Below are 57,671 nucleotides of genomic sequence, written 5' to 3'. Positions count from 1 at the left end.
GATTCGGAAGATCCGTACAACGTAGTGGGAGAGATCCAGGTGAAAGGCGAAAACGTAATGCTGGGCTATTTTAAAAACGAAGAAGAAACAAAGGCTTCGTTTACCGACGATGGCTGGCTGAGAACCGGAGATTTGGGTATCATCGACCGGAACAATTTTATTTTTATCCGGGGGCGCTCGAAAAACATGATTCTGGGAGCTTCGGGGCAGAATATTTACCCGGAGGAAATTGAAGCAAAACTTGGGAATAAGACGTATGTTGCCGAGTGCGTGGTGATTGAAAGAAAAGGAAAACTGGTGGCACTGGTTTACCCCGATTTTGAAACCATGCAGGCCGACCAGGTAAACAAGGAAGCATTGCCCGAAATTATGGAAGGAAACCGTAAAAGAACCAATGCAGAATTGCCCCGCTATGAACAAATCAGTGCGATTGAGCTGGTGAACGAAGAGTTTGAGAAGACGCCCAAAAAGAATATAAAACGCTACAAATACGTATAAGCAAGGAGAGAGTTTTTCTCTCCTTTTTTGTTGCGTGGTGTTCGGCTTCCTGAGAAACAGGCTTTTCATATGCGTTCGAACAGAAAACTCTGAAAGCTGGCTGTCCTGTCTTTTTGTTGCTTCTTATTTACTATTTTTACTTCCTTACCAACGAAAACCTGAAAATGGGAACTAAAACCGTTTCATCTTTCCAGTCCGAACGTTTGTTGTCGCTTGATTTATTTCGCGGATTGACAATGTTTCTTTTGGTTGCCGAAGGTACTGGCTTGTGGTCGGTATTGGTACGCGAACCGGTGGCCGGTACATTTTTAGAGCCGTTCTTCCGGCAGTTTCATCACCATTCGTGGAACGGTTTGCATTTCTGGGATTTGGTGCAGCCCTTTTTTATGTTTATTGTAGGAGTGGCCATGCCTTTTTCGTATGAAAAGCGATTGAAACAGGGAGCTTCAAAAAGTCAAATAACCAAGCACATCGTACAGCGGTCGGTAATTCTACTGGCATTGGGAGTTGGCCTGCATTGTGTTTACAGCCGCAAATTGGTTTGGGAGTTGTGGAATGTACTTTCACAGTTGTCGGTTACTATTTTGATCGCTTATTTTTTGATGCGTTATAAATGGACCACTCAAGTGGCGGTTTCAATTGCTCTGTTGTTGCTAACCGAAGTTCTGTACCGCACTTTTCCGCTCGAAGGATACAATCAGCCCTTCGTGAAGGATCATAATTTTGGAAGCTGGATGGACATGGTTTTGATGGGAAAGATCAACAACGGCGGAGGCTGGGTGACAATTAACTGTATTCCTACCGCTGCACATACCATCTGGGGAGTGGTGGCCGGGCAAATGTTGCGATCGGGTAAAACAAGTAAGGCAAAACTGAAACTACTTACTTTGCTTGGAGGAGTCTTTTTGTTATCCGGGTATTTACTCGATTGGACAGCGGTAACACCCATCATCAAACGCATCAGTACTTCGTCGTTTGTGTTGGCTTCAGGCGGTTGGGCCTTGCTGTTCCTTGCCTTCAGTTACTGGCTGGTGGATATCCGAAAGCTCAATAGCTGGATATTCCCGTTTGTGGTGGTAGGGATGAATCCGATCTTTATCTATATGTTTTTTAATACGGTTGGTCACCAGTGGTTTAATGGTTTTGTGGCCATTTTTACGCAGGGTGTTTTGAACTGGTTCAGTACACCCGAGTTTGTTGTAAACTTGTTTACGTCCTTGTCAATTCTTACATTGGAGTGGGGCTTGTGCTATTATTTGTATAAAAAGAAAATCTTTTTCAGAATATAAAAGATTTCCGTTTTCGGATATCTTCGTAAAACATGAATTATTAATTTAATCAAAGAGTTATGCATATTAATCGTAGAAATTTTATTCGCACCTCTGCTGCTTTTGTAGGTGCTACTGTACTTGCTACTCCTGCCATGGCAAGTGTGCTGGGGACAAAATCGCGTTACCGGATATCTTTGGCTGAATGGTCGTTTCACAAGGCCATTTTTGCCGGCGAAATGAGCAATCTAGACTTCCCAAGGGTAACCCGGGAGTTGGGAATGGAAGGCGTAGAGTATGTCAACCAGTTTTTCAAAGACAAGGCAAAAGACGAGAAATACCTGGCAGAGTTAAAGAAGATCACTAAAAACGAAGGTGTAAGCAATGTGCTTATCATGTGTGACGGTGAAGGAATGGTTGGGCATCCGGAGAAGAGCGAGCGCGAGAAAACCGTTGAGAACCACAAGAAATGGATCGATGCCGCAGCGTTTTTAGGATGCCATGCCATACGGGTGAATGCCGGTAGCCGGGGGACATTCGAAGAACAGCAAAAACTGGCTGCTGACGGCTTGCACATGCTTTGCGAGTACGGCGATAAGAAAAAAATAAATGTGATTGTTGAGAACCACGGAGGATTATCCAGCAACGGAGACTGGTTGTCGGGTGTAATGAAAATGGTGGATCACAAAAGGGTAGGGACTTTACCCGATTTTGGGAATTTTACTCTTGATTGGAACACCGGCGAAAGCTACGACCGCTACAAAGGAATGGAGCAGTTGATGCCGTATGCCAAAGGTGTGAGTGCAAAGTCGAATGTGTTTAATGCCGAAGGCGACGAAGCCAACATGGATTACTACCGCCTGATGAAGATTGTTGACGATGCCGGTTACAAAGGTTTTGTAGGCGTTGAGTTCGAAGGTTCTGAACTTTCGGAAAGAGACGGTGTAATTGCGACTAAAAAACTACTGGAAAAAGTTTTTGCAACGCTTTAATCAAATAATTCCCCGTGGCTTGCCACGGGGACAGTCAACTTTAAGGCTTTTCTTTATTTAACTGAAAAACATTTTCTTATCACGCGGGTGTGGCGGGAAGGTGTTTAAAATGTGTTAAAATAGAATCAGCCCGTAACAAAGAATCAGCTTTGTTCGTAAGCCCAACTACAACTTTGCAGTAGGAATACGAACTTAAGTGGTTGATTGAAAACATTTAAGACAAAGTTTGAGAGGTCATTAGTTGTTTGTCTTTCAGGGAGAAGCGGTGAGAGCATCACCGCTTCTTTATTGTGTACTATTTGTTGAGCATTTTGCCAACTTCCAAAAGTATTTTTACCGACTCTTCCGGAACATTTCCGTTTCCATCGGGACCAATATTCAGCAAAAGATTGCCTCCTTTTGCGTTAATGTCTTTTAGCTTGTTGTAAACCGTTTCGGCGTCTTTCCAATCGGTGTCACTGGCTTTGTAGCCCCACGAGTGGTTCATGGTATAGCAGGCTTCCCATTCATGTCCGAGTGCCTGCCCGGGATGTTCCTGTTCCGGTGTGCCAAAATCTTTTTTAAAGAGGCTGCGTTTGGCAACGCGGTTGTTGATCAGGATCTCCGGTTTTAATTCGCGGATGTACTGGTACAGATCTTCTCCGGATGTCATGTCCCACCAGTAAACCCAGTCGCCGTCAAACCAAAGCATGTCGGTGTCGTAATTTTCGATCAGCTCTTTCACCTGGTTTTTCATGTATGTTATGTATTCCTCCTTTTTGCCCGACTTCATCCGGATGTTTCCCCAGCGCGAACCATCCTTGCCGTCAATGTTTCGTTCCTGCGAAGGATGATGCCAATCGATAATGCTATAGTAGGTTCCGAATTTCAGCCCGTATTTTTTACAGGCTGCACTTAATTCTGCCAGAATATCACGCCCGGCAAAAGGAGTACTGGCCACATCAAATTTGGTGTATTGGCTGTCCCACAAACAAAATCCTTCGTGGTGTTTTGTGGTGATCACAATGTACTTCATGCCCGCTTTTTGGGCGGTTTCTGCAATAAAATCGGCATTGAAATCTTTTGGGTTGAAGGTGGAGATCAGTACGGCATACTCCTGCGCAGGAATGTCGGCCTTCGACTGGATCCATTCGGCATAGCCGTCCACCTCTTTCCCATCCCAAACACCACCTAACTGGCTGTACAGCCCAAAGTGTATAAACATGCCGTATTTGGCATCGGTAAACCACTTCATCCGTGCCTGGTAGTCGGCCGTGGATTCATTTAAATAATCGGTTTGTGCCACCAAAGTCAGCTGACTGATAAGCACACACACGATGAATGAGAATAAACTCTTTTTAATCATTTGTTTTTGTTTATTGGTTCAAGTTATTTTCAGCACACAAGCTACAAAAATTGAATTATTTTCCCCAATTCTTATTGGGCGTTGGTCCCATTTCCAATTCAAGTTTTCCGCCTTTTAACAGTTCGCTGGCCGGAAATTTAAAATCGTTCAACTTCTTGCCATTCAACTTAGCCGATTGGACATATTTATTCTGTCGGGAGGCATGTTTCGCTTCAATGGTAAATTTCTCCCCACGTCCAAAGCGCTCTCCCAAATCAATTTCTACTTTTTCAAACAAGGGGCTTCCAATTTCATAGACCGGATCAACGCGGCAACCTCCATCCGTTTGAAACAGCCCAATGGATGCCATGATAAACCAGGCACTCATCTGCCCTTGATCTTCATCACCCAAATACGCATTGGAAATGCCATAACCATAGTAACGATCCAAAATGGAACGGCTCCACTTTTGCGTTAACCACGGCTGCTGCACCCAGTTAAAAAGAAAGGCAAAGTGCATCGACTGCTGATTTCCCTGCATAACCGGGTAGTTCCAGTATTGGTCGTTCAAACCATTGAAGCGTGTTTTATAACTTTCAGTAAATCCCCAATCCAGCCGTTCGATGAAACGGTCTTTCCCAATTGCCTGGGCCAAAGCCGGTACATCCTGCGGCACAAAATAGGTTAACTGCCAAGCATTTCCTTCCACATAGTGGTGGTTAGCTCCAGACTTGTACGGATCAAAATCAGGGAACCACTCGCCTTTGGCATCTTTCATCCGGGCAAAACCAGTTTCCGTATCGATCACATTTTGCCAGTAAGCTCCGCGTTTCGAGAATGTTTGATAATCATCCTGCTTGCCTAGGGCTTTTGCAAACTGCCCAACCGTCCAATCGTCAAAAGCATACTCCAGCGAATTGGAAAAACGGCCTTGGTCGTAGGGCACATAACCATGCTCCAAATAAGTAACCAAGTCCCGGTTACCTGCAAAACCCCCACCCACTTCCTGTGCGGGCGTTGTTTGCATCTTTTTCACAGCCTCGAAAGCTTTCTCCACATCGTAGTCGCGAATCCCCATTTGGTAAGCACCAACAATCAGCGGAATCTCATGCTCGGCCACCATCACCGGAACATATTCCATTCCGGCCGGTCCCTTGGCCAGCCAACCATTGGCGTCATACATGGCCAACTGCGATTTCACCCAACGGTTACTCCATTCCGGCGTTACCAGATTCCAAAACTGATTCAAGTTCCAGAAGGTATTCCAAAAAGCATCGCAGCCCAAAGCCGGAGACGACGGGTCATCCATTCTTCGGATTTCTTCCCCGGCATCCCGCCACTCGCCATTCACATCGCTAAACGTATTACGGCTGCACAAAGCACGATACATGTTGGTGTAAAAACGTGTTTTTTCATGCTTGTCATTGCTGCCCACCTTCACACGACTAAAAAGGTCATTCCAGGTAGCAACATTATTTGTTCGCACGGCCTCAAAGTCCCATCCAAAAGGATCAATGACTTCAGTTTTCAGATTCTCTCTTGCATTTTCAAGGCTCACATAAGAAATCCCTGTGCGAAGCTGCACCACCTTATTTTTTTTCGTATCGAAATCAACAATAACTCCGGCATCTTTTGCTCCCTGAACATTTAAGCTTGCAGCTCCTTTTTCTACGCCATTTTCGGTCCAAGTACTAACTCCGGCTATCGGCTGGTCAAACTCCACAACAAAATAAATGGTGTACTCCTGCGAAATTCCACCGCTCCAAGTATTTGGTGAAAGCTGATGGCTAAAGCCTTCAATTGTATTTTCGCCCGTTTGTTTTACCGAAGCTTCAAGCAGGTCATACTTGTATTCTGAAGGAATCACCAAATCCAGCAAAACGCGCGATCCATCGCGATCTTTCGGAAAAGTATAGCGCTGAAAACCACAACGGGTAGTTGCAGTCAATTCCGCTTGAATGTCATAATCGGTTAAATGCACTTTGTAATAGCCCAAAGGCGCCTGTTCTGTTGATTTATCAATTCGCGAACGGTAGCCACCATCCACATCTTTTTCATCGCCAACTTTCGTTTGAAGTGCGCCATTGGTGGGCATGGTTCCCAATCCGGCCATGGTCCACTCGTGAATGTGCGAGAAGCAAGCCACCGACTCAAAGGTCGGCTCATAACCAGACTGCCAGCCATCATTTTGGTTGTCAGGACTTAATTTGACCATACTGAAGGGCATCCAAGGTCCCGGAGCAATCATCCAGCGAGAATGGCCAGTTCCGATTTTGGTATCGACATAGCCGGCTGGTGAAGTTAACTCCTGAGGCTGCCTCGTTATTTTTCCTGCCTGAAGCTTCTCTCCATCAAGCCAAATTTCATAGCTGCTCTTTTGTACTTTCTGAACTGCCGGCATTGGCACTTCAAATACATACCGTCCTTCTTCCAAGGTTGATGCAAAAACTTCTTCGTTATCCAGAATCACAGTCATATCAGGCGTTCCGGACAGATGCTCAACATCAATCAATAGTGGTTGCGCCTTGTTGCCGTAATGCTCTATTTCGTAATCGGCAGGTTCCACTTTTCGCAAAAAGGCCTGCTTGTTTTGTGTCAGTTCCACTCCCTTAGGCCCTTCAAGTTTGATTTGATCAAAACGAATCCAGGATCCTTCAAGAACAGTCAGGGCGATTTCATTTCCGCCACTTGCAACCAACCCTTTGGGAAGGGGAATTTCGATCAGATATTCCAAAGACTTGTCTGGATCACTGTCGATTGAACTCGCCGGGTTGATTACCGGAATTCGGTACTTCCATGATTTTCCGTTAACCGTCACTTTAAACAATGGCAAATCATCCGGATTGCAATCCAAAAGATCAACCACCAGTTTCCAATCATTGGAACGAGGCAACTGATCCAACCCAAACAGAATGGTCAGGGTACTTGAACGCCAACCAGATGTTCCCCAGGTTCCACCCCAGGTATCGCTTGTCCCGGGAATGATGTATGGCCAGTCTTTTTGATCGTTGGATGTTCCGATCAGGAAATACTTGTCTTCCCATCCAAAGTCATTCGCAATGTAATCAGGATAGCCCTTGGGGGCCAACGCAAATTCCGCACAACTATTGTTGTTTTCACCGATTTGCCAAATTACGTTTTGATCTTTGGCATAAGCTTTTGTTCCTGCCAGACAACACAACAAAAGCAGGTAGCTTAAGCTTTGTTTTATTTGTTTTCTTCTGCCCATTGGTTAAATAGTTCGATTGATTTTCCTAATACCCCGGCAGATCCTTTGAAATCGCCAGAACCTGCCGGAGTTCCATCGATTTTATACCACTCGTAAAACCCTTTGTTTTTAATAACACGGTTCATCATGGGTTGTACCAATTGGTACGCTTCGTCGACCATGTCATTCACAATAAGCTGTTGAATCATTCTTCCGCCAAACCAAGTCCAGTCTCCACCATTCTGATATTCATAGGGAGCAGATACATTCTTGCCCAAAACATCGCTTGGATAAGTCGGGTAAAGTGTCAAACCAATTGAAGGAGCGCCTGATTGCTCAACATTTCTCACCATATGCTTAAGGACTGCGGCAATTTCATCTCTGGTTAAAACGCCTGCTTCAATGGCAACTGCTGTTCCCCCATGATAATGAATTTCATTTTCGTTGAAATCGTCTGGAAAAGGAGAACCATCCAGGTAAATATGTGGAATGAATTTGCTGCTTTCAGTATCCCACAAATACTTGCGAATATTCGCCAGCAAATCTTTCTGCATCGTTTTCCAGCGCTGTTTATCCGAGTTATCATCCGTTAATTCAGCCAAGTTATCCAAAGCAATGGCCAACATTGCATTATCGTACACATCAATGCTCCAATGAGTCAGGCTATCCACGTCCACCACAGCACCCCCTTCAACCTGCACATCTCCCCAGTCAAAGGTTGTAGCACCGGTAATCAGTCCATATTTTGCAGCGTATCTCTCATTCAGCAAGTAATTGATTGACCATTTCAATCGCTCGTAAACAGGCTTACCAGCCACCTCTTCTGCAAGAATTGATTTGTCGCCCGTCTTCGCCACATATTTATAAATAGCCTGAATCAGCGAAGTTTCCTGATCCGTTTCTACCGTATTCTTAAAACCGATGTGTCCGGGAGCTGTTTCCGACTCGTAAGTATTCGGATCTCCCCAGGTAAACGCTTCGCGGGGAACATAACCATCCAGCAACTCGCCGTTTGCCTGCTGAAAATGGAAAAACATCAACAGGTTTTCGCGGATTACTGCATTATCATATTCCTCGCACGACAATTCAATAAAAGTGTTTAAGTCGCGCGACCAGACCATTTGGTAGCCTGATCCGGCATAAAATCCATTCTTCATCAGCTGGCGAGCCATGCTGTCTACTTCCTGCATTGTTTGATCAGCAAGTATTTTATCGGCAAGTTCTTTATTCTTCGAACTGCAAGAGCTTAATAATAGCCCTGCCAGTAAAAGGATTGTTGAAATCTTGTAAAGTCTCATATTTATTCGTTTAAGGAATAGTTGCTACGATTTATCGAAAGATTGCTTCACCTTCGTTCCTCGGTTCGCAATGACGGCATCTGCTACTATTTCACAAATGCTTTTACGACCAAGGCTTCGCCTTCTCCCTCATTGGTTATTTTATAGGAACCTGTAGCAGCAGGAATCACAAATGTTTCGGCATAGTTAAAGCGCTTCTTCAGGCCATTCTCCGTCTCTACCAAAATGCTGCTTCCTTCAACCAAGCTCAGCACATGGCAACGGTTTTCGGTTTGCACCTCAACTTCTCCGGTCAAATGGAAGCGATGCACATCATACAAATGCTTTTCGTGGGTTGGCAAATGATACAACTTCCATCCGGCACCTTCCTCCAACAAGGTCGGTTTTGCCACCAATTTCTCGGTCACATAATCGCCTTTTCGGTCGAAACAAACATTTTCCATTCCCCGCTCAATATTGATCGGACGCGGTTTTCCATCCATGTCCAAACGCAGCCAGTCATACATTTTAAAGGTAAAAATGTAGGGAGTTGAGCTAATTTCCAGCACCAGGTTATTAATTCCTGAACCATGAATGGTACCCGGAGGAATCAAAAACAAATCGTGTTTGTGCGAGTCCAATACTTGCACATGGCGGGTAATGTCAATGGGCTCATTGTTCTCAAAACTGTACTTCAAATCAGCTTCAAAAGCCTTGGGATCAATATCCTCATTAAAACCAAGATAACATTTCGCATCGGGTGCTGCATCCAAGATGTAGTAGGTTTCCTCCTGGGTTATGTTTTCACCAAAATGCTTTTGAATGTAGTCTAAATGAGGGTGACATTGAATGGACAAATTTCCTCCGTCGAAGGTATCCAAAAAGTCGAAACGAATGGGGAATTCGGCTCCAAACTGAGGATGCGCTTGGCCCAAGACATTCTCGCCCTCCTGAAACATAACCGCATCGAACGACACCTCAGCAACATAACCTGAGCTTTCAAAGACCAAGCCGTTTTCAGGAACAATCAACTCAAACGACCAGGCATAATTCGGCACCTCTTTGTTCAATCCTTTCACCTTTTCGCCAAGCCATTGACCGCCCCAAGCACCGGGTTCAAACCATGGCCGCACCCGGAATACATTTTTGCTTATTTCATTTAATCCTTGCCTTAAATCGTCTCCCTTTAACCAGGTTATTTCATCCAAACGCTGCTCATCAACAAGCACATCAATCTTCGATAGCAATTCCTGTTTGCGCTTGTTCAGAACCACCCAATCTACAAAGTAGAAGCGTTTGTACATGGGCTTAATCTCATCCGGCTTCGATGCCCCGATATTGGTAATCGTCTTCGCACGAGCCCGGAATTGTAATTCGTTTTTAGGCAAATCAACGTATACCAACAAGCCCTCGATTCCTACAAGACTAGCTCCTACGCCGTAAATTATGTTCTTTCCTGAAGTAATTTTATCCTGAATTTCACTCCATCGTGTTGTGTCAAAAAGATCAATCAACTCAATGGTTGCCCGTTTACCAAAAATCGGATCATCACCCCCAAGAAATGGCTCGATAAGCGCATTGATTTCGGCCTCTGGTTTTAAATATTCCGCAACATCAATCCAGTTTACATCAATCCCCTTTTGTTTAAACTGTGCATCTAGCTTCTCTTTCAGTGTTCCGAAAAACACGCCCTGGTAACCATCAATTATAATCGTTTCATGCTTTTCAAGCTCTTCAACCAAACTCTCTACCCCCAAGTGTATTTTTCCTTCGCCCAACGAATGGGCCGGGTACAAGCCATAATCGCCTGCACTTTCCTCTTCCTTTTGAGCCGGCATCAAATACTGGCTCGTCTTTCTCCAATTCTGTGTACTCATATTTTGCTTTATCTTTTTCAATTTAGATTCAAGAAACAAGAACCTGGACACAAGACTAAATCTCACGATCTAACTTGTTCCCGTTTCCATTTTCCTCTTGGCTCTTTGCCTTTGCCTGTTCCTGAGCCTTTTTCTCTTACTCCTCTTTCGCGTAGTCCTCAAACATCAAAATAGCTTTGTACAATACACCGGCTGAACCCCGAAAAGTACCTGAACCTTCAGGTTGATTATCCACTGTGTACCATTCAAAAAAGCCATCATTTTCCTTTACCCTCTTAACCATAGGCTGCATTTGCTCATACGCCTCATCAACAAAACCATACTTGATCAATTGCTGAATCATACGGCCACCAAACCAGGTCCAGTCTCCGCCATTTTGATAACCATACGGATACATGCCTTTATTTTCAAACGAACCTTCGGGATAGGGAGGATACATGGTTAAGCCAATTGAGCCAGCTCCCGATGCTTTGACATTTTCAATCATTTTGTTGAGCGAAATCTTAATTTGCTCTTTTGACAACAAACCGGCTTCAATGGCTGTAGCGGTACCTCCGTGGTAGTAAATTTGGTTTTCGTCGAAGTCGGCTGGGAATGGAGAACCATCGAGATACACGTGTGGAATGAACTTTTGATTCTGCTCGTCCCACAAATATTTCATCGTATTTTTTGCAATTCCATCGCAAATGGGTTCCCACTTGTTTTTGGTTTCAGGAACAAGCTCCATTAAGTTGTTCAACGCAATCACCAACATGGCATTGTCATAAATGTCAAGACAAAATTTGGTGTCATCTGTAATATAAACACCCCAAGGATGGCTGTGTTGCACATCTCCCCAATCGGCAGTAGTTGCGCCGTAGATCAATCCATACTGATCACTCCAGCGTTCATTCGACAGAAAATCCATAGACCACTCCAGGCGTTGAGCAACCGTTTTGTCACCAATTTTCTCCTGCAGGAACGCGGTGTCCCCGGTTTTCTTCACATACTTGTAAACGGCCTGAACCAATGATGTTTCATGATCGGTTTCAACCGTATTTTTATGCCCGGCATAGTTCGGCTCCAGGTCGGTAAAAATATAGTCGTAACCACCTTCCGATGCCTTTGCTTTCTCTTTCGGAATAAATCCATCAATAATGTTTCCATCATCTCCCTGCAAACGGAAAAAAACACGCAGGTTTTCTTTCAAAGTTTCCTGAGGATAGACTTCCGCAGAAAGTTCAATAAAGGTGTTGTAATCGCGAATCCACACTTCGCCATAACCATCGCCGGCATTAAAACCTGTTTTGACAATGTCGAGTGCTTTTGCTTTTGTAAACGCAAAATATTCATTGTTTCGAATCTGATCTTTAAGATTCGGCTGAGTTGATTTCGACGTACAACACGTCATTCCAAGTACTAAGAAAATAGCAATAATTGCTTTCATATCTATTAAAGTTGTTGATTAATAAAGTTTTGTTTGACACACAGGACAACGACCGACGGGGCCGTTGCCATTATTCATTAAAAGTTTTGATGATCTGTTTTCCATTCCAGGGAGCCAATTCCAGCTGAAGTTTATTGAGATCTACCTCTTTAGGTAGGTGCGATAGATCAATCGCAATTTGCTTTTGCTCACCGGGGAAAAGGGTCAGGTAGTTATCTTCAAAAAAAGCAGGCAGCATCAACTCGCCAGACTCTTTATCCGTAATTTTCAATCGAATAAAAAAGGCAGTTGACTGATCCTTGTTGGAAATATCTACCAGGTAATGGCTTCCTTCCGTTCTTTTCAAATTCACCTGAAGATTTACCGGAGCGAGTTTATCGAGTTGTTGCCAATCGGAAGGTTCGCTCACCAACCAATAAAGATTTTCATCAATTAGTTCATCCTGTTTGTTTTTCAGGCTTAAACGAGCAAAATAAAATCCCTCCGGCTTTTCATGTTCAAACAGTCGTCCGGCATTTTTATAGGCATTGGCCTCAACATCAAGCTTGAAGGTTCGTTCATGCAAAAGCTTTCCGTCCAGCCCGATCAACTGCACTACAACGGTAAGATCGGTGACATCTGAAAGCGTTTGATTCATCACACAAATGGTAGAATCATTCAGATTGAGTTGAGCATGAAGGAGGCTTGCGCCATGCTGATAACCATAAAAACCACCTGTCTGATCCAGAAACACATCGTAAAACTGTCCGCGTAAAGCAGTCCATGGATTTTGGTTTTTCCACACCAGCATCCCGGTATATTGATTCCACATGCCCGCATTAAAGCCTTCCTGCAACGCCCGGTATTGCTCGTAATTGACCAATTGAGCCTTTTTACAGAAATCCTCAATCCCTTTGATTTCACCCATTTGCTCAATGGTATTTCCGTAGCCGATGTACTTATGGTAGCGCCACTCCTCGTTCGGCCGGTCATTGCGCGGAGGAACCAAATCCTTTGCATCCATCATCTTGCGCATGGCCTCAACATTGGGAACGCCCACCGATCCCAACTCCGGATTAAACGGATACGACTCCACCACAAAAAAACGAAGTGGATCCTGAATACCATATGGTCCGTCGCCATTTCCGCCAATCGTATTTCGAAGAATACTGTCTGAGGTCGACTCATTAACGTAGTAACGGGTACCATCAAATTCCGGGAAAATCCGTTCTTCCAATTGCTTGTTAATATCGGGTGGCGGTGGAAATTCATTGCCGCCGCACCACAGGTATAAACTCGGATGATTCCGAAGCATCTTAATCTGATCGATAGCCGAAGTCAGAAACAACGAATGATCATCTGGATACGACTGTCTTCTTGCTTGCGACTCTTTTTTCTTTGGATCGGGCCAGCGCCCATTGCAGTCGCCCGACACCCACAAATCCTGCCACACCAGGAGTCCGTATTTATCGCAGGCCTCATAAAATTCGGGTCGTTCAGGCATCGCACCTCCCCAAACCCGGATCATGTTCATGTTCATCTCCGCATGCATCCGAACCTCTGCCTCATACCTTTCGGGCGAAAGTCGCAACAGTGCATCCGAAGCAATCCAGTTTCCGCCTTTAATAAATACTTTTTGACCATTCACCAGGAACACACGCCCACCAACTTCCTGATCAAAATAAGTTCCGGTTTCGCGTATTCCAAAACTGACTGCTTCTTTATCCGATTGCGTATTATTCTGCTGAAAGCTCAATTCCAATTGGTACAAGTTTGCTTCACCCCATCCATTCGGCCACCACAGTTTCGGATTCTCCATCTTAATCTCAGGAAAGCTTAGTGTAACTTTTTCCTGAGCCTTAAGCATAGCAGGCAAAGTCCACTTCTGATTGCCTATTTTGGCAACTAAAACCCCTTTCTGATCTTCTGCTGTTGCATTAACCAATTCCGCAGAAATGGTTAAAAAGGCCGGCTTTTGCTTCTTCCCCGGAGTTCGTTTTCCAGGCACCCTTGAACGAACAAATGGATTTTGAATATCCACAGGTCCGGTAATTTCAATGGCAACCTGATCCCAAATTCCTGTATTTCGGTCGCGAATCGGACAAATCCAGTCCCAGCCAGCGGTAAACTGCTGTGTAACCGACCGGGCAATTGTTCCATCACCTCCTTGCCCGCCATTGGCATGCCCAACCGGATTGGGCGGATGCACGATTGCTGCCAGGTTATTGACAGCACCATCCTCTTGATTCAAAAATGGCGTGATCAGGTACTTTTCCCGAAGAAACATACCATGATGAGTATCGGTATTCACACGCTGTCCGTTCAAAAAGACGTTAGCCGAATAATTAATTCCACGGAATTTCAGCCAAGCCTGTTGCCCCTCCTGCAATTCCAGCTTCGGCAAACGCTTGTGAAACCAAAACGTATAGTAATCTGCTCCCGTATCGTAAATATCAGGAATCAGCTCGTTGTTCAACCCGTAAAAAGGATCTGGCACTTTGTTATTTTTCAGCATGGTGGTCAACACCGTTCCCGGCACCTGAGCATCCATCCAATCATAAAACTCAAAGTCAGCCGAAGAAATCACAGTGCCATCCACCGGAAGCTCACTCGCCCGTTTCGCTTTCCACCCTGTGTTCAACAGAATTTCCTCTCCCTGGGCAAGCCCCATAAACACAAATGCGAACAAAAAGAACACCGTTAAAACAGAATTTTTACTCATCACTTTTGGTTTTAGGTTGACTGATTCTACTCCTTTGTCATAGACGGAGGAGGCGTTCCTACTCCCCAGTTTTTATTAGGGCTGCTACCCATTTCAAAAAGCAGGGTTCCCCCTTTCATCAGTTCATTTCGCGAGATCCAGCAATTTTCCACAGGCTGGCCATTCCACGTAACCGACTGTACGTATTTATTTTCTTTGGAGTTGTTGCGGGTTTCGAGAACCAAAGTCTTTCCTTCGTAATAGTTTTCATCCAGTTGAATGGTCACTTTGTCAAACATCGGACTTCCGAACTGGAAGGATGGATTCATTGCCGCATGCCCCTGAACATCGAATAACCCAAGTGCCCCCATCACATACCAGGCGCCCAGCTGTCCCTGGTCTTCATCCTGCCCAAAACCATAGCCATGCAGTGGTTCTGTTCCATAAAATTCATCGCAAATGGTTCGTGTCCAATGCTGGGTTTGCCAAGGCTTGCCCGAGTAATTGAACAACCAGGCCTGGTGCAGGCAAGGCTGATTTCCCTGATTGTACAGCTTCTCCACACCTGAAAAACTGTGCACCTCGCGACCTCCTCCAAACAATGATTTTTGACTTTCGACAAATGTTTTCTCCAAACGAACGTTGAACGTATCAACCCCCATTTTTTCGATCAGACCAGCCGGATCATGCGGAACATACCAGGTATATTGATAGGCATTCCCTTCCTGAAAACCACGCCATCCTTCCAGCGGATTGAAGTTCTCAATAAAGCGGCCATCTTCGTAGCGCGGCCGGATAAAACGGGTTTCCGGGTCAAAAATATTTGCCCAGTTTCCGGCCTGAGTCATCAGTTTTTGGTAATCAGCCTTATGTCCCAATGCTTTGGCAAATTGCCCTACGGCATACGAGCTAAAAGCATATTCCAGGGTGTGAGATGCTCCAAAGTTGAACACCCAACCATTGACAATCACCGTATCTTTTGATGGCACATAGCCATTCTTTACGAAATAATGCAAATCATATTTCCCATTTCCCAGGTTTCGACCGTGGTATTCCACTTCATTTTTCAAGGCTGCTTTATAGCCTGTTTCAACCTCAAAATCGCGAATACCAGCATTGTAAGCCGAAGCCATTAGCAAGCCCTGAAAGTTGGTTTGGACTCCGTTTGTGTAGGTTCCGGCAGCCATTCCATCGTGCAGCCAGCCACTTACTTTCGAGAAGTCGATATTGGACTGGACATATTCACTCAGGTAGCGGGGATAAGCCAGCGCCCAGAGCTGCCCAAGATTCCAGAAACCACCCCAAATACCATCTGTGTTGTACTGATGATAACGAGGTGTACCCGATTCATCCAACGGAATCTGCCCAATTGTTTTGTCATACTGAATGTATTGACCATTCACATCGCTCGCTATTCCGCGTCCCAACAGGGCATGGTACAAGCCCGTATAAAACTTGGTCCGGTCAGCTTCGGTGGCTCCTTCCACCTGAAAGCGGGAAAGTTTTTCATTCCATTTTAATGCAGCGGTTTCTTTTACCGAGTCAAACGTCTGTCCCTCAGCTTCCACATTCAAATTATTGCGTGCATTGGCTATGCTCGTGTACGACAAGCCCACCTGCATTTCAACCAATTCATTTTCATCGGTTTGAAATGAGAGGTAAAAGCCATTGTCAACTCCCTTGCTTTCGGCTTTACCGGCTTCCTGTTGCTCATTGACAAACGAGCCGAAAGCTTCCGGTTCTTTATCCAACTGAATGACAAAGTACATTTTCACCCGGTTATCCGGATCACAAAAAGTAAGGTACACCGGGTACGTTTCGATATAACCTTCCAGCTGTTTTTTCTCGTTCATCCGAATAAAGGCATCAGTTACCGTGCTACTTTCACCTTGTTTATGCCCAATGTCAATAATCAGGTTCGACTGCTCCGACTTTGGGAACGTGTAACGATGAAAACCGACGCGCTCCGTCGCAGTTAGCTCAGCCCGAATGTCGTAATCCTTCAAAAACACCGAATAATAACCAGGTATTGACTCTTCGCTAGCCTTATCAAACCGAGAGCGATAGCCTGTATCCGGCTCATCCAACGTTCCGGGAACCGTTTTCAATGCTCCCGTTGTTGGCATGACTACCAGCCCACCAATCTGAAATTCATGAAAATGCCCAAAACCTTCGATGGAACGATGCCGATCATCATATCCTTGAGGAGACCAACTTCCTTCGCCCTCATAAGCATTGGTGTGCGGAGCCAACTTGGCCATCCCAAAAGGCAAGGCTGCCGGCGTGTAAAAAAACCAACGTCCGTGCACCGAACCGATTTGAGGATCGACATACTGTAAGGCGTCATAAGCTGTTGGATTGCCCTTTGGACTGCATGCTACCAGCAGTGCAAATACGCCTGCTGCCAACCACTGCAACCTTTTTTTATTTTTTCTGAAAGCCATAAATTGATACGATTAAGATGAAAACAATTGCTGCGAGTAAGACCACAAAGCTTGCGGTAATATTGAAGGCATCGGCCACCCATCCCATTACCGGAGGCAGAATAGCCCCTCCAACGATGGCCATAATCATTAAGCCTGAAATTTCATTGGTTCGGGTAGGATAACGCTCTACTGTAAGTGAAAAAATGAGTGGAAAAATATTGGCAATTCCTAAGCCTACGATGAAAATAACAACCAAAGCCAGTGTCTCGGTAGGTGCAAAAATTAAAGCTAACAAAGAAAGAACGCCGGCTATAGATGAACCGATAAAGAACTTTCGCGAAGACCATTTCGCCAACAAAATAGCTCCTCCCAAGGTGCCAAGTAACTTTCCAAAGAAATAGAAACTGCGCCCTGACTCAGCCAAGGTTTGTGCCGACGAAAATTTGTGCAATAGAAACTGTCCGGAAACCGCATTTACTCCAACATCAATCCCCACAACCAAGAAGATACAGAGCACCATCAGGGCAATAAATCCATTTCCCAACAACTTAAATGAAGAAGCAAAGGTTGCCCGGTTCTCCATGTTTCGGCTTTCCTCAACGGGTGTTAGACCCAACCACAAAATAGCCAAAATAGACACCACTCCGAATACTGCAAATAAAAGCTTCCAGTCGCCATAAACCAAGGCCAGCCAACCTGCTAACGGAGCGGCCAACATTGATCCGATGGACTTGACAAATTGAGAGAAACTCAGAAAGCTTGATCGCTTTTGATCCGGCACCACATCTACCAGCAATGGGTTAGCTGAAACCTGGACAATGGTGTTTCCAATTCCCAGTAGGGCAAAGCCAAACAAAACCATTCCGAAGGAATAAAAGAAAAAAGGAACGAGAAGCCCAACGGCAGTCACGGCCATTCCCAGGTTTAGCACATTTCGCTTTCCAATCCGATCCTGCAAAATTCCAACGGGAACAGACAGGACGAAAAACCAGAAGAAAACGGCTAACGGAATTAATTGAGCCATGGTGTTGGACAAGCCAAATTCCAGTTTTACACGATCAACACCAATCCCTACAAGATCGCAAAAGCTCATAACGAAAAAGCTCATCAGGACTGGAGCCACTAGTTTCAAGGAAATTTTTGATTTTGTCATATTTAGTTGGTTTAGATTCGGATTACATTTCAGCCAATAAAGGTTCTACCCGCGCGTAAAAAGAATGGTCAGCCAAAACAGCGCTACCGATAATGGCAGCCGTTTCCTTCAGGCTTGATATTTCTACACGCACTGCACAGTTGTTATCTTTTAAGGCTGCCGTTAAAGCTGGCTGAAACCAATCATAAGCATTGGCAATATTTCCTCCAATAACCAAAACTTCCACCTGAAAACGCTCTAACCAGGGCTGCAACAAATTCACCAGTTGCGATCCAAAATCGTTAAAAAGCTCACGAGCAACTTCTTCTGTTGGTGCGCTTATGGCAATCTCTTTAACACCTTTGACCGATTTCCCTGTTTTTTGCTGATAGCGGCCAACCAATCCCCGGGTTGAAAAGTAATCATCAGCTATTCCGTCTTTAAAAGGAAGGTGCCAAATACAGCCTTGCTCCGGAACATCATCGCCCGAAGTAACCGGAAGATTGTCCTTCAGAAAAGCCGAGCCAAAGCCGGTTCCCAGCGTAATCGATAACGACCGCTTGCTGCCTTGAGCTTTCCCGGCCCAATCTTCGCCAATGGCAAATGCTGTTGCATCATTGATGAAGCGGATCGGGAAGTCGCCCGGAAGATTCAACGACTTTCGCAATGCTGCCGGAACATCAATCCCATAAATGTTTTCGTACTTATTATTTTCTCCGGTAAATAGCGGAATTCCTTTTTCATAGTTGAAAGGGCCAGGCATGGCAAATCCAATTCCAGACAGGTTTTCCAAACCAACAGCTTCGATGGAACAAGCAATCGTTTTGCTCCACACAGCAATAATCTCATCCGCCGGACCATGATTATCCAGTTCGCTCTCTGCAAAGGTTCCCGGCAGATATTTCTTTTCATTCAAATTGAAGGCAGCACAACTAACATGGCTTCCTCCTACGTCAATTCCGATAGCTAAATTCTTTTTAATCATGTTGTTATTGGTTTATGTCGTTTTCCAAAAGAGTGCTTGATTTACCGTTCTCGCTTTATGTTGATGGAATAAGTGAATTTCTCGGCGATGTAAAAGCCAATGTTGTATTCCACCGGCCGGTCTCCCGGGTCGCTTACAAAGCGTTCGCGGATCAGTACGGGTTCGCCTTGTTTAATCCGAAGCCGGTCGGCGGTTATCTTCGAGGCGATCCTTGCTTTAATTTTCTCTTGGGAATTACTTACCGGTGTTTTGTACTTTGTTTCCAGCAATTCGTACAGGGGCTGAGTAAAATCTTCGGATTCTGAAACACCGATGCGGGGATGGAGGTAGCTTTCGAAATACACAAAAGGGGCTGTTTCATCGCCACGTAAACGGGTAACCAAGAGTACCTTCGATTTGGGTGGGATGTTGAAAAAGGTGGCAATCTTCTCGTTGATTTCCACCAGTTGGGCTTTTACGAGGTAGTTTTTAAACGAGATGCCTTTTTCGGTCATTTCCTGGGTAAACGAGTGCCAGCTGTCAAGCTGTGTTGTTACTGATTTGCCGGCAACCTTTGTCCCGAACCCTTTTTTCCGGACGATCAATCCTTCGTATTCCAGTTTGTTGGTGGCTTGCCTAATTGTGTTTCGGCTGACGCCCAGCTGGTTGGCCAGCTCTACTTCGGGGGGGAGGAATTTCCCGTTTTGGTAGTTGGGTTGCTCAATCAATTGTCTTAACAATTCCTCTACCTGGTAATGCAGAGGCAATTTAGCTGAATGGTCTATCTTAAAATTCATTTGTTCAAATGTTCATACATTTGCAAATGTAGGCAAATTAATGAAAGGACCATGGGAAAATTTTGGCAGAAGAGAAGACGCTTGCTGCTCAGTTTTTGAATAGGAAGTACTTGAGATTGCCAATTTGAGGATCATCTCAGTAAGAAGTATAATGGAAAGGAAGAGAGAGGGGTACGGAGTAAAGGGAATTGGAAGTTCAATCGATTTTTTATAAAAGAAAGACTATTACCCGATCATTCTCTGATTAACCCATTTGGGAATATTTGAACGGATCGATTCCCACGAGATGCAAGAAGGTTAGTATTTGCGGACTAAGTGTTTGAGTTATTAGTCAAAGGAACATAAAGCTCCTTTGACTAATTAGTACTTCGAAACTAAATCTCTAACAGAACATTCTGCTGAATAGCGGATGGCACTTTTGTTTCAAGATTCAGTTTTTATGATTCAACCACTATTTTATATTGGTTTGGTAAACTACTGCTGGTCAAAACGTATGTTGTGCTCCCAACCTACTACCACGCCTTCGTCGGCAGTTCCGTTGTGACCGTTACCCGTTATGTCTGTAAATGAGTTTCCATCACCTTCGTCCATGGGCCAGTAACCCAGTAAATCAGCATTGTTCGGATTTACAGAGAAGAACATATTGTTCTCAATTTGCGACTGAGAGATCGCTGTTTTCCATAAACGCACCTGGCTCATCGCACACTGATCGACAAAATACGATCCGCTGGAGATCATCTTCATGTAATCAAAACGAACAGCACCTCCTTTAGGAGCGGGTGGATTAAATTTAATATCCTGCTGTCCGTCTCTGTAGATGGTAAGACTTGTTCCGTCGTACACAAAAGTCCAGTGGTACCATTGATTTGCCTTCAGATCCGAATCTGTTTGAACCTGGCCTCCCAGCGTTTTAATCTGTAAATAATTATAAGGCCTGTTGGCATCGCCAAAGCGGATATAAATCTCATGATCTTTACTCCCGGTGCTAAAGACTGCCTGGTTGTTTCTGTTGTATCCCGACATACGTGCCCAAAACTCAAGCGACCATTCTTTCGTGGTGATTTCCCAATCGGTTTCCGGTGCCATCGTAATCTTTCCAGTTCTTCCGTTAAGAACAGGAACCGAAACTTTCAGGGGTTTAGACAGCAGGTAAATAAACCTGGATTGCGATACCGATTTAGTCACATTTCCGGCCAGTACATCACCTAGTTCAACTCCCAGGGCATATTGCTTTCCTCCCGTATCGAAGTCTTTAACGCTAAAAGAATAAACAGAGCTTATTTCTCCAGCCGGGATAATCACTTTTGCGTTTTCAGGCAGCTGAAAATCAGGTACCGGATAATATTCCGTAGCATTTTCTTCATTATAGGAATCGATTAATTCGGGGATTAACTTGATGGTAACCTCCACATCGTTGGTCACTTGTTTGGCAAGGCGCACATTAACATTAATGACCACTTCTTCTTCCATGGTCAAGGTGGCAGATTTGGAAGTAACCGCATCACCTAAATAAATGCTATTGTCGATAACTCCATATTCGGCATCGTCGCAGCCTGAGAAAAGAATGCCCAGGCATGTGATGATAAAACTTAATGCATATATCTTTTTCATTCCTTTGAATTTTTAATTTTTAGCGATCCGTCAACCGACGGATGAAACCTGCATGCCCGTCAACTGAGGGATAATTATGTTCCTGGTTGAAATATTGACATGCTTGTTTCATTTCTTTTGTTCGTGTTACAAATCAATGCTATTTCGCTGCTTCAGAACTTTGTTCCGCAGCATTTTGTCTTTCGTTGAATATCCTGAATATGTTGGTAATCCCCTTGCGGAGGAAGTAGTATTCAGGCGATCCATTGTAGTCACCTTTTCCTTTTGGTGCGTAGTCAAAACCAGACCGGTACAGTCCGCATCCGCCAATTTGCTGATTTAGCTCTTCAGGCTTAAAAATAAACTCTGACATTCCAAGAAATCCGCCTCCTGAATTGGCATACGACTCAAAGTTCTCCGTAAGGATCGTTCTGCGTACCACTTCTTTTTCGGTAATTGCTCCGGACTCAATGTGTTTGGCCATATCCCTTAAAACACCACTTACCCGGTAAGTACGGTTGGCATCAGAAGTTGAGCCGTAGGCCTGTAAAACAAAGTAGTCGATATATTGCGACTCCCAATCCAGGCCCATTCCTTTTCCTACGCCAACTTCTCCGTCAACAAGGAACAGCAATCCGGGAATGGCTGGTTTTCGTCCATCGCGCTCTGTTCGTTGAGAACCCGGACCAAACCAATAGCCAAGTTCTTCGATGAAGATCCGGCTTTGTACATCGTTCAACCAAAGGTAGGCATCAAACATACCTCCGTAATAGGGCTCATAGTCCCAGTCAAAACCGTCGTAACCTGCCGCAACAACAGCATCATAAATTGCTTCGGCATATTTGCGGATCGCCGGTCTCACAACCGCTTCGTCTGAACTGTTCCCAATATTATAGATTTCATCTTCGGGCATATCGTCTCCTACCTTTGCCGAAAAAAGCGTAACGACCACTTTAGTACCCTTTACTTGCTGCACGTATTCCATGTCAGCTTTACGTTCGGGGCTAAGATCGAATTTAGGGTGCCCTCCCCAGTTGGAAGCAATGGTTACAGAGTCGGGTAATCCTCTCAGACTGTTTTCTCCGGTGGGAGAAATGCCATTCCAGTTGTCGAACCATACAAATACCTGCGGGAGCCCCGGTGTACTCTTCCATTCCCGAAGGGCTGCATAGTATTCTTCGCTTTTAATTGTGGTATTTAAATCCGTATCATTTACAGATTCTGTTTCCAGCCAATCGTTGCATCCTGTAAACAGGGCAGCCATAAGGAAGGCCAGTAGTGATATTTTTATATTTCTTGTTTTCATTTCGTATTTACTTTTTTTTGATATGAAATTCATACAGGTAAAGTTTTTTGTTTTGTAAACGTCTCACCTTGTAACTCATCGCATTAGGGTTTTTGAGCCCACCAAATATCTGTGTTGGCAACATCGTCGCCTCCCAGCATTTGCACTGCCTCCTGTACATTCGTGTTATTTCCCTGGTACTGCGATTGTGGAAACGGTAAGCGTCTTACCATACGAGATGAACTGTTTGTAACATCGCCGATAAAACCACTTGAACTAAGATTATCCTGTGCCGGGAAAAACTGGGGAAATCCGGTCCTCCGGTGATCACACCACGATTCGAAACCAAGCGGGTAATTCGCCAGCCATTTTTGAGTGATAATCTTTTCCAGTTTGGTATTTTCACTTGCCCCGGCATCATTCCAGGATACCGTAACCGGCGTATTGACTGAAATAGAAATATTGGTTGCAATGTCTTTATAAACTTCCGGAGGCGTTGTTGACTGAATGAAATCCCCGGCAGTAACACCATGTTGCTCCATCGACAAGGTGATGCCTTCCTCGTAAAACGACCTTGCCTGTTCATCGCCTCCGGGAATCCATCCCCTCAGCGCAGCTTCGGCTTTTAGAAAAGCAGTTTCGGCTGCACAATAAACAAGCAACGGAGAATCAGACGCAAACGCAGGTTTTGAAAAGTATGCTGTGGCAGAATACCACGGTTTGTATATGTTTTCAATTCCCATGCGAACACCCCGGTACTTTTCGCCGTAAGTGGCCAAAGTCATGTAAACTTCTCTGCGGGGATCTTCAAAGCCGTTCATGTAGGCAGATAACACAGCGCTAACGGCGAGGTCGCCCCACGAATGTGAGGATTTGTAATAGGGATTATCCTGTGTGGGGATAAAAGCGTTGTCAGTGTTCACTTCAATGGGGCCGGCATCGATGGCTTGCTGCATAACAGCTTTGGCATATTCGGTGTCAACCTGGGCAATACGAACCGCCATGCGCAGTTTTAACGAATTGGCAAACCTGATCCATTTCCCAAAATCACCATTAAACACCACGTCGTATTCAGCCAAAGGACTTTGGGTTGGTTTTTCAGCCAAATAGCTGGCTAATGAAGCGATGCTGTTGTCCAGGTCAGCAATCAAGTTGTGGTATACATCCTGAACATTGTCGTACCCGGTTGTCAATCCGCCTTCGCTTATTTTTGAATAGGGAATTGGTCCGTACATGTCGGTTACGCGGAGCATGGTTGCCACCCGAAGAATATTAGCCCAGGCATAGATGTACCCGGTGCTTTGGGTTACTTCTTTTACAAACAGGTAGTTCGAGTTAAAATCCACCATGATCGTGTTAAACGGATAGTCAACCCAGTCTTTGGCAGGGTTAAAAGTGCCGAAATTGGTTCCCTGCCAGCTATTGGTAGTTACCATGTAGCCTCCGTATTGGTTTCCAACCATTTGTTCAACCATCTGGTTCCGGTTTTCCTGGGCGTAGTGCATGGTCGAAATCAGCGTTGGGAACAAGGAGCCTATCCTTTCCGAATTTGTCAGGTCATTTTCTGACGGGTTGGATGGATGAAGATTTAAATCCTCAAAATTATCGGTACAGGAAGTGATGAGCAATGCTGCAAAAAACAGCATGATTGCCTTATGTATTGTTCTTTGATTATTTAGTTTCATGATTTCGTTCTTTTAGAATTGTAACTTGATGCTAAAACCCATGTTCCTCAGGCTTGGCTGCATAAAATAGTCGACACCTGTATAGAAAGTACTTGATGCAGAAGGTACCAACTCCGGATCGAAAGGTGCTTTACAGTACAGCATAGCCAGGTTGCTGCCAACCAGGGCAAGCGTAACATCTGCCACATTGTTTAATTTCTTTTTGGGTATCATGTATTCGAGGCTAACTTCCTGTAAACGAATATTGGTAGCGTCGTACACATAGTAGTCTGCCTTACCTGTTCCTTCTCCTACAATATTTAGGAAGTCTTGAGCTGATATCTCGTTTCCGTTAATGGCGATGCCTCCTGCCTCGCGTAAACGGGCACTGTGTTCGGAAACACCGTAGCGATCGAGTATGGCTTGTGTGTTCGAAACCGCCAAACCACCAAAGCGTCCGCTAAGCAAAACGTTTAACCGAAGTCCTTTGTACGAGAATGAATTTCGCCATCCCATATTGTATTTGGGAAGCAGCGATCCTAATTTTTTATAATCGTCAGGGTTCAGGCTAACCATCGAAGGAAGCAAAGTAGAATGATCAAGATAGATGTATCCATTGTTGTCGCGTTTGAAATCCGAAGTCATATAAATGTCTCCCATGGTACCTCCTTCAGTAAGTTTTAACTGTGGAGAACCTGAACTACCTAATGTGGCTTTGTTGATTTCAGTTATTTCTATTTCCTGACCGTCAATCTGGAAATTACTAACCAGTCGTTCAACCTTGTTTTTATTGTAGGTAAAAGTCCAGTTCGAAGCCCAGCTAAAGTCTCCCCATTGCTGATCGTACCCTAAAGCCAGTTCAATACCTGAGTTTAATACATTTCCAGCCTGGATGTAAACATTGTCGTTTCTTCCGTCGGCCAATTTTGCCAGGTGGGTCTGATTACGCGTATTTGAATAGTAATACGTGGCATCCAGCGAAAGGCTGGCATCAAAGAACTTCATATTAAGCCCGGCCTCAAATGAGTTGGTAATTTCGGGTTTGAGGTTGTAATTTGGTTTGGTACGCGAGAGCTGGTACGAGTCCGTCTGATCATCGTAAATATAAAATCTCCGTGTCAGGTAAGGATCATATGAGTTTCCTACCGATGTAAAAGCAACCCGTCCTTTCAGGTAGTTAAACCAATCAGGCAATTCGATCACTTCGCTTGCAAGGCTCGACAAACCCACTGAAGGATAGAAGAATGAGCGCTCTTTTGATTCGGACCACGCCAGTGCTGAATCCCAGTCGTTACGGCCGGTAAGGGTTAAGAAAAGGAAACTTTTATAACCAAATTCCGCGTTGGCGAATACCGATTGGGTCTGACGTTTAAGCCCGTCATCATCAAGTTTAAAAATACCTACCGATCGTCCCATGTTCTCGATGGTAAACCAGTTGGTTATTTTCTCCAGATCGCCCTCGATGGTGCGGCTGCTAACCCGGCGGTCTTTAATGGATGCACCCAGGTTTACATTAACGGAAAATGAGCCAACCTTCTTGTTTAAACTGGCTATCACATCGGCATACGTTTGTCTTTCATCGCGGTCCTCTACCCGGAAGCGACCTTTTGATCCTGCAAAAACTGCCAGCGTTCCGGCGTAGCGGCTATCTGTATTTTCAAGATTGGAGTTGTCAACATTTACGCGGCCAGCTACATTAAGCCAGTCTGTAATATTGTATTTCAGGCTGGTCGAAAATATATACCTTCTCCTATTGACTTCCCGGTTCATCCGGTTCATGATCCAGTACGGGTTTTGCAGCGATAGACCCTGGTCTCCGTACGGCCAAAACTGGACATTTACTTCCCGGGCAACATCGTAACGTTCAAATAATTGTACTTCGCGAAAATCTTCACCTCTTGGGAAAAGATAAAGTGCCGGAAGCGGGTTGAAATACTGGCCCTGAGAAACCATGTTTTTACTTTCCTGTACAATGTAGTTGATGCTCGCGTCCATCAGAAACTTGTCGTTTAAGAAAGAGCTGGTATTCCGGTAAGTGAAGTTGTAACGGTCGTACTCGTTGTTGGGAAGAATACCGTTTGCATTGTTGGCTGAAAAAGACAGGTAGCTTTGGCTCTTGTCATTTCCGGTTGAAATGGAAGCCGAATTTACCAGGTTCACCCCGGTGTTAAAAAAGTTGGCCGGATCGTACCTGTATTCGGTAGGAGCACCCCAGCTAGAGGCGAGGCCATTGGTGTTTCCATATTTGTTTTGGAATTCCGGCATCATCAGAGGAGATGAAAATGTAGTGCTGTTGCTGTAAGAAACAGTCGTTTTTCCAGCCCGTCCTTTTTTTGTGGTTATCAAAATTACACCGTTTGAACCTTCGTATCCGTAAAGGGCGGCTGCCGAAGGACCTGTTAACACAGACATGCTTTCAATGTCGTCGGGGTTGATATCAGCAGCGCTTTCAGTGCCGGGTTGTGAAGAATATGCTCCTACATCGGTTTTTCCATACATGTAGTTGTTCATCGGTACACCGTCAATAACATACAAGGCATTATTGCTCAGAGTAATCGATTTTGTTCCCCGCATTACTACTTTTACGGCTGAACCGGGGCCTGCTGCGCTGGAGTTGATTTGCACACCTGCCACTTTACCTGCAAGCGAATTCATGAAATTGGCATTTTTTACCGTCGTCAGTTCTCCGCTACCCACTTTTTGCACATTGTAGCTAAGCGCTTTTTCTTCGCGTTTAATACCTAATGCTGTCACAACCACATCATCCAATCCGATTGATTCGGTGACCAAAGTAATGTCTACATGTGTCTTGTCTCCAACAACAAATTCCTGGGTTTTGTAGCCGATAAATGAAACAACGATTGTATTTGAAGGCTCAACCGTTAACTCAAAGAGCCCGTCAATGTTTGTTGTTATCCCATTGGTGGTACCTTTAACGACAATTGTTGCCCCTGCAACAGGTTCATTCGCTTCATCCGCAACTTTACCTGTTAATTTAACTTTCTGTGTTTGATTTACGGGCTTGTCTTGCTTTTCTTCTTTTTTTACTACCGAAATAATGTTGTCTTTTACATAGATGGAACACCCCTGTCCCTCGAAGATTTGCTTCAGAACTTCTGTTAATTCAACATTATCCGCCTTGAAACTGACGCGTTTATCCATTTCTATGTCTTTGGTATTTATAGAAAAAGAATATTGGTGTTTCGACTGTAACTCCTTGATGGCTTGCTTAATGGTAACGTTCCTGAAGTTAACGGATATGGATTGGGAGTATATAGGAGTAATACCTCCGAGTAATATAATTGCAAAGACAATTATTAATTTCCTCAGTCTGCTTCGACACAGATTGAGATTGTTTGATTTTAAATACATATATTGTTAATGTTTTTTGGTTTAATACGAGTAAACTAAAATTCTCTTAAGGGCGGGGAATGTAAGAGCCTCTCCGCCTTTTGTTTATTAACTTGAATTCATGGGCAAGGCATTGTTTTGGTTAAACTTCGTTTTGTATTTTTTTGTTCAGTATATATAAATGGAGTTTGCGTTGGTGCGGATCTTCATTTTTCCGCTGGCATTCAGGGCCGATAATATGTCATCTAAACTTTCATTATTCACAAATACAGAATAATAGTGCTCCTTTTTTAACAACTCATTTTCGATGTTTATCCTTACGTTGAAATAACGCTCAAGAGAAAGTGCAATCTCGTCAAGCGGTTCGTTGATAAAGAAAAAGCCATTGCCACTGTGCCAGAGACTCTCATCACTCACTAAAAATTCACTTAAGGTCAGTTTGCCGGTATTTTTTGAGAATTTGACACTCTCTCCGGGCTTTAGAACGGTTGCTTCGGTTTCATTGTTAAAGGTGGTATTCATTCTAACCGCTCCTTCCAGCAACGACACGGCAATGTACGAGTCTTCGCTGTATGATTTAAGGTTGAACCGGGTCCCTAAAACTTCGACCGAGACTTCGCCGGCCGACATTACAAATGGCCGGCTTTTATCTTTGGTGATTTCGGCATATGCTTCGCCGTCAACATATACCTGGCGATAAGAATTATTAAATTCTTTGGGATATATCAGTTTGGTGCCGGCATTGAGCCATATTTTTGAGCTATCCGGCAAAGAAACCATTTTGCTTTGTCCATACGGAACGTAGGCTTCGACCCATTCTGTTGGCTGATTTTTTTGCAGGTAGAAGAAGATGGCTGCCATTAATATCGGTAAAAAGAGGACGGCCGCAGCAGCACGATACAACCAACCCATTTTGCGAACAAAAGACCTGCTCTGAGGCTTTTGTTTCCCGGCAGGTTGAACTTTGCTTAAAAACTTGTCAAAAGCCTGATTCACCAGATGGTCGTTCTTTTCCACCTGAATCCCGGCCAATAACTCATGAAGTAACACGTCGTTGGAATCGCCGTCTTCGATGCTGGCCAGCCATTGTTCTACTTCTTTTACTTGCTGCGGGGAACAACGGTTGTAAAAATAATCTTGTAACTGCGTTTTTGTCATAACGTACTAAATGCATACTCTGAATAGCGAGTACACTAATAGAACGAATCAAAAAGGATGACTACGCAACCAAAAATTCACTTTTTTTAAGATTTCAAAAGCATTAAGAGCAACAGCAAATTATAACTGGCAGGCAAGTGGCGCTTTATTTCTTTCATTGCCAGAAAAATATGGCGTTCAACAGTTCGCACCGACAGGTTTAATTTATGGGCAATTTCCTTATTCGACAACATTTCTTTTCGGCTCAAAACAAATACTTTTTGACGCTGCTCCGGCATTTGCGATACTATTTTATCAATTTGATCACTTATTGTTTGCGCATCCATTTGCCCGGCATAGTCTTCCGAATAAACCTGGTGATCTTCCTGCACTGATTGGTGCGACATATTTGATTTAAGCCTGAAATGATCCCGCACCTCGTTTCTTGCGAGCACATACAGATAAGTGTGTATTGATTGTTCAGGATTTAGCTTTGCCCGGTTTACCCAAACCTTTAAAAAAACATTCTGCGTAATATCTTCAGCCCACACCGAATTTTTTACCAACCCCTCTATAAAAACATAAAACAGAGAATACTTTTCGTCAAAAAGTTTCCGAAATGAATCGATGTCACCTTTTCTTATTCCCTGGATTAAATTTCGGTCTGAAGAATTAGTCATTTACTGTCAGGTTTATCTGTAGTCAAATTACATGAGTCTTAAATAAAGACAATTAGGCACTGAATTCAGTGGATTTTTTTCAATTATAAAAATATGAGTTGACTTTGAAGGCAAATCTAACACTCTTTGCTCAGATAACTGAATTGCCAGACAGGAACTCTTTGGAAACACGGTGCAAAAATACAATACTTGTAATAACCGGAAAGGTGTTGACTTCTCAGTATTTGCAAAATTATGTGCTTTCACCGGTCTTTAAATCCAATTCAACACAGACTAACCGGAGCAAGCTATTTACAAGCCATTTAGGCAGATAAAAGAAAAAAAATTGCCTAGTGTTTTTTCCGGTAGAAAGGGAAATTGGGATCTATCCGGCCACCCGGGCCTTTTCCTCCTGTATTTACTTCGAATGTATAAGCGATTCCCGCGCTCACCTGGGCCGTTAGCGAAATGTGGCGATTGTAACGCAGAATGTCTTCGCCGTTTTCCCGGACATAGGTGAAGTTGGGAACCCCGTTTATTATTCCGGAATTCAGGGCGGTTACAGTTCCGTCGATTTGAAAAGCCAGGCGATCGGAGAGGTCGTAGCTAAAGCCGATTCCGCCCCCGAAATGAAAGGTAGGCCACTTTTTTAAATTGCTGTTGGAAGTACCTCGGGCATATAAAATATCTGATTCCAGACCGGCTTCAGGTAACTCTTTGTAAGAAAAATCGGTTCCTACCAACGCCACAACTCCAGTGAGTTTGACAAAAGGATGAAATGTTTTTTCCCGGAAAAAGAAGTATTTATAATTCACCGCCAGGTTCAATAACGTGGTGTTGTATTTTACCGGGGCATTCATGTAGTCTGACGACTGGTATTCCTTAAAATACGAAGTGAGGTAATAATTATACCAGGGAGGATTGTTATTGTATCCTTTTAAATGTGTGTAATCCAATTCAATCCCGAAAAAAGTGCTTTCCGATATCTGAAACAAAATTTCGGCTTCGGCACCCATCGCAGGTTGTGGCGTAAACGTTTCTTTGGCAGTGGCCGGTGTAAGAGCAATTGCATTTGGGTGCGGAACATCTGATTTGCCAAATTCCGTAACCAAAAGTCCCGAGTTGAGTGCAAACCTGAAACCCATTAACTGTGCAGATGCATTTCCACCGGCAAGCAACGAGAGTAAGAGAACAGCAATGATTCGGATTCGGGCCATAATGCACATTATAACAACCGTTAAATTAAGTTGTTTTTCTTAAAAAGAAAAGAATAGGAGCGAATTACTACCGGCGTTCTCTTACTTCTTTGGCATCAACTACTTTAAAAAGCTTGTCCGCCCTTCTCAGAACGGTTTCCACGGGCACCGAGATACGTTGTCCTTTTAGTCCTTCCTGAACCGATTCCAGCTCGAAGCGTATTTCGCTGATCTCGCCCTGGTAAACTCCTGTAGTTGGCCCGGTAACAATTATTTCTTCGCCCACTTTCAGATTGTTGGTTTCGAGTTTAAACTCGGCCACGCCAATTTTTTTGAAGTAGTTGGTTACTTTCCCGATGTAAAGCTTTCGTTTGGTGGCTCGCGACCCGTAATTGTGGCTCCATTCGCCCAAACGCTGTCCCAGGTAATACCCATCCCAAAAGCCACGGTTAAACACTGAAGCCAGACGTTCGTTCCAGATCTCCACTTTCTCGTCGGTAAACGATTCGTCGAAATAGGCATCCACAGCTTCTCGGTAGCATTGCACCACGGTTTTTACGTACTCGGCGGAACGGGCCCGGCCTTCAATTTTCAGTACCGAAACACCCGCATCAAGTATTTTATTCAGAAAGTGAATGGTTTTCAGGTCTTTGGGCGACATGATGTACTCATTGTCAATCTCCAGTTCGGCGCCGGTTTCCTTATCGGTAACGGTGTAGGCACGCCGGCAGGTTTGCAGGCAGGCACCGCGGTTGGCCGAGGAATTCATCTCGTGCAAGCTGAGGTAGCACTTGCCGCTGGTAGCCATGCACAGTGCACCGTGCACAAACATTTCAATTTTTACGAGTTCGCCGTTGGGCCCTTTTACCTGCTGCTCTTTAATCTGGTTGCTGATTTCCCAAACCCGGCCCAGGTTCATTTCGCGCGCCAGTACCATCACATCGGCAAAGTTGGAGTAGAATTTCACCGCCTCAACGTTGGTGATGTTTACCTGGGTGGAAACGTGCACCTCAAGGTTGATGGAACGTGCATATTGAATAACGGAAATATCGGCAGCGATAACTGCTGAAACGCCGGCTTCTTTGGCAGCATCCAGCACTCCGTGCATTTGCTGCATTTCGCCGTCAAAGATTTCCACATTTAAAGTGAGATAAGTTTTTACCTTGTAAACGGAGGCAATCTCTACGATTTTACGCAGATCGTCGAGCGTAAAATTATTGGCCGACCGCGAGCGCATGTTCAGGTGTTCCACCCCGAAATAAACCGATCCTGCACCACCCTGAATAGCCGCCATCAGCGATTCGTATGAACCAACCGGCGCCATTATTTCCACATCTCTTCTTTCCATCGTATTCAATTTTGCGGTGCAAAGGTAAAAAATCCTGAAGAAGAACTGACGTTTTACTATTCGTCAGAAAAGAATAGCAAAAGGGCAGACGCCAATAACCGGAGCCTGCCCTTTTGTTTATTGAATGGAAAGCGTAAAAGTTTGGATTACAAACTATACAAACCGCTCCCTTTTTTGCAGGTTAAACAAGCCATAAAGGATAAATACCAGCATTCCGATCCCTAAAAAGATCCGGTTTTTGCGGATAATGCCTTCCCAGATCACTTCATTCCTGTTGTTCGGAATTTCAAAAGGATTCAGAAACGGATTCCATTGCGTGTTTTGGATGGTATCCTGCAGTATAAGCAAGGCCACGCCAATAAGTACCATGGTAACGGCCGTACCGTTTCCGTTTTTGATCAGTGTGGAAAACATAAAGGCCATGGAGCCCAGGAACACAATGGGATACATGAGCTGGTACGACATTTCCAGTATATTGACTTTGTACAGCAGAATCGAAGCAATTTCCGAGAACAAAACAATGATGATAAACACCAGTGCATAGATCATAACCAGCCGTACCAGCCAAACCTTGTACCGGTAGTTGGGTATTCCAAACAGTATTTCGAGCATGCGTGAATCGTCGTCGTTTTGTATACCAAAAACCGATGGATAGAAAATCAGTAATATTCCGGGAAAAATGAGCAGCTCGTAAACCGTTCCGTCGGTAATGGTATTGTTGTCGAGCACCACCTGTACGGCCACAAAAAGGAAAAAGGCCAGTGCTGCCACCAGAAACCAGATAAAACGATTGGCAAAAATGATCTTCAGGTTGTAGCGGATCATTTTGATCAGGATAAAAAGCCTGTTTTTTATGTCGAGTTTTGCAGCCATTTTAAACAAAATCTTTAAGTAAGCACAAATAAGCATCTTCGAGGTGGGGCAGAACATTTACTGCATCGGGTGTTGGTTTTTCCTTTGCCAGACAGCGGACTTTAATGTTCTCGCCATCGCGCATGTGGTGCACAATGAGTTGTTTGTTGGCCATGTTGTCGAATTCCCTCGCGGGAACCGAAAATTGCCACACAAAGTTGTTGCCCATGTTTACCATATCGGTAGGTGTGCCAAAGTATTTCAGGTTACCGCGGTTAATAACGGCCACCTGGTTACACGAACTCGAAATGTCTTCGATAATGTGAGTCGAGAAAATTACGATTCGTTCGCGGCTGAGTTCCACCAGCAGGTTCCGGAAACGGATGCGTTCGCGCGGGTCGAGACCGGCAGTAGGTTCGTCCACAACCAGGATCCGTGGCAGGTTCAGCAATATTTGCGCAATCCCGATGCGTTGTTTCATCCCTCCCGAGAAGGAGCCGATCTTGTCGTTCCTGCGTTCGTACATATGCACGTTTTTCAGCACGTACTCCAAACGTTCGTTTCGCGTTTTGGTGTCTTTGATACCTTTCAGAATCGCCTGGTAATCGAGGAATTCCCAGGCCGACATGTTTTCGTACGTTCCGAAAGCCTGCGGCAGGTAACCGATCAGGCCCTGCAATTCTTCGCGGTATTTTTGTGTGTCGAGTCCGTTGATCCAGATCTTTCCGTAACTCTGTTCGAGGATACCGGTGATAATCCGCATCATGGTAGATTTACCGGCACCGTTGGGCCCCAGCAAACCAAACATGCCGGTTTTTATTTCAAGCGAAACCCCGTTCAATGCCCGGAAAGGCTTCTTGCGTTTACCAACAACCGGTATTTGACGGATCAATGTGAAATAAGCACGGCGTAAAACGCTGAGACGACCTTCGATGCGGGCAATGTTCAGGTTCTTTTTCTGAATGTACTCGGCCGAACTGTAAATGATCAGCAGCAGGTACCAGATAATGGCCACAAAAATCACCATCCCGAGGTTGTCCCAGTTCCTGTAAAAGATAAACAGGAAAACAGCCGGAACAGCCCAGTAAATCAGGTTGTAGATCCATTTATTTAGTTTCAGGTAGAAAATTTTTCCCGTTGCTTCGTGTTTGTTTATAAGTATCTGCTGAACCGGTATTCGCAGCGACAGCAGGAAGAAAAATACGGTGTGGGAAAGAATCCACATCCAAAGATTGCTTTCGAGGTAAAAGAACGTGAAATAGACGAGGAACCCGAAGAGCGGTAACTGCCAAATCATGTCGTAGAAGTCGCGCAAGCTTTTGTAGTCGCGTGTCAGTCCGGCACGTTCCCTGATTTTGATGCCCGATTTCCACTCACGTACAAAACGTGAATCGCGGTCGTAGATTTTTACCAGCTTTTGTACCTTGATACGGATCGGTTCGTTTTCGTCGATCACTTTTTCGTTGGCCTGGCGGAGGCTGGTCATTACAAAAGCAACGATGCCGGGCACCAGGATAATAAGTAGCATAAAGTCGAGCAATTGCCAGATAAAGCTGTCTACCTTCAGGTAGACCAATACCGAGCCAAGCACAAAAATGCTCAGCATTCCGGCTTTAAGGCCCCAGTGCAGCGATTTTATCCAGTTGAGCGAGTTCTCCAACCCGGCATAAAGCGTTGGGATGAAAACAAGTGTAAGCAGTGTGCTAAGCGATAAGCCGCCGATTACGGTAATGGCAAACGGAGCACCGATGGCTCCTACATATTCCGCTTGGCCCATTGCCAGCGGGAACAAAGCTACAATGGTGGTAATGGCTGTAATCAGGATCGGGCGAACGCGCGAAAGTCCGGCGGCCATTAATGCCCGCGACTTCCGGAAGCCCCGTTTTCGCAGAATGTTGGTGTAGTCGATAAGGATAATCCCGTTGTTGACCACCACCCCAATCAGGATAATAAATCCCATTAAAGTATTGGCGTTAAACAGGCTGTTTCCGGTAAAAATGAGCGCCAGGAAGGAGCCGATTGCTGCCAGCGGGATCGAAAACATCAGTACAAAAGGAGTGGAAAGCGATTCAAAAACTGAGGCCAGAATCATCAGAATCAATATAAATGCTGCTGCAATCAGGAATTTGAACTCCGCATACTGGTCCTCTTCGTGAATTACCTGTACCGCCACGCCCGAGGGCAATTTGTAGGAACTGATGATATCGTCAATTTCCAGGCGGTAAGCTTCCAGCAGGTCTTTTGAGTCTTCTGCTTCGTTGATAAAGCGGTAATTCAGTTCAATTTGTTTTTCCTGGTTAACTCGCGTTATCCGTGCCATTCCTTCGGCGTACACCAGGTCGGCCAAATCCTGTAATTCGTGGGTGGCTCCCTGGTTATTGCTGATGGGAAGTCGACGCAAATCTTCCATCCCTTTTTCCGAGTCATCTTCCTCCACTCCTTCCGGGAGTTTCTCCTTTATCACAATTTCGTATTCCTCGGTGCCTTGTTTGAAATTTACGCCCGACGTAAATTCGCGGGTAAACGTGCGCAGATCAGCGGCAATGTTGTTAAGCGTGACACCGTATTCGGTGAGCAAAAGCTGGTTGAAATAGAGGTGTACCTCGGGTCGGTTGCGCGATACGCTGATACTGGCCCTGCGGATGGATTCAAGGTCTTCGATGTAATAGAGCAGGTCTTCGGCCACGCCTTTCATTACTTCAAAGTTTTCACCTTTAATAACGATGCGTTCCTGGTTGCTGCCGATCCCCATAAACTGGGCAAATCCCTGCGAACCTGAACGCCCGCCGCCACCACCGCCACCACGGAAACTGGAGCTGGAAGCAGGTGCTTCGAGGCTGATTTCTGCCTGCGAAATATTTTTTACACGGTCTTCCACGTCTTTCTTGATTTCGGCTACGGTGCGGTCGTCAATGTCTTTATAGTCGTCTGTCAAAATGAAAGTCAGGATCGCTTCCTCTTCTTCAATTTTGGAAATCAGGTCTTTCTTTTCCTTGATGTCGTTCAGGCGGCTTTCCACTTCGGCCACTACTTTGTCGGTAGCTTCCAGTGTCGACCCGGTTGGCATGGTCACATACACCGAGAACTGGGTTTCTTCCACTTCACTCAGGTTGTTTACACTTATGGCCAACACAATAAACACGGTTAGGAAGAACAGAACGATGGCGCCGATAATGGTTCTTGCCGGAACACGCATACTTGCTTTCAGCAATAAAATGTAGATCTGAATGATGCGGTTGTTAGTGGTTACTTTTTCGTAAAAGATGTTGTGTTTTTTCTTCCCTTTCAAAAGTAAATGAGCCCCCATGGGGATGAGCAGCAAGGCGACAAACAACGAAACAATCAGGGTGGAAATAATGGATACGCCCACGTGATTTCCGAGTAGCTTCACCATGTAGTCGGTTGAGAATACAAAGGGCAGAAACACGGTAATGGTGGTAAGCGTGGCCGCCAGAATAGAGCGCCATACTTCCTGTGTTCCCTGTGTAACCGATTGTTCGGGGCTCATTTTATTCCCCGACAAGCGGTAGATATTCTCCAGTACCACAATGCTGTTGTCGAGAAGCATCCCGATGGCGAGTACCAAACCCACCAGTGTTAAACTGTTCAGCGAAATATTAAAGGCATAGAACAGGTTGAAGGCGGTGAATACCGAAATGGGCATTGCCAGCGCGATAAAGGAAACAATGCGCATGTTTTTCAGGAACATCCAGAGCACAAAAATAGCCAGCAATCCACCCACCAGCGCCAGGTTTATGATCTGGTCGATGTTGTTTTCCATGGTTTCGGCCAGGTTGGTCTGCACCACTATTTCCACATCTTTTGATGCCAGCTTTTGATTCAACGTGGCGATTTGATCCTGCACCTTGTGCGATAATTCGATGAGGTTGGCCTGCGAATCGCTGACGAGTAGCATCGAAACGGCATCGAGCCCGTTAATACGGCTGATGGACGTTTCTTCTTTCACGCCAAAAAACACATCGGCCACGTCCTTCAAAAAGATCGGTCCGTCGGCCACCACAATGTTCTCGATGTCTGAAACATTGTCGTATTCAGCGGTTACATGTACAAAGTATTTTTTGTCCGATTCGTGCAGGTAGCCGGCAAATGTGCGGTTTTGCGAATTCCCTGAAATGGCACTGCTGATTTGGGCCGGTGTAATTCCGTAGGCTTCGCAGGCAGCTGCATCGTAGGTAACTTCAATCGAGCGTTCTTTACCACCGTAAACCGTAACCGAAGCAACGCCGTCCACGTTTTCCATTTCCGCGGTTATTTCCTGGTCAACGATGTTGCGCACACGGTCCACCCCGCCACTTCCTCTTACCTGCAGTTCCATAAACTGGTTGGTGAGCTGCTCAATGTCGACCTTGTTCACCACCACCACAAAGTTGTCGTCGAGGCTGGCGCTTACCAGGTCAATCTTTTCCTGTAGTTTCAGGAAGGTGTATTTAAAGTTGACGTTCTGCTTAAAGTTGACCTGAATGGAAGCCGACTGGTTGTTGATGTACGACTCCATGCTTTCAATGCCTTCCATGGTACCAATGGCGCCTTCGATCGGGATCACAGCCTGGTTCTCCATGTACTTGGGATCGACCTGGGTGCGCGACTGGATCTGCACAAAAAGCATGGGCAGCTCGGCATTGGGCATTAATTCCACCGGCAGCCTTTTGTAGGAGATGTACCCAAGCATGGTCAGCCCCAAAAAAAGCATGCTGATGAATATTTTTCTATGTATGATGAATTTCATTTTTCTTCTTTTTGCGGAAGTCTTTATGGAAAGACATTATTGACGTTCCTTTCTTCCATTCATCTACCTATTCAGCAATTTCAACTGCTGGTGTATCTTCCGATTTTACAAACAATCCCCGGACTCTGTCCAGTACATCGTATGCACAGGGAATCACCACCAGTGTGAGCAGGGTAGATGTTACCAAACCTCCCACAACTGCCAGGGCCATCGGAGAGCGCAGCGAAGCGCTTTCGCCAAAGCCTACCGTAAGCGGAAGCAAGGCCAGGATAGTGGTTAAACTGGTCATGATGATCGGGCGGATACGTTGCTGCCCCGCCTGTAGTATCGCCTGTGTGCGGTCCAGCCCGTCTTTTCGCAGCTGGTTGATCCGGTCCACCAGAATGATGGAGTCGTTCACCGCAATACCCACCAGCATGATCACCCCGATAATGGCCATGATGTTGATGGTTTTTCCGAGGATAAAAAAGATGAGGATCGTTCCTACAACGGCCAGTGGTATGGTGAGCAGGATGGTAAACGGATGGATCAGCGATTCGAACTGCGAAGCCAGCACCATGTAGACCAAAACGATGGAAAGCAGCAGCGCAAAGGCCAGATTGTCGAGCGATTCCTGTCTCTTTTCCTCTTCGCCGGTTACCAGAATGCGGTAATCGGGCTGAAGATCGATACCGGCAGTGGCTTCGCGAATTTCTTTGGAAACGTGGTCGAGCGCCATGCCTTTGTCCATTTGTGCAGTTACTTTTCCAAGTCTATTCTGGTTTCTGCGAATGATTTCTTTGGGTGAAACCCCGTAAGAAATATCGGCGATTTCATTCAGGCGGAATACCTGGTCGCCCGAAGTAATCAGGAAGGAACTTATTTCGTCGATGCCTTTTTCGGGCACTTTGATGGTAATGTCCTGCATTTCGCCGTTTCGTTCCAGCTCGCCTGCTTCTTTTCCTTCCAGCTGTTCCTGAATCTGGCTGATAACAGTAGCTATGTTGATGCCGTACATTCCGGCGCGCATCCTGTCTACCTTGATTTCCACTTCCGGCGCTCCGTCTTCTATCGAAGTTTTAATATTGAACAGGCCGTTGATCCCCTGCATTTTTTCTTTTACCTGGTTCACAACGTTTTCTATTTCATCCATTTCTGTCCCCCGAACTTCCACCACTACCGGAGCATCTTCGGTTCCGAGGATGGATTGCAGCGCACTTTCTTCCTGCGTAAAACTAAGTTCGAGTCCTTCAATGTTGGCGGTGAGCTTATCCAGTGTTTTTACAATGCTTTCGGTGTTGATGGTAGCATCTTCTTTCAGAATGATCTTCATTTCTGCCGTGTTTTCTCCCTGGAAAACAGCGTTGGCATCACCGGTCATTCCGCTTGACGGGCCAGCTTGCGAATAAATGGTTGCCAGGTTATCACCCAGGTAATCCATCAAAATGCTTTCGATGCTTTTTACGGTGGCTTCGGTACGTTCCAGTTTGGTACCTTCCTGTAACTTCAGTTCAACCGTCAGTTCCCGGGTTTCGGTTTTGGGCATAAACTCGGTTCCGATAAAAGGAATCAGCAGAGCAGAGGCAGCGATCGAAACTGTTGTGAAGATAATTACCAGCCATTTGGCTTTCAGTATTTTTTGAAGAAAGCGGCCGTAGCCTCCCACTTTAATGGATTTCGCTTTTAACGGTGCTTTTTGGTTCCGGTAAAAACGATGGTACATCATCGGAATCAGGAAAATGGCCACCACCAGCGACGAAAGCAACGAGAAAGCCACGGTCCATGCCTGGTCTTTGAACAACTCTCCGGAAGCTCCGTGCAGGTATACGATCGGCAGAAAAACAATGATCGTGGTTAGCGTTGACGCGGTAATGGCACCCCCCACCTGAGCAGTCCCTGAAATGGCGGCTTCGCGCACACTCATTCCGTTTTCGTGGTTTCGGAATATGTTCTCCATTACCACAATGGCGTTATCAACCAGCATACCTGCCCCCAATGCAAGTCCTCCCAAAGTCATGATGTTAATGGTGAGGTGGTTGAAGTACATCAGGTTGAAGGTGGCGATGATCGAAATAGGGATGGCCACACTCACAATCACAGTAGTTCCGATTCTTCTCAGGAAAAGGAACAGAATGAATACGGCCAGCAGAATACCGATAAGGGCTGTTTCCTGCACCTCGCCAATGGCGCTGCTGATAAAGCGGCCCTGGTTGGAAACAACGGTAAGTTTGTACCCGGGCAGCGCCTTTTCGATGGAAACCAGCGCTTCGTTGATCTGTTCCACCGATTTTACGGTATTGTATTTTGTTTCCTTGTAGATCGATAATCCAACACAACGTTCGCCGTTGATGTGCACAATGTTGGTGGGTTTTTTATTGCCGATGTGAATACTTGCCACGTCTTTCAGATAGATCGGCGCCATTTCGTTGCTGGAGCGTGTTTGCCCGGCAGTTTGGCTGTGCACGGTTTTGTAGCCTACAATCAGGTTCTGGAAATCTTCGATCGATTGCAGCATGGAAACACCTTTAACAATGTACTGTGTTCCCATGTCGGTAATGCGGCCACCCGATACGTTTCGGTTGAAATTTTGGATGCGGTTGGCTACTTCATCCATCGACAGGTTTTGTGCTTCGAGCCGGTAAACATCGGTTTCAATAATCACTTCGCTTTCTTCCTGCCCGGAAAGTTCAACTTCGGCCACACCTTCGAGACGTACCAGTTCGTTGCGGATGTAATTCTCCGCTACTTTCCGGATCTCGTTCATGTCGGTGATTTCGTTGTGTGTCAGCCCGATGGTCATAACCGGAGTGGTATTGGGATCGTGCTGGGTAATTTTCAGCTCGTCGATTTCCGAATTCTGGGTGAGTGTATTCAGTGCTTTTTGCAGGTCGAGGAAAGCCTCGTCCATGTCTTTGTTCCAGGCATATTCCACGGTAATCTGTGCCGATCCAACGCGAGAAACGGAAGTTACCTGGATAACATCGGACTGGCGGATGGCCAGCGCTTCGATGTTTTCCACAAACTGTTTCTCCATCTCTTCGGGTGGTCTTTCTCCCGAAGTCACTTCCACAAAAATGCGCGGAGAATTCAGGTCGGGAAAAAGGTCAACGCCCAGCTTGTCGTACGAAATGTAGCCCAGGAGAATTACCCCCAACACTACCATCAGCACGGTAACCGGATAGTTGACAGAAAATTGCGTTAATTTCTTCATAATATAAAGTTAGAAGTTGGAAGCATGAAGTTGGAAGTGCTGCTGCCTCCTGTTCCCGGCTTCCGGCTTTATTATAAAATCACCTTTACTTTTGAATTGTCGCGAAGCGTTTCAAATCCTTTGATGATCAAACGATCGTTGGGTGCAAGGCCTTCCACAATCTCAATTTCATCCTGGTTTGAAATTCCGGTCGTAATGCGGCGGTCGTCGGCCGAGCTGTTACGGCCCACAACAAACACATATTTTCCGCGCGATCCCGACAGGATAATATCTTTGGGAATAACCACCACGCTGTCTTTTTGGGCGGTGATGATGTTGGCTTTGATAAACATTCCCGGGCGAAGTTTCAGTTCCGGATTGTCGATCTGAAGTTTTCCTGCAAAAGTGCGGGTTTCGTCGCTGATCACCGGCGACAGTTCGGTCACGCGCCCCGGCAAAGTATCCTGGGTAAGCGTGTAATTGGTAATCAGCACATTTTGCCCTACCTGTACTTCTGAAATATTCTTTTCCGGTAGATTGATTTCCACATACATCTGGTCGTAGCTCATCAGTTTAACCATGGTTTGCCCCGAAGGCACACGCACGCCTTCGGTGTAGTATGGAAGCTCCACAATCACGCCTGCAAAGGGTGCCACCACCTGCATTTTTGCCAGCTGAATCTGTGCCCGTTCAAATTCGTACTGGGCATTGATCGACGAAACTTCCGAATTGCGTAATTCGCGCAAAGTAACGCCGCCTTTTTCGTACAGCGATTTTTGCTTTTCGTATTCCTGCTGCGAAATCTCGAGGTTCAGTTTTTTGGAGTCAATGGTCAGTCCGTTCAGGTATTCTTCGTTTTCAAATTTGATGATCGTCTGGCCTTTTTCAACGCGGTCGCCCAATTTAAACTTACGGCCTGTTTTCGGGTTTACCTGGAGCTGATAATCTCCTTCAATTTCTGAAGTAAGTTCGGTCTCCGACTTTGCCTTGGCCGTTCCGGTGGTGGTTATAAATTGCTGAATGCTTTTTAACTTGACGGTTTCAACTGAAACGGGTACGGCCAGATCGCTGCTTTCTGACGAAGGCTGGTTGTTACACGAAATAGCGCTTGCAACAATAATAGCCAGGTAAAGGAATTTTATATTCTTCATTTTTCTAAGTTTTTCAGTGGTTATTTTTTGTCTTGTGTGAGGTAAAGTTCATTGGGGAGGATTTTTTCTCCTCTTTCAAAATCAAACAGGGATTGAATTTTGAGGTTGAGTAATTCAATCTTGTAATTGATTAGCGCCTGGCTGTATGAGATCTTTTTTTCAGAGAGCTGGGTTTGGTACAAGTTCAGGTCCATACCGGTAAGGTCGCCGTTCTCGTAGCGCTCCAGGTTAATTTCATACGTTAGCTGTGCATTGCGTTCGTTTTGTTTGGCAATGTCGATCTGTGTCAGTTGGTTTTGCAGGTTCCGGTACACCTGGCGAATATCCACGATGATCTGTTTTTTCTCTTCCGACAGGTTTAGTTCCTGCGAGCGGATGGATGCTTCGGCGGCAGCAATCCGTGCTTTCTTTTCGCCCCAGTCGAAGATCGGGATGTTAAAGCTTACTCCTACCGACGGGCTTTTGGTTGGGTTTTCGTAGATGTTTCCAAAATCCTTGTTATCGCCGGTAATCCCAAAACGCAGGTTCATTTCACCTTTAAATTCGTTTAAGGCTTTGGTTTCAATCAAATTGAACTGGCTGTTTTCCACGTCAATTTCGCGCTGGCGAAGCTCCATTCTCGAATCGAGCCCGTTTTGAATAGCGAGATCAAGGTCCACTTTTACCGGGTTGGCGCTAATGTCGGCCAGGATCATGATGTCCTGGTACAAATCCATTCCGAGGTAAAGTTTGAGTTGATCTTTGGCATTCTCGAAATTTACTTCATTGTTTTGAACCGTTGATTTGGCCGTGGAAAGGTTCAGTTCAGCCTGGTATTGTTCTTCTTTGGCAGCCAAACCGGCATTTACCTTGTTAACAATAATGTCGTAGCTTTTCTGGGTATTGGCGAGTTCTTCCTTGGCAATGCTCAGGTTCATCTGGGCCATGTAAACATTGTAGAAATACTGGGTCACATTTTTTTCCAGGTTGAGGCGCTGAATGGCATAGCTGATGTTGGCATTCTCCAGATTCAGCTCCAGCTGTTTCAGCTCCAGTTTCAGTCGGTTGTAGGTAAACAGCGGCTGGTTTAAATTCAGGTATAAATTGTTAAAGAAAACTTTACTTTCACTTTTGTCAGCTGCGAGGGTTGATTTACTGCTCGACCACCCGAATTCGTTGGTTAGAGAGATGGTTCCGTCGGTTGGCAGAATGGGTTGCGAAATGGTGAACAAAGTATTTGATTCGAAATTCTCGTTGGTGTACCATTCTGAAAAACGGTTGTCGAAACGGCGTTGTTTGCTGTAGTTTGCCGGATTCACTTCCAGCGAAAACCTTGATTTCAGGGCAGCGCGCTGTGCTTCCAGGCTTTTTTGATAACGTTCCAGGTTTAGCAGCGATTGTTGCAGATCGGGGCTGCCGGTTTCGGCAATGCTCAAAGCTTTTGCCAGTGTAAGTGCTTCCTGTGCCGGGGCCGTAAAAATGCCCGTTGCAAGGAAAGCTACCAGAAGAATGGTTTTCTGAAATTGTTTGAACTTGCTCTTCTTCATCTTATTAAGTTTGTTTTGTTTTCTATCTTTTAAACTGCCGCATTTTAGCAGAGGGGCCGGTAAATTCTACGATCGTTAACCGGCAGTTGTTATGGTTGCCCAATTTACAATTCCACAATTTTAACCGCATCAGCAAACACCATTCTGAGTTGTGTTTTGTTGCTTAGTTCTATTTTCGCCGTGTCGGGCGAGAAGTAGAACGACCCGAGGTGGTTCCATCCTGTTTCTGCATTCTGGATATCGAGGGCTGCTTCTTCAGGGCCATCGTCTGCGTGGATGATAAAATTGTAGTTCCCTTTATCTTCTCCACGGTCGCGGCCACGCTGGCGCATTTTATACAGGTGAAAATAAACATCGTAGTATCCGGCTTTTTGCACGGGAACATTCCAGGTGGCTACCTGGTCGCCTTCACCACCTTTGATGTAATAGCCCGAACGAACGTATTCTCCGTAGAATTCATCGTTGGTAGTGGCGGTCCAGCTTGTTGGGGGCCTCCACCAGTTTATCCCCTGGTAACGGCGGGTTTGCTGTTTTTCCCTGACAATCATTTTTTCGAGTAAACTCACATGGTGATTGCTGGTGATTTTGAATTGGGGATCTTCATTGTCGACCACCGTTTCGTTGGGCTGTTTTAGCAGAACAGGCACATCGGTAACGATTTCCTTTTCCTCGGGTTTTGCTTTGGGATCTTCTTCAATTTCGCGGAAGCCCTCCATCATGGTTTGCGGAACATTTTTCGAAGTCATGGTATTCAGAATAAGCATTCTTGGTTCGCCATCAAAAAGATAACTTAGTTCTTTTGTCTGGTGTGCCTCCAGAAATACGAGTTTGTTGATGACATCGTCGTTTCCACCGCCGCCACGCGGACCAAAGCCTCCTCTGCCGCCACCGCCGCCCATCCGGAACGATAGTTTCACCAGGCCTTCAACATCCGAGAAGTTGGTTATTTTGGTGCTGATCATTGTTTGCATGGCATCGCCGCTTTTTACTTTCACGGCTTTTACCGGCGCAATTAAGTAACCCGGAAGCGCCCGTGCTTTGAACCAGTCATCCATGATTGGTACCAGCTGAATGTCAAAGGCTTCGTTGATTTGTCGGTCGAAGTCTTCAAAGCTGATATTTTTGAATTTATTCTCAGCCAGTATTTTGCGCAGGAAATCCTCAAATTCCTGTTGTCCGGCTTTCCACTGAATCATCGAGAACAACACATCGCCTTTTAGTTTGATTACATTGTCAACGATGTCTTTCTGATCGGGATTGGCCAGGATTTGCTCAAATGTTTCGTCCTGAAGCGCAATGTTGGCGAGTACGTCTTCGCTTTCTCCGTTCATGTTGCTCATAAAAATCGAGCGCATGTTCAGAGTCTGGTTTTTCAGGTATGCTTCAAATACCCGGTTGGTAATCGGCCATCTGTCAGACTGAATGTTGTTTTGGAAATTGTACAGCATCGGGAAAATAAAATACGGATTTCCAAATTGATTCATGGTCATTTGGCCACGTCTGAAATTGCGGTTCTCTTCGGTTTCGGTAGTGAATTTCCGGAGGAATCCTTCCAGCACCCGAATCTCCTTGTCCTGATCGGTCATTTCGCCTTCGCGTCCACCCCAGCGCCCCATGTATTCTTTTTGCTTGTTAAAATCGGCTTCGCGTATCATAAAACCCTTTTCAGGGAGGAAAATCTGCCCGGGCTGCACCGCCTCCTGAATGGAAGTCCACATGCGCTCGTAGGTTTTAAACTGTGCGGGAACTTCTACAATCGATAAGCTTTTTGCACCGAACTCCAGGTTGTAAGTGCGGATAAAATCTTCAAAACGTTCATTGATAATGGCCGGAATGGTATCTTTTGATTCGGAGAATGCCTGCGAGAAATAGTCGTGCCCTTCGAAATACCAGACACCAAACTCCACGTCTTTCCCTTCTATCTTTTTTTGTTTATAATTTCCGATGGTAAGCGATACCTGCGTTAAAGGATTTTCGTTTTCGAAACGGAACTCTCCGTCCGAAATTTCCCGGATGCTTCCCTGCGAAATAGCCTGTAATCCGGGGCTGGTTTTAACTCGCAGATCAAAACTGGTAAACTGGGGCTGGTGCCAGCTAACATCCTTCGAACTATAAGTAACACCGGCTTTCGGATACCAGTTGGCTTCTTTGGTGAGTAACACAAAATTGGGATCGATAAAAGCATAGCGTTTGTCAACGTTCAAAACAAATTTGCCGTGTTTTTCCAACCTGGTTTCTTCGTCAATGTCAAGGTAGCAATAAGTTTCGTCAATCGATCCTGAGTAGGAAAAGCTGATGTTGACCGTGTCTCCTGCCTGCATGTTCACTTTGTCTGAAACGATCACGAGTTGTTTGTCGCGCAAAAAAGCTGTGGATGTGCCGTTTATTTTCAGGTCAGTTATTTTCAACCCGCCGTTGAGGCTGAAAATCAGTTTTTCCATGGGTTTGGTAGTCGCATTTGTAACTACCAGTTCCGAAGAAACATCAATCGTTTTTCCCTGGTGGGTTACATTCAGGGTGTTGCCCACGATCGAAACCATGGGTTCACTTACATACTTATCATTGAGCTCCACTATCTCAGCCCGTATTTTTTCGGCATTTTTGAAGTAATAAATATGATTGAATGCCAGGTAGCCTGCTCCGCCAATAAACACAATGCTGAAAAGTATGGAGAACCATGTCATTCCTTCAGACTGAGGCAATCGTTTTAGCAAAAATATGGTCAGAAAAATAAAGCCAGCTCCGAGCCCGAAGTAGATTCCGCGGTGTGCCAGAATTACGGGCAGATTACCAAAGCCTACCACATCGGAACTCAGCATCGGGATGTTGAACGCCATGTAGTCGAAGATGTAGTAAAATTTGGCCTGGATCAGGAACAGGGTTATTCCGATGTAACCCAGCACCAGAACAAACGTGATGGCCTGGTTACGGATAACGCTCATCAGCAGAAACGAAAGACCCATGATAAACACCAGGGTAGGGATACTGATCAACAAGAGGTAGATCGCGTAAGAAGCCCAGTTTACAACGGTTCCTTCGCTTAGAAGATTGAAAATAAGTGCCATGATCACCACGGCGATATTCAGGGTCAGGAAAACCTGCATATTGCCCAGCGTTTTCCCGATCACGTATTCGCCGTTGGTCATCGAACGCATGTAGATCACCTCGGTGGTATCGAGTTTTTTGTCGCGTTTTAAGAAATCGGAGGCCAGGAAAACCGCAATAATGGCCTGTGCCACGTTCAGGATTAAGAGGTTAAAATAGGGGATAGCGCTCGGAATGGCCCGGATGGCCCAGCCATCGCTTCCGCCGCCCTCTATCACCATTCCGAAATTCATTCCAAATAAAACCAGTAAGGACAAAACGCTGAATATGCGGAAAAACCAACTGCGGAACAGTGTTTTACGTTCGTACTTGGCAATGGAAAATATGTTGTGTAATGAAATCATTGTTGCAGTTTTAGGCGTTTGACCATTGATCTAGTTTGTTTTCCATAAAATGAACATACGCGTGTTCGAGGTTGGGCGCGATTTGTTTTCCCTGGTAGCCGTTTATGTCGTTGGCCACCACCTGCACTTCCCATCCTCCGTCGATGGGGATGGTGGAAATGACCGGGTATTTTTCGTTGATCTCGAGGTACTCGCGTTCGGTGGCTTCAATTTGCCAAACATTGCCTTCGGCTTGTTTGATCAGCTGCTCGGGCGAACCGGTAAAAGCCAGCTTTCCTCTGTTTAGCAGGGCCATGTTGTCGCAGGTACTCGAAATATCGCCCACAATGTGGGTAGAAAGGATGATGATCACATCGCGGGTGCTGATGCTAGAAAGCAGGTTCCGGAAACGGATGCGTTCTTCGGGATCGAGGCCGGTGGTGGGTTCATCCACAATAATCACTTTGGGGTCGTTGATCAGGGCCTGTGCAATACCGAGGCGTCGTTTCATACCTCCCGAAAGTTTGTTGGCATTCCGGTCGCGTGCTTCAAAAAGCCCTACTTCTTCGAGCATCTGATCTACCGCGGTGCGGCGAACTGCCCCGTTTTTCATTCCTGACAAACGGGCCGTATAGTCGAGAAATTCATAGGTTTTCAATTTTGAAAAAAAGCTGAAGTCTTGTGGGAGATATCCCAGCATCGAACGTATTTGCCTTCTGTTTTTCGATAGTTCAAATTCGTTAAAATAGACTTTGCCACTGGTTGGTTTCATTAGCGTAACCAGTATTCGCATAAGGGTGGATTTCCCGGCTCCGTTGGGTCCCAACAGACCAAACATTCCGTTGGGAATTTCCAGGTTCAGGTTTTTAACGGCGTAACTGCCCCCCTTGTAGATCTTGTTCAGATTTTCGATTCGTATATGCACAGCACAATCATATGGTTAGTGAAACAATAACTTGGACTTTGACTGTTGTCGTCCACAATCGTTTAATCTTGTTAGTCAGGAAAGCAGTCTATAATTACAGTCTTGTTGCTTTTGTTTACCATTGATGTGCAGCTTTTGATTTTTATCCATAAAGTATTCATGATTCCAGCGAATCACCAACAGAAATGAAAGTGAAGATGTATACTCCTATCCGGGATTTGTTTTTAATTTTCAATGCAGAACTCTCAATATCCAATTTCCCGGATTTTGTTGGATATTTTATATTAAAAATTGAGAGTTGAATATTTATTGAAATTGATTTTTATCTAAAAAAAAGGGGAGTACCCCGACAATTTGGTACATCCCCTGTTTCCTGTAACAAAAGCTATTATAGTTTAGCGATAAACGTATGTTCTTTGTGTTTTTCACTTAAAACGATCATGTATTCTCCTTTTTTCAGGTTGCTCATATCAAGGCGTTTCTGAATGGCCAGATCGCGCCCGAGTTTTACGACTTCGACAAATTTACCGTCGCGGTAGATATTCAGGTAAACCTGTTTCATTCCGGAGTTCAAAAAGGAAATATCCAAAGTTTTGTTTTCGAGGTGAAAACGTGGTACATAGCAATTTTGAGGTGGACCTACGGTTATGTTTTTACCACTGATTTGTAAACTCCGGGTAACGCTTTGGTTACCAAAATTTACGCTCAAACAAAAATCTCCGTCTCCGAGGCCCGACAGATCAAATACCTTTTTGTATTCGCTGTGCTTTTCGTCGGTGCGATTACTATATAGTATGTCGCCGTTGTGGTTGGTCAGTGTAATTTCGAGAGGAGTGGCTGTTGGGGCACTGTAAGCCAGCAAGGCTTTGTCGGGTTCCACCTGAACAACATTCATTTTGGGTAATTCGGCAGCACTTCCTATTGCTACAATAAAAAGTGCCAGGATAGCAAGTATCCCGCTTCTTGTTTTCATGACTTTTTTCTTTAATTGTTTAATATGGCTGTATCAAATGTATATCATAATGTATTGTGGGACAATAAATTTCGACGTACGACCCCAAAACAGCGTTGAATGGTTGTCATGAAACAGTAAACGTTATTAATCGTGTTTTTTTGAAGGAGTGTTTGATTTGGGGAAGTTCTTGGGGTAGATTCAGATTAGTGGCGGGTGGATTTTAAGATTGTTTTTGAATAGATCTCATTGGAAATGCTTGTTCCAGGCACAGAGTAACTATAGATCGCAACATATATTTTTTCAAAGTAACGATACTAAAAATGTTTTTGACAGATGTGTTGGATATGGTTGTTTTGAGATTTGTTTTTCCTGCGGGAGAGCTTCCCGCTTTCACTAGCCCTGGGTTTCGATTCAAGGATCGATAAAAATAGGCCATCCGCTTTGAAGTAGGCGCAGATCGCATAATTTTGGCCTCGGGCGGTGAGCCGAAAAACAAGTGAAGACGGCGTTAAAAGAGTTCGGCTGTTTGACCCCGAGAACTCAGGGGAGTTCCGAACTCTTAGCCGGCAACACGTAGCTTTTTCGAGCAAAGCGGACGCAGCCTAGACTTTTGTGTTTACTATTTGTGTCATGACAAATAGTAAAATCCGGCTGATAACCCAATGAATAATAGAGGCAAGAAATCCTAATTGTTTGAATATTTTCTATTCTTGAGCTAGTTGACTATCGATGTATCTAAGGAAATACAACAAACCAGTCCCAATTTGTTTTTGGACTAAACTATTTTAGAGGGCGAAACACTATTCACCAGGCTTAAAAATAAGTCTGGTTTAGCGCTGAAAAATAAAGAGGAATCAACAGTTTTGCGAGGCGATCGGTACTACCTTTTCATAATTCCGTAGCAAATGATCTTCAGAATAACATCAACACTTCGTTCCAGATTTACATCGCCGTAGTGGCCTGCCGTAAGGGGCATCTCCAATCCTTTTATGGCGGTTGTGATACCAGTGGCGGCGAGGTTAAAATCGTAAATCTCAAACTCGTTTTTACGAACGCCTTCGATCAGAATTCGTTTGATCATCCGGATTTCGTCCTGCTCGTACTTCATTTTCACGTCGTCGATAAAACCCACCGCAGTGATGTCGTTTTCGATGGCGTGATAAAAATTGGCCAGGTTTCGGAACGTGGCCAGTTTCGTGAGGATGTAATCCCGCAATTTGTCCACCGGATCGGTGTTGCGGTTGATAACGATTTCAAGCTCATGTGCCAGAATCTCCACTTCCTTCATGATCACTGCCTGAAATAGATCTTCCTTGCTGTTGAAATAGTAGTACAGCGAACTCTTGCCTTTACGTACGGCATTTGCAATGTCGTCGAGGGTCGTTTTTTTAAAGCCGTATTTACTGAAGATTTCGCGAGCAATTTTCAGGATGTTTTCGCGGTTTGCATCCCTTTTGTTCCCGTTTTTACCAAGATCGTGCATTGCCTGTTATTTAACGAAAAATATCAGCAAATATAGTTATTTATTTTGCCGGAGAAACTTTTTAGAATTTTAAAATCGAAAAGACGATTACCGGAGAAACTTTTCCAATCCCCTTATTTCCTTCATTTTTATGGTGTTGGTATTTCGAAAGTTTCAGGTTTTTCGGTCCGCGCTAAACGAAAATCGAGTTGTTTTCGCTCCAGGTTGGTCCGCCATACTTTAACATTAATCGACTCTCCCAACTGGTATGTTTTTCGCGAATGCCGCCCAACCAGCATGTAATTTCGCTCGTCAAAAATATAGAAGTCGTCATCCAATTCCGAGATCGGAATCATGCCTTCAATTTTGTTTTCCAGTTCCACATAAATTCCCCAGTCGGTAACTCCTGAAATTACGCCTGCATATACTTTCCCCACGTGATCCTGCATAAATTCCACCTGCTTGTATTTGATGGATGAACGTTCGGCATTGGCTGCCCGTGCTTCCATGTCGGATGAATGTTTGCAGAGGTCTTCGTATTTCTGTTCGTTGGCCGAACGCCCGCCGGCCAGGTATTTTTCCAGCAAGCGGTGCACCATCATATCCGGGTAGCGGCGGATTGGTGAGGTGAAATGGGTATAATATTCAAAAGAAAGCCCGTAATGACCAATGTTCCGGGTTGAATAGGCCGCTTTTGCCATGGAGCGGATGGCCAGCGTTTCAACAACGTTTTGCTCGTTTTTCCCTTTTACGGTGTTTAATAAATTATTGAGCGAAGTAGCAATGGCTTTTGGTGTTGTTAACTGGATGCCGTAGCCAAATCGTTTAATAAAAGTGTTAAAAGAAACCAGTTTGTCGGGGTCGGGTTTGTCGTGAATACGGTACACAAAGGTTTTGGCTTTGTTTTTATCCGAAACATCGCCGATAAATTCAGCCACCCTTTTGTTGGCGAGCAGCATAAATTCCTCGATCAGTTTGTTGGCTTCTTTGGCTTCCTTAAAATAAACCGACAGCGGTTTTCCTTTTTCATCGATGTTGAATTTGATTTCAACACGGTCGAATGCAATCGATCCTGATTTAAAACGATTGTTCCTGAGTTTAACCGCCAGCTCGTTTAGTTTCAGCAGTTCTTCCGAGAAATCGCCTGTTCCGGTTTCAATCACTTCCTGCGCTTCTTCGTAAGCAAAACGCCGGTCGGAGTGGATCACCGTTTTTCCGAACCATTCTTTTTTGATTTCGGCATTTTCGTTGAGTTCAAAAACGGCCGAGAAGCAAAGCTTGTCTTCGTTGGGGCGAAGCGAACAAACGCCGTTCGAAAGTCTTTCGGGGAGCATGGGTACCACACGGTCGACCAGGTACACCGAAGTGGCGCGGCTCCGGGCTTCGTCTTCGATAATGGTATTGGGACGCACGTAGTGCGTAACATCAGCAATGTGAACACCCACTTCCCAGTTGCCGTTGCTTAGTTTCTTTAACGAAAGCGCATCGTCAAAGTCTTTTGCGTCAAGCGGGTCGATGGTAAAAGTGGTGGTTTTGCGGAAATCGCGCCGGTTTTTGATGTCTTCTTCGGGAATTTCCAGCGGAATTTTTTCAGCCGCTCTGTCAACATTTTCAGGGAATATGTGCGGGAGTTCAAATTCAGCAAGAATGGCGTGCATTTCGGCATCGTTGTCGCCGGTATCGCCCAGCACTTCTTTTATTTCGCCAAAAGGATTCCGGGCATTTGGCGGCCAGTCGTTGATTTCGGCAATGGCTTTTTGCCCGTCTTTTGCACCGTTAAGTTTTTCTTTCGGAATAAAAATGTCAAAACCCACTTTCCCTGCCGGAGTAAGGAATGCATAGTTTTTTGACACCTGAATTGTTCCGACAAATACGGATTTGGCACGTTCCAGAATTTCTTTCACTTCGCCCTCGTAATCGTGCTTTTTGCGGCGGGCAAACACATGTACCTGTACTTTGTCGCCCTCCATGGCGTGGTTCAGGTTGCGGGAAGAAACAACTACCGGCCGGTCCAGTTCTTCGCTAACAACATAAGCAAAACCCTGGGGTTGCATCTCCACAATTCCGCAGACTGTTCCGGTGCGGGCTTTGAGTTTGTACTTGCCGCGTGCCACCAGGTCGAGGTAGCCGTCGTCAGCCAGTTCCTGCAAAACAACATCAACCAGTTTGCGTGTTTCAGGATCTTTGATCCCCAGCGAGCCCGAAACCTGCCTGTAATTCACAGTTTTGCCTGGGTCTTCGTACAATCCGGAGAGAATAACACTTTTAAGTTTTTTCTTATTGAAAGTACCTGTTTTCCGTGGTTTGGAACGTAGTTTCTTATTTTTCTTAGCCATTGTTTTGTAAAAATTTCACCAATCCAAGGTAATATAATTCTTAGATACGCGCTATTTTCCCCCGCTTAAGTTGCCAAAAAGTTTTCCCCCGTTCCGAGGGTGTTTTTTTACCTGTTGCCAGGGACATTTTGTTAAAATACTCAGGTTTAAATTAATAAAGCTTAACACGTAGAGTGAGCAGGAATTTGTATGTTTGTAGCCAATTTTAACGCATGAAGCTGAAGGGGAAAATACCACTGATTATGATAGCCGGCCTTGCATGGGTCGTAATTATTTCGTCGTGTGCCAACATCGGAATGCCGGAAGGTGGCCCCAGGGATACCGTTCCTCCGGTATTGCTGGAGACCAATCCTGAATTTAAGGCGCTGAATTACAAAGGCAAAGATGTAAGGTTCACGTTTAATGAATACATCATGCCCGATCAGATTTCTGAATCGCTTGTAATTTCACCTCCCCTGAAAAAGCGACCGATTATCCGCACCAAATCAAAAACGCTGATTGTTCAGTTTAACGAAGGCCTGAAAGACAGTGCGACGTATTCGCTCGATTTTAAAGACGCGATTGTGGATAACAACGAGAAGAATCCTATGGAGAACCTGCGTTTTTCGTTTAGTACCGGGCCGGTGTACGATTCTTTGCGTGTTGCCGGAAGAGTGGTGAATGCGTTTAACATGGAACCCATCGAAAAAGGGCTTGTGTTGTTGCAAAGCAACCTGCATGACTCGGCGGTTTTTAAAGTGATTCCGGACTATATTGCGAAAACAGATGAGGACGGCCTGTTTATGATCGATAACATTGCACCGGGTTCTTACCATCTTTTTTCCATTAACGACCAGAACAACAATATGTTGTACGACGAAGGGGGAGAGGAAATCGCTTTCCACAGCGAAGTGGTGGTGCCGCGGGCCGAATTTCATGAGAGTAAAGATACCGTTACGGATGCCATCGATTCCCTGTTGATTCTCGGACATACGCATTTTTATCCCCACCCCATTTATCTGAATTATTTTATTGAAGACATATTTGAGCAGTACATCGATAAGTCGGAGAGAAGCAGTGAATACAAGTGCTCTTTTCTTTTTAATGAATCGGTGGAAGATACTTTTAATGTACGCTTGCTGGATCACGATGTGAGCAACTGGTACCAGATGGAATACAACCAGAATATGGATTCCATTGTGCTGTGGATAACCGATACAACACTGGCAAAGAAAGATTCTCTCTATATGGAGCTTTCCTATTTTATGCTCGACTCGATGGCTCAGCCCTATGTTTTTCATGATACGCTTCTGATGCGCTACACCAAGCCGGTGGTTGATTCCAAGAAGAAAAAGAAAAAGGGGGATGAAGTAGAGGAGCCAGTGCCGGTTCCGCAATTTAACTGGTCTGCCAATATCAGTTCCACGATGGAGCTTAACGGGGTGATAAGGATTGAAGCGCCCGCCCCGGTTGCATCGTTCGACAGTACCAAGGTGGTGCTGTACCTGAGCGAGGATACGCTTAAAACACCGTTGAAGATTCAGTTCAGGAAAGATCCAAAGGCCTGGAGAACTTACAACATTTTATACGACTGGGAGCCCGAAACAAAATATACATTTAGCATCGACTCGGCCGCCTGCTGGGATGTTTATGGCATTTCGAGCATGAAGCTGTCAAAAAGCTTCCAGGCAAGGGAAGAGGATTATTACGGTTCTATCGTCTTTGATTTTAGCAATGTTCCCGGCCCAATGATCGTACAGCTTCTGAAAAACAACAAGGAAGAGAGCGTGTTGCGGCAGGTACTCTTTGACAAGGACGGCGAAGTAACGTTTGACTTGTTGCCTCCCGAGAAGTACAAAGTGAAAATTATATACGACTCCAACGGGAATGGTAAGTGGGATGGCGGAAGCTACCAGGATAAAATTCAGCCCGAGCTGGTTTCTTATTTGAACGAGCTCATTAAATTGCGTTCGAACTGGAGCGAAAAACGGATTTGGGATCTTACGCCGGATCCGGAATATGTGAAGAAAATTATTGATCAGGAAGCTGAAGAGCAAAAACGAAAAGCCGAAGAAGAAAAGGCCCGGAAAGAACAGGAGAAAGACCGGAACAACAGCAATTTCCGTCCGGGTAACGCCGGAGGAGTTGGTGGCGGAAGAAATCCGATCCGGGGCGCAGGTTTTTAATTCGAAATGTTCGGCAGTCTCTTATAAATTAGTATGTTTAATCAACTTTATTAACGAAGTATCATGGCAAGTGTTAGAAATCTGAAGAAAGACATTGATTTAATTATGTCGCTGGCATTGAGTGATTGTTTTTACGTGTTGGAATACAACAGTAAAATTGACGAGGAAGAAGTATATAAAATTGCCGGAGAGATTGTTCAAAAGCACCGTGAGTTGAGGCTTAGAGCCATACATCCGGATGGGAAGGACAATGGAAAGTTGGTGAAAGAATATTACAGAAAACTGGTTCAGGATATGCTTCAGGCTGCAGACGTTGCCCTGGAGAAATTATCAAAGGAGGTCAAAAAAGTATCGAAGTAGGCGTTGCCTACTTCAGGTTAAAAATTTTGTTGGCCACGATTTTTCCCTGGTACCAGGTGGTTAATTCCCATTTACCCTTTTTATCTTCCAGCGGTTCCCATATGCAATCGCCCAGGTAAAATTCAAAATCATTGGTACGAATAAACTGTTCGCCGGTAAACGGAGGAGTCACCTGTCCTTTTTCATCCAAAAAAGGAGGGTGGTCGATCCGGAACTGAACGCTTTCCCCCTTTCCGTTTTTAATGTGCAACACATAACCAAACTCCGTTCCTATCGATGCTTCAATTTCGGTAGTGAAATCAAGAATCTTTGGAATCTCCCGGCTCTCACGATCCCACTTCGAGTACTCTCCGTAGCTGTATATTTTAAAGGTTGGTCTTCGTTTTGCCATTGTTAATTTTGTACGAAAGTAATGAATCTTCCTAATTTAGATTAAATTAAAATTCTAATTTTACTGGCTCTATCATTCGTATTTGTGGAGTTTATAAGAAAACATAATAAGTTGTGGTTTGCGCTGATGTTGCCGGTGTACCTGTATATCGTCAACAGCTCGATACAGAACAAGCATACCCACTTTTATGCCAACGGAATGGTGGTGACCCACTCGCACCCGCTACATGCTGAGAAAGGCGAAACGGCAAATCACCACGGGCACTCCAAAACTGAAATCTGCTTTTTTAGTACCCTTCATTTTGACATTGCCGAAGTTCCGCTGTTTTTAAGTTTTATTGCCAGACTACCTGAAATTCATGTTGAATACGTTGTTCATAATGAATGGATAAGCATTCAGGATAAAGAGCTGGAGTCAAATCCCCGGGCACCTCCCACTGCCTAATATTCATTCTACAACTTTTTACGACATTATTTTATTAACCTGATCATTATTATCATGAAACGAGCATGAACAGGGATTCTGTTGATAAACAAATCCTGTGTATCAAGTGAGTTGCATGCAATAGTGAATCTACGATTCTAATGGTAGAAGAACAGCATGAGAATGACTATTTCCGCACGGAAGTATGAATATCCGTCAGTTGACGGACATGCGAGTTCTCTGTCTGTCCGCGCGCCGGGCAGACATCCGTTAGAGTACCAACAATTGTAAACATGAAATATATATGGGCACTTTGTGTGCTTTTGTTCAGCTTTCAGGGTGTGAAAGCTGTGTCTGAGAATGACGATGATAAAAAACTGAAAACCGATGCCATGTTATTTGGCGATGTAAAATCGGGTGATGATCATATACCTTTTGCTTCGGTAAGTATAAAAGGAACAACGCTGGGGACTGCGGCCGATGCCACCGGGCATTTTAAAATGACAAATATCCCGGTGGGGAAGCAAGTTGTGGTAGTTTCGGCCATGGGCTATAAACCTTTTGAAAAAGAACTGGTTTTTGAATCGAAAAAGAGCAACACGCTTTTTGTGCAGCTCGAAACCGATAATATAGGGCTGGAGCAAGTGGTGGTTTCAGCCGACCGGAACGCCAAAAGCAGGAAGGAAACAGCCACGATCGTTAGCAGTATCAATCCGAAATTATTTGAACGCGTACAGAGTGTGACGCTGAGTGAAGGGCTTAACTTTTCGCCCGGGCTTCGTATGGAAAACAACTGCCAGAACTGTGGCTTTACGCAGGTTCGGATGAACGGTCTGGAAGGACCGTACTCGCAGATACTGATCAACTCGCGACCGGTGTTTAGTGGCTTAGCGGGAGTTTACGGGCTGGAGCTGATTCCGGCCAACATGATTGAGCGGGTGGAAGTGATTCGCGGAGGCGGTTCTTCGATGTATGGAAGTAATGCCATTGCCGGAACCATTAACCTGATTACCAAAGACCCGGTGGCCAACAATTTTGAAGGTGCATTCTCGAACAGCGCGATCGGAATTGGGCTGGACGGGGAAGCTGCCAACGATTACAATGTGAACCTGAATGGCTCCTATGTAACCGATGACTACCGGACCGGAATGAGCATTTTCGGGTTTCATCGCAAGCGAGATGGCTTTGATGCCAATGGCGACGGATTTACCGAGCTCGCAAAAATTAAGAACCTCACTGTGGGCGGGCGGCTGTACCAGCGCATTGCCGATCGTGCAAAGCTTACGGTTGATTACTTTAATATCTACGAATTCCGCAGAGGAGGAAACCGCTTTGATTTGCCCATGCACGAAGCTGATGTTACCGAAAGTGTTACTCACCGGATTAATTCGGGGGCGTTGAATTTTGATCAGTTGCTGCGTGAAAGCGATAAGTTTTCTGCCTTTCTTTCACTGCAAGGGGTAAGCCGCGATTCGTATTACGGTGCCAACCAGGATTTGTCAGCTTACGGCGAAACCAGCGATTTAACTTATTCTGCAGGTGTTCAGTACATTCGTCAGCTGGCTTACCTGTTGCTGGCCCCGGCTACTTTAACTGCCGGGCTTGAGTCGACCGGTAGTGCCATGAAAGATGAGAAGCTGGGGTATTACGATCCGGAAAAAGACAAGCACTTTGATAATACG

At 45.1% G+C, this 57,671-nt stretch carries 36 protein-coding genes (2 of these 36 running past the window's edge); 7 read left to right on the top strand and 29 right to left on the bottom strand.

Annotated features, from left to right (window positions below):
- From D1614_RS07955 to D1614_RS07945, 3 genes are all read left to right on the top strand, one after another.
- A protein-coding gene (locus D1614_RS07955) for an AMP-binding protein (protein WP_119437352.1) crosses the window boundary here: on the top strand, positions 1 to 498 show its end. Its footprint begins 1,143 nt before the window's first position; only the last 498 of its 1,641 coding nucleotides appear in the window; the start codon falls outside the window, past its left edge; its stop codon occupies positions 496 to 498.
- Positions 499 to 662: 164 nt separating this feature from the next.
- Positions 663 to 1,787: an acyltransferase family protein gene (locus D1614_RS07950; RefSeq protein WP_119437445.1), complete on the top strand. Its 1,125-nt coding sequence runs from the start codon at positions 663 to 665 to the stop codon at positions 1,785 to 1,787.
- A 59-nt stretch (positions 1,788 to 1,846) separates the two neighbouring features.
- Entirely contained in the window at positions 1,847 to 2,758 is a 912-nt protein-coding gene (locus tag D1614_RS07945; RefSeq protein ID WP_175579272.1) for a sugar phosphate isomerase/epimerase family protein, read from the top strand.
- Between the two features lie 295 nt (positions 2,759 to 3,053).
- Here D1614_RS07945 and D1614_RS07940 read toward each other — a convergent pair whose 3' ends face one another.
- The 28 genes from D1614_RS07940 to rnr all read right to left on the bottom strand — a co-directional run bounded on the left by D1614_RS07940 (position 3,054) and on the right by rnr (position 52,650).
- Complete coding sequence (locus tag D1614_RS07940) at positions 3,054 to 4,103, bottom strand: alpha-L-fucosidase (protein WP_119437351.1); 1,050 nt, start codon at positions 4,101 to 4,103, stop codon at positions 3,054 to 3,056.
- Positions 4,104 to 4,158: 55 nt separating this feature from the next.
- Complete coding sequence (locus D1614_RS07935) at positions 4,159 to 7,311, bottom strand: GH92 family glycosyl hydrolase (protein WP_119437350.1); 3,153 nt, start codon at positions 7,309 to 7,311, stop codon at positions 4,159 to 4,161.
- Entirely contained in the window at positions 7,290 to 8,588 is a 1,299-nt protein-coding gene (locus D1614_RS07930; protein ID WP_119437349.1) for a GH36-type glycosyl hydrolase domain-containing protein, read from the bottom strand. The genes D1614_RS07935 and D1614_RS07930 overlap by 22 nt, the downstream gene beginning before the upstream one ends.
- A gap of 86 nt (positions 8,589 to 8,674) precedes the next feature.
- The gene (locus D1614_RS07925; protein ID WP_119437348.1) at positions 8,675 to 10,444 is read right to left on the bottom strand and encodes a class I mannose-6-phosphate isomerase; all 1,770 of its coding nucleotides are present in this window, start codon (positions 10,442 to 10,444) and stop codon (positions 8,675 to 8,677) included.
- A 136-nt stretch (positions 10,445 to 10,580) separates the two neighbouring features.
- Positions 10,581 to 11,870 (bottom strand): GH36-type glycosyl hydrolase domain-containing protein, encoded by a 1,290-nt coding sequence (locus tag D1614_RS07920; protein ID WP_119437347.1) that lies wholly within the window; start codon positions 11,868 to 11,870, stop codon positions 10,581 to 10,583.
- A 70-nt stretch (positions 11,871 to 11,940) separates the two neighbouring features.
- Positions 11,941 to 14,571, bottom strand: coding sequence for a glycosyl hydrolase 2 galactose-binding domain-containing protein (locus tag D1614_RS07915; protein ID WP_119437346.1), 2,631 nt, complete (start codon positions 14,569 to 14,571; stop codon positions 11,941 to 11,943).
- Positions 14,572 to 14,597: 26 nt separating this feature from the next.
- Positions 14,598 to 16,994 carry a GH92 family glycosyl hydrolase gene (locus tag D1614_RS07910; RefSeq protein WP_119437345.1) on the bottom strand — a complete coding sequence of 799 codons (2,397 nt, stop codon included), beginning with the start codon at positions 16,992 to 16,994 and terminating at the stop codon, positions 14,598 to 14,600.
- Positions 16,975 to 18,129, bottom strand: coding sequence for an MFS transporter (locus D1614_RS07905; protein WP_119437344.1), 1,155 nt, complete (start codon positions 18,127 to 18,129; stop codon positions 16,975 to 16,977). Before D1614_RS07905 ends, D1614_RS07910 begins: the two co-directional genes overlap by 20 nt.
- Positions 18,130 to 18,151: 22 nt before the next feature.
- Entirely contained in the window at positions 18,152 to 19,093 is a 942-nt protein-coding gene (locus D1614_RS07900) for an ROK family protein (RefSeq protein ID WP_119437343.1), read from the bottom strand.
- Between the two features lie 41 nt (positions 19,094 to 19,134).
- Positions 19,135 to 19,869 (bottom strand): GntR family transcriptional regulator, encoded by a 735-nt coding sequence (locus tag D1614_RS07895; protein WP_119437342.1) that lies wholly within the window; start codon positions 19,867 to 19,869, stop codon positions 19,135 to 19,137.
- A 474-nt stretch (positions 19,870 to 20,343) separates the two neighbouring features.
- Entirely contained in the window at positions 20,344 to 21,480 is a 1,137-nt protein-coding gene (locus D1614_RS07890; protein WP_119437341.1) for a DUF1735 and LamG domain-containing protein, read from the bottom strand.
- Between the two features lie 139 nt (positions 21,481 to 21,619).
- Positions 21,620 to 22,765 (bottom strand): glycoside hydrolase family 18, encoded by a 1,146-nt coding sequence (locus D1614_RS07885; protein ID WP_119437443.1) that lies wholly within the window; start codon positions 22,763 to 22,765, stop codon positions 21,620 to 21,622.
- Between the two features lie 83 nt (positions 22,766 to 22,848).
- The gene (locus D1614_RS07880) at positions 22,849 to 24,429 is read right to left on the bottom strand and encodes a SusD/RagB family nutrient-binding outer membrane lipoprotein (protein WP_119437340.1); all 1,581 of its coding nucleotides are present in this window, start codon (positions 24,427 to 24,429) and stop codon (positions 22,849 to 22,851) included.
- Between the two features lie 12 nt (positions 24,430 to 24,441).
- The gene (locus tag D1614_RS07875) at positions 24,442 to 27,570 is read right to left on the bottom strand and encodes a SusC/RagA family TonB-linked outer membrane protein (RefSeq protein ID WP_206609945.1); all 3,129 of its coding nucleotides are present in this window, start codon (positions 27,568 to 27,570) and stop codon (positions 24,442 to 24,444) included.
- A 357-nt stretch (positions 27,571 to 27,927) separates the two neighbouring features.
- On the bottom strand, positions 27,928 to 28,917 hold the full coding sequence (locus tag D1614_RS07870) for a FecR family protein (RefSeq protein ID WP_119437338.1): 990 nt from the start codon (positions 28,915 to 28,917) through the stop codon (positions 27,928 to 27,930).
- A gap of 86 nt (positions 28,918 to 29,003) precedes the next feature.
- Positions 29,004 to 29,576, bottom strand: a complete 573-nt coding sequence (locus D1614_RS07865) for an RNA polymerase sigma-70 factor (RefSeq protein WP_119437337.1) — start codon at positions 29,574 to 29,576, stop codon at positions 29,004 to 29,006.
- A gap of 329 nt (positions 29,577 to 29,905) precedes the next feature.
- On the bottom strand, positions 29,906 to 30,772 hold the full coding sequence (locus D1614_RS07860; protein WP_147384109.1) for a hypothetical protein: 867 nt from the start codon (positions 30,770 to 30,772) through the stop codon (positions 29,906 to 29,908).
- A 67-nt stretch (positions 30,773 to 30,839) separates the two neighbouring features.
- A complete protein-coding gene (locus tag D1614_RS07855; protein ID WP_119437335.1) occupies positions 30,840 to 32,099 on the bottom strand; it encodes a peptidase U32 family protein in 1,260 nt (419 codons plus the stop codon).
- Between the two features lie 153 nt (positions 32,100 to 32,252).
- Positions 32,253 to 32,972, bottom strand: coding sequence for a hypothetical protein (locus D1614_RS07850; protein WP_119437334.1), 720 nt, complete (start codon positions 32,970 to 32,972; stop codon positions 32,253 to 32,255).
- A gap of 1 nt (position 32,973) precedes the next feature.
- Positions 32,974 to 37,698 carry an efflux RND transporter permease subunit gene (locus D1614_RS07845; protein WP_119437333.1) on the bottom strand — a complete coding sequence of 1,575 codons (4,725 nt, stop codon included), beginning with the start codon at positions 37,696 to 37,698 and terminating at the stop codon, positions 32,974 to 32,976.
- 67 nt (positions 37,699 to 37,765) lie between these two features.
- Positions 37,766 to 40,888, bottom strand: a complete 3,123-nt coding sequence (locus D1614_RS07840; RefSeq protein WP_119437332.1) for an efflux RND transporter permease subunit — start codon at positions 40,886 to 40,888, stop codon at positions 37,766 to 37,768.
- 71 nt (positions 40,889 to 40,959) lie between these two features.
- Entirely contained in the window at positions 40,960 to 42,018 is a 1,059-nt protein-coding gene (locus D1614_RS07835; protein ID WP_119437331.1) for an efflux RND transporter periplasmic adaptor subunit, read from the bottom strand.
- A gap of 20 nt (positions 42,019 to 42,038) precedes the next feature.
- Complete coding sequence (locus tag D1614_RS07830; RefSeq protein ID WP_119437330.1) at positions 42,039 to 43,544, bottom strand: TolC family protein; 1,506 nt, start codon at positions 43,542 to 43,544, stop codon at positions 42,039 to 42,041.
- Positions 43,545 to 43,648: 104 nt separating this feature from the next.
- Positions 43,649 to 46,993, bottom strand: coding sequence for a golvesin C-terminal-like domain-containing protein (locus D1614_RS07825; protein WP_147384107.1), 3,345 nt, complete (start codon positions 46,991 to 46,993; stop codon positions 43,649 to 43,651).
- A gap of 10 nt (positions 46,994 to 47,003) precedes the next feature.
- Entirely contained in the window at positions 47,004 to 47,897 is an 894-nt protein-coding gene (locus D1614_RS07820) for an ABC transporter ATP-binding protein (protein ID WP_119437328.1), read from the bottom strand.
- A 388-nt stretch (positions 47,898 to 48,285) separates the two neighbouring features.
- Positions 48,286 to 48,870, bottom strand: coding sequence for a hypothetical protein (locus tag D1614_RS07815; RefSeq protein ID WP_119437327.1), 585 nt, complete (start codon positions 48,868 to 48,870; stop codon positions 48,286 to 48,288).
- Positions 48,871 to 49,732: 862 nt separating this feature from the next.
- Complete coding sequence (locus tag D1614_RS07810) at positions 49,733 to 50,335, bottom strand: TetR/AcrR family transcriptional regulator (protein ID WP_119437326.1); 603 nt, start codon at positions 50,333 to 50,335, stop codon at positions 49,733 to 49,735.
- Between the two features lie 128 nt (positions 50,336 to 50,463).
- Positions 50,464 to 52,650: a ribonuclease R gene (gene rnr, locus D1614_RS07805; protein WP_119437325.1), complete on the bottom strand. Its 2,187-nt coding sequence runs from the start codon at positions 52,648 to 52,650 to the stop codon at positions 50,464 to 50,466.
- A gap of 212 nt (positions 52,651 to 52,862) precedes the next feature.
- On the opposite strand from rnr, the gene D1614_RS07800 reads away from it, so the two are divergent.
- Positions 52,863 to 54,815 (top strand): Ig-like domain-containing protein, encoded by a 1,953-nt coding sequence (locus D1614_RS07800; protein WP_119437324.1) that lies wholly within the window; start codon positions 52,863 to 52,865, stop codon positions 54,813 to 54,815.
- A gap of 63 nt (positions 54,816 to 54,878) precedes the next feature.
- Positions 54,879 to 55,175, top strand: a complete 297-nt coding sequence (locus tag D1614_RS07795) for a C2H2-type zinc finger protein (RefSeq protein WP_119437323.1) — start codon at positions 54,879 to 54,881, stop codon at positions 55,173 to 55,175.
- Between the two features lie 7 nt (positions 55,176 to 55,182).
- Here the strand turns inward: D1614_RS07795 and D1614_RS07790 are convergent, their stop codons facing one another.
- Positions 55,183 to 55,566, bottom strand: coding sequence for a DUF3859 domain-containing protein (locus tag D1614_RS07790; RefSeq protein ID WP_119437322.1), 384 nt, complete (start codon positions 55,564 to 55,566; stop codon positions 55,183 to 55,185).
- A gap of 84 nt (positions 55,567 to 55,650) precedes the next feature.
- Between D1614_RS07790 and D1614_RS07785 the strand changes: the two genes are divergently transcribed.
- Both D1614_RS07785 and D1614_RS07780 read left to right on the top strand, forming a co-directional pair.
- Positions 55,651 to 56,010, top strand: coding sequence for a DUF8478 family putative metalloprotein (locus D1614_RS07785; RefSeq protein WP_147384105.1), 360 nt, complete (start codon positions 55,651 to 55,653; stop codon positions 56,008 to 56,010).
- A gap of 272 nt (positions 56,011 to 56,282) precedes the next feature.
- A protein-coding gene (locus D1614_RS07780) for a TonB-dependent receptor (protein WP_119437320.1) crosses the window boundary here: on the top strand, positions 56,283 to 57,671 show its 5' portion. Its footprint extends 984 nt past the window's final position; the window shows 1,389 of its 2,373 coding nt (coding positions 1–1,389); it begins with the start codon at positions 56,283 to 56,285; its stop codon lies beyond the right edge, outside the window.

The sequence above is a fragment of the Maribellus luteus genome, from assembly GCF_003576475.1.
In the GTDB taxonomy this organism is placed as follows: Bacteria; Bacteroidota; Bacteroidia; order Bacteroidales; family Prolixibacteraceae; genus Draconibacterium; species Draconibacterium luteum.
This window is presented reverse-complemented; position numbering and strand designations above follow the sequence as displayed.

What these genes read in the sequence shown, in the direction of transcription:
- D1614_RS07870 (WP_119437338.1), bottom strand. Translation starts at nt 28,917, where the DNA reads ATGACAAAAACGCAGTTACAAGATTATTTTTACAACCGTTGTTCCCCG.
- D1614_RS07890 (WP_119437341.1), bottom strand. Translation starts at nt 21,480, where the DNA reads ATGAAAAAGATATATGCATTAAGTTTTATCATCACATGCCTGGGCATT.
- D1614_RS07885 (WP_119437443.1), bottom strand. Translation starts at nt 22,765, where the DNA reads ATGAAAACAAGAAATATAAAAATATCACTACTGGCCTTCCTTATGGCT.
- D1614_RS07905 (WP_119437344.1), bottom strand. Translation starts at nt 18,129, where the DNA reads ATGACAAAATCAAAAATTTCCTTGAAACTAGTGGCTCCAGTCCTGATG.
- D1614_RS07895 (WP_119437342.1), bottom strand. Translation starts at nt 19,869, where the DNA reads ATGAATTTTAAGATAGACCATTCAGCTAAATTGCCTCTGCATTACCAG.
- D1614_RS07815 (WP_119437327.1), bottom strand. Translation starts at nt 48,870, where the DNA reads ATGAAAACAAGAAGCGGGATACTTGCTATCCTGGCACTTTTTATTGTA.
- D1614_RS07840 (WP_119437332.1), bottom strand. Translation starts at nt 40,888, where the DNA reads ATGAAGAAATTAACGCAATTTTCTGTCAACTATCCGGTTACCGTGCTG.
- D1614_RS07935 (WP_119437350.1), bottom strand. Translation starts at nt 7,311, where the DNA reads ATGGGCAGAAGAAAACAAATAAAACAAAGCTTAAGCTACCTGCTTTTG.
- D1614_RS07810 (WP_119437326.1), bottom strand. Translation starts at nt 50,335, where the DNA reads ATGCACGATCTTGGTAAAAACGGGAACAAAAGGGATGCAAACCGCGAA.
- D1614_RS07865 (WP_119437337.1), bottom strand. Translation starts at nt 29,576, where the DNA reads ATGACTAATTCTTCAGACCGAAATTTAATCCAGGGAATAAGAAAAGGT.
- D1614_RS07860 (WP_147384109.1), bottom strand. Translation starts at nt 30,772, where the DNA reads ATGGCCCGAATCCGAATCATTGCTGTTCTCTTACTCTCGTTGCTTGCC.
- D1614_RS07900 (WP_119437343.1), bottom strand. Translation starts at nt 19,093, where the DNA reads ATGATTAAAAAGAATTTAGCTATCGGAATTGACGTAGGAGGAAGCCAT.
- D1614_RS07825 (WP_147384107.1), bottom strand. Translation starts at nt 46,993, where the DNA reads ATGATTTCATTACACAACATATTTTCCATTGCCAAGTACGAACGTAAA.
- rnr (WP_119437325.1), bottom strand. Translation starts at nt 52,650, where the DNA reads ATGGCTAAGAAAAATAAGAAACTACGTTCCAAACCACGGAAAACAGGT.
- D1614_RS07925 (WP_119437348.1), bottom strand. Translation starts at nt 10,444, where the DNA reads ATGAGTACACAGAATTGGAGAAAGACGAGCCAGTATTTGATGCCGGCT.
- D1614_RS07795 (WP_119437323.1), top strand. Translation starts at nt 54,879, where the DNA reads ATGGCAAGTGTTAGAAATCTGAAGAAAGACATTGATTTAATTATGTCG.
- D1614_RS07910 (WP_119437345.1), bottom strand. Translation starts at nt 16,994, where the DNA reads ATGGCTTTCAGAAAAAATAAAAAAAGGTTGCAGTGGTTGGCAGCAGGC.
- D1614_RS07830 (WP_119437330.1), bottom strand. Translation starts at nt 43,544, where the DNA reads ATGAAGAAGAGCAAGTTCAAACAATTTCAGAAAACCATTCTTCTGGTA.
- D1614_RS07800 (WP_119437324.1), top strand. Translation starts at nt 52,863, where the DNA reads ATGAAGCTGAAGGGGAAAATACCACTGATTATGATAGCCGGCCTTGCA.
- D1614_RS07875 (WP_206609945.1), bottom strand. Translation starts at nt 27,570, where the DNA reads ATGGATAAACGCGTCAGTTTCAAGGCGGATAATGTTGAATTAACAGAA.
- D1614_RS07845 (WP_119437333.1), bottom strand. Translation starts at nt 37,698, where the DNA reads ATGAAATTCATCATACATAGAAAAATATTCATCAGCATGCTTTTTTTG.
- D1614_RS07850 (WP_119437334.1), bottom strand. Translation starts at nt 32,972, where the DNA reads ATGGCTGCAAAACTCGACATAAAAAACAGGCTTTTTATCCTGATCAAA.
- D1614_RS07835 (WP_119437331.1), bottom strand. Translation starts at nt 42,018, where the DNA reads ATGAAGAATATAAAATTCCTTTACCTGGCTATTATTGTTGCAAGCGCT.
- D1614_RS07950 (WP_119437445.1), top strand. Translation starts at nt 663, where the DNA reads ATGGGAACTAAAACCGTTTCATCTTTCCAGTCCGAACGTTTGTTGTCG.
- D1614_RS07790 (WP_119437322.1), bottom strand. Translation starts at nt 55,566, where the DNA reads ATGGCAAAACGAAGACCAACCTTTAAAATATACAGCTACGGAGAGTAC.
- D1614_RS07945 (WP_175579272.1), top strand. Translation starts at nt 1,847, where the DNA reads ATGCATATTAATCGTAGAAATTTTATTCGCACCTCTGCTGCTTTTGTA.
- D1614_RS07915 (WP_119437346.1), bottom strand. Translation starts at nt 14,571, where the DNA reads ATGAGTAAAAATTCTGTTTTAACGGTGTTCTTTTTGTTCGCATTTGTG.
- D1614_RS07920 (WP_119437347.1), bottom strand. Translation starts at nt 11,870, where the DNA reads ATGAAAGCAATTATTGCTATTTTCTTAGTACTTGGAATGACGTGTTGT.
- D1614_RS07940 (WP_119437351.1), bottom strand. Translation starts at nt 4,103, where the DNA reads ATGATTAAAAAGAGTTTATTCTCATTCATCGTGTGTGTGCTTATCAGT.
- D1614_RS07855 (WP_119437335.1), bottom strand. Translation starts at nt 32,099, where the DNA reads ATGGAAAGAAGAGATGTGGAAATAATGGCGCCGGTTGGTTCATACGAA.
- D1614_RS07880 (WP_119437340.1), bottom strand. Translation starts at nt 24,429, where the DNA reads ATGAAACTAAATAATCAAAGAACAATACATAAGGCAATCATGCTGTTT.
- D1614_RS07930 (WP_119437349.1), bottom strand. Translation starts at nt 8,588, where the DNA reads ATGAGACTTTACAAGATTTCAACAATCCTTTTACTGGCAGGGCTATTA.